The sequence below is a fragment of the Nocardia sp. NPDC057272 genome, from assembly GCF_042668615.1.
GTDB lineage: Bacteria > Actinomycetota > Actinomycetes > Mycobacteriales > Mycobacteriaceae > Nocardia.
This window is the reverse complement of the sequence record NZ_JBHUYK010000022.1, coordinates 55,279-112,949: the sequence shown is the minus strand read 5'-3', so window position 1 is coordinate 112,949 and position 57,671 is coordinate 55,279. Positions and strand designations below refer to the sequence as shown.

Here is a 57,671-nt window from a genome sequence, read left to right as displayed (position 1 = left end):
GTCGCCGGTGAAGATCTCGCGCCACGGGTCGTTGGGCCAGTGCGAACCGCGCTCGAGCACGGTGTTGGCGATCCCGGCCTCGGCCAGGCGCAGCGCGGTCACGGCGGCGCCGAAGCCGGATCCGATCACGATGGCCTGCGTGTGCGCGGGCGCGTCCGGAATCGGCGCGAAGATCTCCGGCACCCAGGACTGGAACATCGCCTGGCGCGGATCCGCCGAAGCGGGCGCGCTCGCCAGCGTCGTTCCCACGGCACCGGCAACAGCCGCCAGTCCCGCCGCCTTGAAAAAGGCACGTCTGTGCACCAGGCCACCTCCCTCATCACGCATGGCCGACGCGAAGAATACCCCGCAACATGAAGGATCGCCCGGTGGCGACCACATTTGTCACAAGTCACGACGAGCGCGTGAGGCTACCGGGACCTCAGCTGGTGAGCAGGCGGACCACCGCGATGGTGCCGACCACCACGATCACCCCTCTGAGCACATTCGGCGACAACTTCCGCCCGACCTTCGCGCCGAGCTGCCCGCCGATGATCGAGCCGATCGCGATCAACGCGACCACCTGCCAGTCCACCTCGGCGATCGCGATGAAGATCACCGCCGACACCCCGTTGACGATCAGGGCGAGCACGTTCTTCACGCCGTTGAGCCGCTGGATGTCCTCGTGCACGAACACCCCGAGCAGACCGATCAGCAGCACGCCCTGGGCGGCCCCGAAGTAGCCGCCGTAGATGCCGGTGGCGAAGACCGCGACCAGCAGAATGGGCCCGCCGTGTTCCGGCGTCGCCGACGCGCCGTCCGCCCGGCGCCGCTTCACCCACGCGGCCAGTCGCGGCTGCACGACGACGAGGATCAGCGCGACGATGATGAGGACGGGGACGATCGCCTTGAACGCCGCCGCGGGCATCGTCAGCAGCAGGATCGCGCCGGTGATGCCGCCGAGTAGCGACGCGGTGCCCAGCTGCAGCAGTCGGGACCGCTGTCCTTCCAGTTCCCGCCGATAGCCGATGACCCCGCTCACCGAGCCGGGGACGAGCCCGATCGTGTTCGACACATTCGCTGTCACCGGCGGCAACCCGAACGCGAGCAGCGTGGGAAAGGTGATCAGCGTGCCCGATCCGACGATCGTATTGATGCCACCCGCCGCGATACCCGCGGCGAAGATGGCCACCTGTTGTAACCAAGTCATTCGAATTCCTTTGGTACGTCTCGTCGGACGCGAAGGTCCGTACAAGCGTGCGTTATGGGGGAAACCGTACTGGTCAACTGGTGAGCGAAATCGGTGAGGTCGATTCTCCAGGCCGCTTACAAGCAGGGGTGGGCACGCGGTAAGCTCGGAGGATCATGCTGCAGCGGGCTCTTCTTCTCGGCCGCCGCGACGGGTCCTGATACGGACCGGCTCCCGTCGCGGGGTTCCAACGCGCCGGTCGACCCGCTCCCATTCACGGGAATCCATCACACCCACGGAGAAACTTGCATGTCCTCGGCTGACGCATTCGTATCCGCTTCGCGCACCATTTCGGCCCCCGGCAAACCCGCACCGGCCGACCAGCCCGCCTGGAACACCCAGAAGAACTCCTCGATGCCCTCGTTCCGGTATCGCCCCTTCGCCGAAGAGGTCGAACCGATCACGGTGCCCGACCGCACCTGGCCGGACAAGATCATCGATCGCGCCCCCGCGTGGTGCGCCGTCGACCTGCGCGACGGCAACCAGGCCCTGATCGACCCGATGAGCCCGGCCCGCAAGCGCCGCATGTTCGACCTGCTGGTCCGGATGGGCTACAAGGAGATCGAGGTCGGTTTCCCGGCCGCGAGCCAGACCGACTTCGATTTCGTCCGCGAGATCATCGAAGACGGCGCGGTCCCCGCCGATGTCACCATCCAGGTCCTGACCCAGTGCCGCCCCGAGCTGATCGAGCGCACCTTCCAGGCCTGCGCGGGCGCACCGAACGTGATCGTGCACTTCTACAACTCCACCTCGATCCTGCAGCGCCGCGTGGTCTTCCGCGCCGAGCGCGACGCGGTGAAGAAGATCGCCACCGACGCGGCGTCGCTGTGCCTGGAGATCGAGAAGCGCTACCCCGACACCGAGTGGCGCTACGAGTACAGCCCGGAGTCCTACACCGGCACCGAGCTCGACTACGCCCGCGAGGTCTGCGACGCGGTCTCGGCGATCATCGCCCCGACCCCGGCCAAGCCGCTGATCATCAACCTGCCCGCGACCGTCGAGATGGCCACACCGAACGTGTACGCCGACTCGATCGAGTGGATGCACCGCAACCTGGCCCGCCGCGATTCGATCGTGCTGTCGCTGCACCCGCACAACGACCGTGGCACCGCCGTCGCGGCCGCCGAGCTGGGCTACCAGGCCGGCGCTGACCGCATCGAGGGCTGCCTGTTCGGCAACGGTGAGCGCACCGGCAACGTCTGCCTGGTCACCCTGGGCATGAACATGTTCTCGCGCGGCATCGACCCGCAGATCAACTTCTCCGATATCGACGAGGTCCGTCGCACGGTGGAGTACTGCAACCAGCTGGCCGTGGCCGAGCGTCACCCCTACGGCGGCGATCTGGTCTACACCGCCTTCTCCGGCAGCCACCAGGACGCGATCAACAAGGGCCTGGACGCGATGAAGGCCGCCGCCGACGCACAGGGCGCCGATGTGGCCGACATCGTCTGGGAGGTCCCGTACCTGCCGATCGACCCCAAGGACGTCGGCCGTACCTACGAGGCTGTCATCCGGGTGAACTCGCAGTCGGGCAAGGGCGGGGTCGCCTACATCATGAAGACCGATCACGGTCTGGTGCTGCCGCGCCGGCTGCAGATCGAGTTCTCGCAGGCGATCCAGGCGATCACCGACGGTGAGGGCGGCGAGGTGACGCCCAAGGAGATGTGGGACGTCTTCGCCACCGAGTACCTGAACCCGATCCTGCCGCTCGAGCGGATCAAGCAGAAGGTCACCGCGGCCGAGACCGACGGCGGTGTCGACTCGATCGTGGTGACTGTGAAGGTCGACGGCGTCGAGCAGGAGATCAGCGGTTCCGGCAACGGCCCGCTGGCGGCGTTCGTCGACGCGATCGCGACCGTCGGTTTCGAGGTCCGCGTCCTCGACTACAGCGAGCACGCCATGTCCGCGGGCGACGACGCCCAGGCCGCGGCCTACGTCGAGGTAGCCATCGGTGACAAGGTCGTCTGGGGCGTCGGCATCGCCACCTCGATCACCACCGCCTCGCTGCGAGCGGTCGTCTCGGCCGTGAACCGCGCGGCGCAGTAGCTTGCTCTATGGCGGCCGGGACCTGAGGTCCCGGCCGCTTCTGTGCCTGTGGATAGATTCCCGGGCCTGTGGACAACTTCGGTTCGCCCGGTCGGCCTCGTCCCGGATATACCGGTTGAGCTGGGAGCATTCGAATTCGCTCTGGGGCATGGGAGCTACTGCCCCCGACGCGCGAAAATTGCCTCCGTGTTAGCGTTTTAGGGCATATTCAGCGCCGAGCTTTCCTGCTCGTTCAGCGAGCAAGTGGGGGAACTGTGACCAACAACGACCATAATCCGACCTCGCCGCCGTGGCTGCAGAGTCCGTCGGCTGACGCGTCCGAAGCTGCGTCCGGTCCCTCCGGTGTGCAGACCGCGACCGAGGACGACATCGAGCCCGCCGACACCGCGGCCGAGCCGACCGGTGACGCCGTCGAGCCGTCGACCGGTGAGCAGCCCGTCGCGGAGCCCGGCCCGGCCGGCCTCGCCGACCAGACCGTGTACCAGCCCGCCGGTTTCGCGCCGCCGGGCCAGTTCGCGCAGGGCGCTCCGTACTCCGTGCCGGATCCGTACCAGAACAATGGCGGGCAGCCGCCGATGAACGGCCCCGAGCAGCAGCCGTGGCCGGGTCAGCCGGGCGAGCAGCCGTGGCTTCCTGGTCAGCCGGGCGCTGAACAGCCTTACCCCGGTCCGCACGCGACGGGCGAGCAGCCGCAACCCGGCGTGCCGCCGCAGCACCCCGGCGCCGAGGGTCAGCCGTACCCCGGTCCCGAACAGCAGCAACAGTTCCCCGCCCAGGAGCAGGGCCCGCAGGCCGAGCCCATCTACAGCTGGGCGCCTCCGCCGCCGCCGATGTACCAGCAGCCGATGCAGGGTGGGATGCCGCCCGGTCAGCAGCCGGAACAGCTGGGGCAGTTCCCCGGCCAGCATCCCGATCAGGGACAGTTCCCCGGTCAGCAGGGGCAGTTCCCCGGCCAGCTCGGCCAGCCCGGTCCCCCGCCGGGTCAGCAGTGGGGCGGCGGACCGGCCCCCCAGCAACAGCAGCCGTTCCAGCCGCAGCACATGCAGGCACCGGGCCAGCCCGGCCATTCGGTGAACGACCTGAACCTGCTCAAGCGCGCGCGGAAGTCGCCGCGCAGCGGGTGGCGCAAGGCTGTGCACAAGGTGTCCGGCGGTGTGATCAACCCGGGCGAGTCGGCGGCGGACGTCGTCTACCGCGATCTCGGCGAACGGGTCAACCAACCCGTGCGCGGCGACTACCGGATCGCGATCCTCTCGCTCAAGGGCGGTGTCGGCAAGACCACCACCACGGTCGGTCTCGGCTCCACCTTCGCGTCCCAGCGTGGTGACCGCGTCATCGCCATCGATGCCAACCCCGACCTCGGCACGCTCGCCCACCGGGTACCGCGCCAGACCCGTTCGACGGTGCGCAATCTGCTCGAAGACCAGCAGATCACCCGCTACTCGGATGTCCGCGCACACACCTCGCAGGCCCCGAGCCGACTGGAAGTGCTTGCCTCCGAACAGGATCCGGCCGTGTCGGAGGCCTTCAGCGAGGCCGACTACCGCAAGGCCATCGGCATCCTGCAGTCGTTCTACAACATCATTCTCACCGACTGCGGCACCGGCCTGATGCACTCGGCGATGTCGGGCGTGCTGGACATGGCGAGCTCGCTGGTGCTGGTCACCTCCCCCGCGATCGACGGTGCGCGCAGCGCGTCGGCGACGCTGGACTGGCTCGATCACCACGGCTACTCCAAGCTGGTCGAACGCACCGTCGTCGTCGTGAACGCTTCTCGCCGTGGCGCTTCCACGGTCGACCTGGATCAGCTGCGCAAGCTGTTCCTCGACCGCACCCGTGCCGTGCAGATCGTCCCGTTCGACGATCACCTGGCCGAGGGCGCCGAGATCGACCTCGAACTGGTCAGCAAGCCGACCAGGCGGGCCCTGCTCGAACTGGCCGCGATGGTCGCCGACGACTTCAGCTACCACGGTCAGCAGCAACACCAGCAGCAGCAGCCGTATCAGCCAGGCCAGCCCTACCCGGGTCAGCAGTACCAGCCGGGTCAGTTCTGAGATAGAACCGTCAGCGCGCGATCACCTCGCGCGCCGCGGCCTCGAACGCGTCGAGCACCGTCGCGATGGCGGGGCTGCGGTGCGCCTGTGGGCGGGTGATGATCTCGTAGACCCGGGCCGCGCGGACCCCGGCCAGCGGTAGCACCGACAGGTCGGGGTGGGCGACGGCGTAGCGCGGCATCAGCGCGACACCGTAGCCGGAGGCCACGAGCGTTTCGATCACCCGGAACTCGTTGAGCCGCTGCGCGATCCGTGGCCGCACCCCGGTGACGGTGGCGATGGACTCGAGCACGTCGTCGACCGGGAACCCGCCGCGCACGCTTACCCAGGTCTCCTCGGCGAGTTCTTCCGGGCGCACCGACGAACGCCCGGCCAGCGGATGATCCGGTGCGACAACGACATCGATCGGCTCGCGCATCAGCACCCGCGCCGACAATCTCGGCCCGGCCAGCGACGGCGCGCGTTCGTCGCGATGGGTGAGCACGATGTCGTAGTCGGCCAGCAGTTTCGACGCCTCACTCGGCGGGAGGTCCTCGTCGCCCGCGACCAGTTCGACCCCGCTGGTGGCCAGCGTGGCGAGCACGGGTGGCAGCAGCGGTGCCGCGCCGGACGGGAACGACGCCACCCGCACCTGTCCCCGCGGTGAGCCCCGGTAGTGGGCCATCTCGGCGGTGGCCCGGTCCATCGCGGCGAGCACGTCGTCGGCCCGCAGCACCAGCGCCTGGCCCGCGTCGGTGAGCCGCACCCGGCGTCCGTCCGGTTCGAGCAGCGCGACCCCGGCCTCTCTGGCCAGCACCTTCAGCTGCTGCGAGACCGCCGACGGGGTCATCGACAGCACCTCGGCGACGGCGGCGACCGTGCCGCGGTCGGCCAGCTCGCGCAGAATGCGCAGTCGCTCGATCGAGAACATGAAGTAAAACTACGTTATCCCTCCATATTTATTCGATTGTGCTGATCTTTAGCGGCCCGCACGATAAGGGCGTGACCTCCCGTGATCGCCTGCTCGGACTGACCGTCGTTGTGCTCTGGGGCCTGAACTTCCTGGCCATCCGCATCGGCCTCGACCACTTCCCGCCCTTTTTCTTCGTCGCGCTGCGCTTCGCCGTCATCGCGATCCCCGTGCTGATCTTCATTCCGCGTCCGGCCGTGCGCACCCGCTGGCTGCTGCTCTACGGCACCGGCTTCGGCATTCTGCAATTCGCGTTCCTGTTCACGGCGATGCGCACCGGCATGCCGACCGGCCTCGCCTCGCTGGTCCTGCAGTCCTCGGCACCGTTCACGGTGATGCTGGGCGCGGTGCTGCTGCGCGAACGCTTGCGGCCGGTGCAGGTCGCCGGACTCGCGGTCGCCGTGTTCGGCATGGTCATCATCGGCGCCGACCGCATGGCCAACGCCACCCTGCTGCCGGTCCTGCTGACGTTGGCGGGTGGCCTCGGCTGGGCGTTCGGCAATATCGGCGCCCGTCAGGCCGGTGCCGACTCCCCCGGCTACAACCCCTTGCACCTGACGCTGTGGATGTCGGTGGTTCCCGTCGTGCCGATGCTGGCGCTGTCGATGGCTGTCGAGGGGCCTGGCACCGGTTTCCGCGCGGTTGGCGCCGCGTTCTCCGCCGACGGCCTGCCCGCGCTGGGCGCCGTCGCCTACATCGCCGTCCTGGCGACCGTGTGCGGTTCGGGCCTGTGGACCTATCTGATGAGCCGTTATCCGGCAGGCACCGTGGCGCCGTTGTCGCTGCTCGTGCCGGTCGTCGGCATCGCCGCGGCCTGGGTGGTCCTCGACGAACAGCCGTCGGTGGCCGCGCTGATCGGCGGGGCGATCGTGATCGCGGGCGCCTTCGCGGCAACCACTGGCCGGGGCCTCCCGAAGGCACCGTCGCCCGCCCCCAGCCCCGAATTGGCCCGAGCCTGAATCCGAATTCAGCCCATGACCGCTCGAGCTCTGGCTAGCATGTGACCGGTCGCCCGATGTGTTTCCGTGCGACCGGTCGGTTTTGAGCTCGCGAACGACGCACAGGTCGATACAGCCAGGTCTTCGCCGCGCTCTAGAGTGGTAGCAAATCCCAGGCAATACTCGAGCAAGGCAGCTGAACAGCGTATGGCGGAACAGCGGTGGCCCGTTTCGCGAAGGAACCTTCTTCGTGGCACGGTCGCAGCGGGGGTGATATCGGCGGGGGCCGTAGCGGGAGCGCCGGGATTCGCCGCGCCACCGGGGCGCCGGGTCGCGGTACTGGGCGGCGGTGTCGCCGGGCTCACGGCCGCGCACGAATTGGCCGAGCGCGGATTCGAGGTGACCGTCTACGAGGCACGCGCGCTGGGCGGCAAGGCGCGCAGCGTGGGGGTGCCGGGTACCGGCCGCGACGGCAGACCCGATCTGCCCGGCGAGCACGGGTTCCGTTTCTTCCCCGGCTTCTATCAGAACCTGCCCGACACGATGCGCCGAATTCCGTATCCGGGCAATCCCGACGGCGTGTGGAACAACCTCATCGCCGTGCCCGAGGCCAGGTTCTCCCGCCGCGACGGCGACGACATCACGCTCGCGCTGCCCGACGGCATCACCGCCGCGCAGGCGACGCCGGATTCGATCCGCGAAACCCTGGCCGCCACCATCACCATGACCGCCAAGATGTCGGCGGCCGAAGGCCTGTACTTCGCCAATCGGCTGATGGTGTTCAACACCAGCTGCGATGCCCGCCGCTTCGGCCAGTGGGAGCACACCTCCTGGTACGACTTCGTGCACGGGCACGAACGTTCGCACGAGTTCCGCGCGATCGTGTCCCGGTCGCTGACATCCATCATGGTCGCCGCCAAGGAGAACCTGGCCAGCACTCGCACCATCGGCAGCATGGGCGAACAGTTCCTCGGCAACCCGCTCGGCCTCGGCAACGACGGCGGCCTCGACCGCGTGCTCAACAACACGACCAACGCGGCCTGGATCGATCCGTGGGTGCGGCACCTGCGTGAGCTGGGCGTGCGGTTCGAACTCGGCGCACGGGTCAGCGAACTCGAGGTGCGCGACCGGCGAATCCGGGCGGCCCGGATCACCGGCGCCACGGGCGCGCGCACCGTCGACGCCGACTATTTCGTGGTGGCGCTGCCGGTGGAACACGCGAGAAAACTGTGGTCGTCGCAGGTGCTCGCCGTGGCGCCCGAACTCGCCGCGACGGAGCGGCTCTTCGTCGATTGGATGAACGGAATACAGATCTATTTCCGTGCGCCCCTGCATATTTCGCGCGGACACACGGCCTATGTCGATTCGCCGTGGTCACTCACCTCGATCAGCCAGAATCAGCTGTGGACCGATAAACTGCCGTCCTTCGGCGACGGCACGGTGGCCGATTGCCTTTCGATCGATATCTCCGACTGGAATTCGCCGGGAATGCTGTACGGCAAACCCGCCACCGCGTGCACCCACGAGGAGATCTTCCGCGAAGTCTGGGCACAGTTGAGCAGCCATCTCAACGATCGTGAACAATTGCTCCGGCCCGCCGACGTGCATTCCTGGTTTCTCGATCCGGGAATCACCTGGCAGGGCAGTCGCAACGCGAATGCCGACCCGTTGCTCATCAATACCGCCGGCTCGTGGGATGCCCGCCCCGAGGCGCACGGGTCGATCGAGAATCTCTTCCTCGCCGGTGACTACGTGCGCACCGATGTGGACCTGGCGACCATGGAGGGCGCCAACGAGTCGGCCCGTGCCGCGGTGAACGCGCTGCTCGATGTGGCGGGCTCGTCGGCGCCGCGCTGCCGTGGTTTCCGGCTGCGCCGCACCCCCGAACTCGAGCCACTGCGCATCATCGATGCCGACCGCTACGCCAAGGGGATGCCCAACCTTTTCGACGAGCCGACCTGACCCGGACAAGCTCACACCGCTCCCGCACGCGCGCCCGGACCGCGCGCACATAGACTCGCGGCGTGGCAGACATCTCGGTGCGTGGGCGCTTGGCCTTGCGAGCAGCGGCGGCAGCGTCGTGGGCTTCGCAGAAGGCGGGTCGCGGCAAGGGTTCGATGATCGGCGGCCTGATCGCGTTGAAGATCGATCCGTCGATCATGACGCAGCTCGGGCGCGGTCGGCGAACGGTGCTGATCACCGGCACGAACGGTAAGTCGACCACCACCCGGATGACGACCGCCGCGCTCGGCACGCTCGGCGACGTCGCCACCCAGGCCGACGGCGCCAATATGGACGCGGGCATCGTGGCCGCGCTCAGCCTGCACCCGGGTGTGGCGCTGGCCGCGATCGAGGTCGACGAGCTGCACCTGCCGCACGTGAGCGACGCGCTCGATCCGGCCGCCGTGGTGCTGCTCAATCTGAGCCGCGACCAGCTCGATCGGGTCGGCGAGATCAACATGATCGAACGCAAGCTGCGTGCCGGGCTGCTGCGTCATCCCGACACGGTCGTCATCGCCAACTGTGACGACGTGCTGGTGGCTTCCATCGCCTACGACCACCCGAATGTGGTGTGGGTATCGGCGGGCAGCGGCTGGGCCGTCGACGCGACGAGTTGTCCGCGCAGCGGCGAGCCGATCGTCTGGGAGGGCGAGAACTGGCGCTCGACCGGCGCCGATTTCCATCGCCCGCAGCCGGTGTGGTGGCTCGAGGGCGAAGACCTGTGCGGCCCTGACGGTTTCCGCGCTCCGCTGCATCTGGCGCTGCCGGGTCGCGCGAATCGCGGCAATGCCGCGCAGGCGGTGGCCGCGGCGGTCGCGATGGGCGCCGAGCCCGCGAAGGCCACCGATGCCACCGGCACTGTGCGCGAGATCGCGGGCCGCTACCGCACCGTCACCGTCGGCGACCACGACGCGCGGTTGCTGCTGGCCAAGAACCCCGCGGGCTGGCAGGAAGCGCTGTCGATGATCGACCCGGCCTCGGCCGGTCTGGTGATCGCGGTGAACGGTCAGGTGCCCGACGGCGAGGACCTGTCCTGGCTGTGGGACGTGCGGTTCGAGCACTTCGAGGGCGTGCAGGTGGTCGCCTCGGGCGAGCGCGCCACCGATCTCGCCGTGCGCCTCACCTACGCGGGCGTCGAACACACGCTCATCCCGGATCCGGTGCGCGCCATCGCCTCCTGTCCCCCCGGACATGTCGAGGTGCTGGCCAACTACACCGCGTTCCGCGATCTCAACCGTGACCTGGAGGCCCGCAAATGAGCGAGTCAACCCTTCGTATCGGCCTCGTCCTGCCCGACGTGATGGGCACCTACGGCGACGGCGGCAATGCCCTGGTCCTGCGCCAGCGCCTGCGGATGCGGGGCTACGACGCCGAGATCATCGACATCACCCTCGCTGATCCCGTCCCGGATTCCTTCGACATCTACACCCTCGGCGGCGCCGAGGACTCCGCGCAGCGCCTGGCCACCCGCCACCTGCAGAAGTACCCCGGCCTCCAGCAGGCCGCCGCCAAGGGCGCGCCCGTGCTCGCCATCTGCGCCGCCATCCAGGTGCTCGGCAACTGGTACGAGACCTCGGCGGGCGAAAAGGTCGACGGCGTGAGCCTTTTCGACGTCACCACCTCGCCCCAGAAGGTGCGCGCCATCGGCGAGGTCACCACGACGCCGCTGGTCCCCGGCCTGAAAGCACCCCTCACCGGCTTCGAGAACCACCGGGGTGGCACGACTCTGGGCTCCGATGCCACCCCGCTCGCCCGCGTGACCCGAGGTGTCGGCAACGGCGTGGGCGACGGCACCGAGGGTGTGGTCCAGGGCTCGGTCTTCGGCACCTACCTGCACGGCCCCGCGCTGGCCCGCAACCCCGAGCTGGCCGATCTCCTGATCGCCAAGGCCCTCGGTATCCCCGCCACCGACCTGGCTCCCCTCGACCTTCCCGAGGTCGATCGCCTGCGCAAGGAACGCCTGCGCGCCTGACCCGACAGCGGATCGACGCCGCCGCGCCGACTTCCGCTCATCGCGACTTTTAACCTCCCGTAACCGCTACCTGCGCCGATAGCGTCTCCCTTCGCAGTGCTGGGCGAATCCGCCCGGCACCGGAGGTGAGGAGTGCCGAGGTGACCGCAGTGGTGTCGACCGTGGACGCCGACGAAGCGGCCGGTGCGAAACCCAGCACTGCGAAGGCGCCTCGGCGGGGTGGTTCGGCGCTGGCCGCGGTAGTGGCGCTCGGCGTCGTCCTGGCCGGCTGGACGGTGGTGACGGCGGCCGGATTGGTCGATCCGCTGTATCTGCCGTCGCCGAGGGCGGTGTGGGATGCCTTCGTGCGGGCCAATTCCACGCATCGGATCGCCGACGGGGTGGATCGATTCGTGGTCGGCGAGCAGAACTACTACCTGTGGGAACACTTGCTGGCCAGTCTCCAGCGGATCGCGATCGGAGTGGGCGCGGCGATCGTCGTCGGGCCGCTGGTCGGGTTCGTGATGGGGATGGTCGCGCCGGTGCGGTGGGTCACCGAACCGATCCTGAACTTTCTGCGCGCCCTGCCGCCGCTGGGTTACATCGGTCTGCTGATCGTGTGGTTCGGCATCGGCGACACCGCCAAGATCTGGCTGCTGTTCCTCGCCGCGTTCCCGCCGATCGTCATCGCGACCCTGGACGGCGTGCTCGGCGTCAAACAGGACTACCTGAACGCGGCGCGCGCGCTGGGTGCCGGTCGCGCACAGGTTGTTTCGCTCGTCGTGCTCCCCGCGACCCTGCCCAACGTGATCAGCGGCATCCGCATCGCGACGGCCTTCGCCTGGACCACGGTCGTCGCGGCCGAACTCAACAACGGCATTCCCGGCATCGGCGGTCTCGCGTATATCGCGGGCACGCAACTGAATACGCCGCTCACCATCGCCTGCATCATCGTGATCGGCGTGGCGGCGATGCTGCTCGACGCGGTGATCGTGTTCATCGGCACCAAAGCTGTTCCATGGAAAGGCAAGTCATGACATCCACACTGCGCAAGGTCGCCGCGACCTCGGCCGCGCTCTCCGCCGTCCTCGCGGTCACCGCGGGCTGCGTGGAGTCGGGGCGCGAGGACACCGGCGCGGCCGCGAGCTGCCCGTTCGCCGCCGACCCCAGTGTCACCAGCACGGTCCGCCTCGGTTTCCAGGCCATCCCCAACGGCGACCTGCTGGTGAAGGACCGCAACCTGCTGCAGGCGTGCCTGCCGAACGCGAAGATCACCTGGAGCCAGTTCTCCTCCGGCGCCGATGTGGTGCAGGCCTTCGGCGCCGGCGGCCTCGACATCGGCACGCTCGGCTCCAGCCCCGCCACCAAGGCACTGTCGGCACCGCTGAACCTGCCCGTGCAGGTGGTCTGGATCCACGACGTGATCGGCACCTCGGAGTCGCTTGTCGTGCGGGACAAGTCGATCACCACGTTGGCCGGACTGGCCGGCAGGAAGGTGGCGACACCCTTCGGCTCCACCTCCCATTACAGCTTGCTCGCCGCACTCGACAAGGCCGGGCTCACCGGCAAGGTGGAGCTGATCAACCTCGCGCCGGACGCGATTCCCGGTGCGTGGCAGGGCAATCAGATCGACGCGGCCTGGGTCTGGGACCCGACGCTGTCCAAACTCACCGCGGCGGGCGGCACAGTGGTCACCAGCAGCGCCGAGACCGCGGCGGCCGGTGCCCCGACCTACGACCTCGCCATCGCCGACAAGAAGTTCCTCGCCGGCAATGCCGCGTTCGCGAAGACCTGGGCCAAGGTGCAGGACTATGCCGTCGGTCAGCTGAAGAACCAGCAGGCGGAGGCGGCGGTGTCGATCGGCGCGCAGCTGGGCATCGCTCCCGACAAGGTCGTTCCGCAGCTGGCGGGCTACCAGTATCTGCCCGCCGCCGAGCAGGCCGGGGCGAAATACCTGGGCGGCGGCTTCAGCGCGGATCTCACCGGCACCGCGCGATTCCTGTTGAGCCAGGGCGGTATCGCCGCCGTCGGCACCGAGCAGCAGTATCGCGACGGCATCTCCGCCACCGCCGCGGCGGGCGCGGGCTCGTGATCGCGGGGCCGGTGACCGGCGATGCCGAACGGGTGACGTTGACCGGAGTGAGAAAGAGTTACCCCGGCCCCGACGGTGACGTCCAGGTGCTCGCGCCGACCGATCTCACCATCGAACCCGGCGAATTCGTCTGTGTCATCGGCCCTTCCGGCTGCGGCAAGTCGACCCTGCTGAACATCCTCGCCGGATTCCTCCCGCCGACGTCGGGGCAGGTGCGGGTCGGCGATCGCGTGGTCGACGGACCGGATCCCGACCGTGGCGTGGTCTTCCAGCAGGCGAACCTCTATCCCTGGCTCTCCGTCCGCGGCAATGTCGAGTTCGGTCCGAAGGTCCGTGGAGTGCCGAAGCAGACGCGGCGCGCGCAGGCCCAGCGACTGCTCGAGCTGGTCGGTCTCGACCAGCTCGGCGACCGTAAACCGTACGAACTCTCCGGTGGTCAGCAGCAGCGGGCACAGATCGCCCGCGTCCTGGTCAACGATCCCGGCATCGTCCTCATGGACGAACCCTTCGGCGCCCTCGACGCGTTGACCAGGGAGCGGCTCCAGCGCGAACTGCTCACCCTGTGGCGCGACCGCCGCAAGACCGTCTTCTTCGTCACCCACGGCATCGAGGAAGCCGTTCTCCTCGGCACCCGAATTCTGGTGATGGGGACCGAACCAGGCCGCGTCGTACACGATGTCCGGCCCACGTTCGAAGCAGGCGCGGATTTCGCCACGATCCGCGCGCTGCCCGAGTTCAGCGCGCTCCGAGACGAGCTCGCCCGCCACATCTACGCGGCCCACGCCTGATCTACGCGGTGACGCTCACCTGCCGGCGGGTGATGAGCCAGCCGACGAGCGCGGCGAGAGGGAACATCAGCACCCCGTACACCGCCGCGGGAACGGCCAGCTCGGTGCTGTCGAGCACGCTGATCGCGATGGTGATGGCGATGGTGCTGTTGTGGATGCCGACCTCGAACGAGCAGGCGATGGCCTGACGGTCGGCGACGCCGAGCAGGCGCGGCAGGTAGTAGCCGACCGACAGGCTGATCAGGCAGAACACGACGGTGATGGCGCCGACGTCGGCGAGCGAGTCGGTCAGGGTCTCGCGCTCGCTGACGATGGTGCCGACGATCACCAGCAGCAACGTGATCGCCGACCCGATGCGGACCGGCTTGTCCATCCGGTCCGCGAACTCCGCCGACCAGCGGCGCACCAGCATGCCGAGACCGACCGGAACCAGCACGATGGCGAACACCTGGATCACCTTGCTCAGCTGCAAACCGACGGAACCGTCCTCACCGCTCGGCTCGAAGTAACCGATGGCGAAGTTGGTCACCAGCGGCACGGTGACGACCGCGATGATCGAGTTGACCGCGGTCAGTGACACATTCAGCGCCACGTCGCCACGGAACAGGTGGCTGAACAGGTTCGCGGTGGTCCCGCCGGGCGAGGAGGCGAGCAGCATCATGCCGACCGCCAGGATCGGCGACAGATCGAACAGCAGCACCAGCCCGAACGCGACCACCGGCAGTACCAGCAATTGGCAGGCCAGCGCGATGGCGACGACGCGCGGCGTTTTCGCGATGCGCGCGAAGTCGGCGCCGGTGAGCGAGAGCCCGAGGCCGAACATGATCACCGCCAGCGCCAACGGCAGACCGACAGATACCAGCGGAGAGTTCATAGCCACACACTTCTCGTCGAGCAGTCCGGGTCGAGGTACCGACCGGATTGAGACGCACCGGTCTCAATCTCGAAGAGTAGCCAGCTGTGACGCTCGTCGCAGCGAAATCGACAAGGTATTACCCCGTCGAGACGACAGCCTCCGGCGCGGCGGCATGACTGCCGGTGCACAGATCGTGGACGAAGCGCATCTTCTCCAGCACTCGTTCCGGCAGGACGAAGGGGTACAGGTCGTCGCGGCCCATCGAGCGGTTGACCATGTTCAGCGACCAGGTCAGCGGCAGCCAGAGCTCGATGATCTTGTCGAACCCGGCGCGGCCGATCTGGGGGCGGTCCAGCGTCGCACCCGCCGGGGCGAGTCCGAAGGCGGCGGCCGTGTCGAGGGTGTCGCGGATGTGCAGGTAGTGGGCGAAGGTCTCGGCCCAGTCCTCGGCGGCGTGCATCGTGGCGTAGGAGGAGACGTAGTCGCGTTTCCAGCCGCTGGGCGCACCCTGGGAATAGTGGCGGTCCAGTGCCGCCTGGTAGTCGGCGAAGGGATCGCCGAACAGGTCGCGAAAGCGTTGCAGGGCAGCGTCGTCGGCGACGAGCACGGAGAAGTAGTAGTGCCCGGTCTCGTGCCGGAAGTGGCCGAGCAACGTGCGGTACGGCTCGGCCATCTCGATGCGCAACTGCTCACGGTGTGGGTCGTCGGCCTCGGCCAGGTCGAGGGTGACCACTCCGTCCATATGGCCGGTGAGCACGCCGTCGGTCCGGCTGGACAGCAGATCGAAGGCCAGCCCGTGTTCGGGATCCTCGTCGCGGCCGACGATCGGCAATCCGAGCTCGACCAGCTCGAAGATCAATCGCCGTTTGGCCGTCTCAGCTTCGGCGAACGCGGCGAGGCCGTCGGTGTCGGTGTCGTTGGGCCTGGTCCTGGTGAGCTTGCACGACACGCACAGGCCGGGACCGGACGCGTCACCGTCGACCAGCCAATTGCACTGCGCCACATGCAGGTTGTCGCACAGGCGGAAGCGATCGCTGTCGACGACGCCGGCCACGTGGTCGATCGCCTCGTCGCTCGGCGGGTCACCGATCACCACCAGTGCCCGTTCACCCAGGCTGAAACCCAGTGCGCTGCGGCACGATAGGCAGACAGAGTTCTCGAAAGCCAGCTGCTGGCCACAATTCGGACAGACGAAATCACGCACGGACTACACCTCCACCGGGGCTACATCGACCGATACCTTGATTGTGGACTGCTTCGCGTCGGTGTAGATGATGCCACGCAACGGCGGAACGTCCTGGTAATCGCGACCCCACGCCACCGTCACGTACCGCTCGTCGGCGAACTGGTCGTTGGTGGGGTCGAAAGCGATCCAGCGACCGGTGCGATCGGTGTCGTCGGCGCCGGGCAGCCAGACCGCGGCCCACGCGTGGGTGGCGTCGACGCCGACCATGCGTTCCTTGCCCGGCGGCGGGTCGGTGGCGAGGTAGCCGGAGACGTAGCGTGCGGCCAGCCCCTGTGCGCGCAGGCACGCCGCGCCGATTCGGGCGAAGTCCTGGCAGACGCCTTCGCGGGCGGCGAACACGTCGGCCACGCTGGTGCTCACCGTCGTGGACCCCGAGCGGTACTGGAAGTCGTTGTGGATGCGCGTGTTCAGCTCGGTCACGGCTTCGAGCAGCGGCCTGCCCGGCGGGAAACTCTCCACGGCGTACGCGACGACGTCGGGGGTGATCTCGGGCGGGAGCAGATCGAGGGTGAACTCGACGGCCAGCGGTCCGGTGGCAGAGGTAGGACGCGCGGACTCCCATGGCATGTCGGCACCCGGCAGCGCCGCCGGGTCCTCGCCGTCGACATCGATGAGGGACTCGCCGGTGACCTCGAGGTTGCGATGCTCGGAGGTCACGTGGAAATACGTCGTGGTGTTGCCGTAGACATCGGTGCCCACCGAGCGGTCCGAGGGCACCGGGTCGATGTAGATCTCGTGCTCGAGCAGGCGCTGACCCGGATATTCGCGCGGGGTGAGGTACGCGCGACCGTAGGAGCTGGTCACCTCGTCGGAGTAGCTGTAGGTGGTGCGGTGCACCACCATGTATCGCCGGGTCATCCGACCATCCTGGTATTACCCCATAGGGGCTGGATACCCAGCGGGACAGTGAGTTTGGTGGTCTCGAACGATTCGGCCAGCTTGCGCAGTCGCAAGTGCACCCCCTCCATCAGTTCCACCAGTTCGGTGCGCACGCCGTCGTCGTCGGTATGTTCCAGGTCGGCCGGGTCGACGCGGCGCAGCATGCGCTGGGCGTCGGCGAGCAGGCGCTGCGAACGCGAGGCGCCGGAACCACCGGGCAGCGCCTGGAAGTCGGCCTCGAGACGGTCGAGCTGATAGATCAGCGACCGCGGGTTGCCCGGGTCGAACAGCAGCAGTCCCGCGAGCGCGGCCACGTGCGCCGAACCACGATGGCGGCGACGGTAACTCACCGCCGACTCGGTGGCGGTGAGCACGGCCTCCGCGACCACCCCTTGCACTTCGGCCGAACTCCGTCGCCCCAGTGCCGCATTGATCAGCGACGTCACGGCCAGCCCGCGCTCGATCCGTTTGCCGATGTCCATGACGTACCAGCCGGTGTCGCGCACCAGTGACTCCGCGCCGATCCCCGACAGCGACAGCAGCGCCGCCAGCGTCAGCGAATGCACCGACGACAACGCCGTCTCCTGTTCGGTACTGGCACTGCGGAATTCGGCCAGTGCGCGGTCGACGGCACCGATGATCATCCAGGTGTCACCGGACAGCTGATCGCGCACCGCCCGTGCGGCGGACCCGTAGTGATCCACCGCGTACGACAACGAACCGGCCAGCTCACGGTCACCGGTCAACGAAGCCAGGTACCCGAACCCCTCGGCCGACGCTCCGGCCACCGCCCGTCGCGCGGCCACACCGTCCTGACCACTGGAATCCATGGCTCGATGGGTGAACTGACCCTGCGCCTGTCGCGACCGCGCGAGCACCGGCTCAGGCTCGGGGGCCGGCACCGGCTCCGAACCACGCTCCGGCGTGACACCGGTGGTGCGCAGCGCGCGGGCCAGGGCACTGGTCCCCGCCCGCTCCCACGGCGCCTCGGCCTCGGCCTCGGGTTCAGGCTCATCCGCTGTGGGCTGATCCCGACCAGCGGACTGGCTCTGCCCCGCCGACTTCGGTTCAGCGGGCGCATCGTGCTGCACCACGCCCGTTCCTGCCTCTTCGCTGGACGAGGACCGCGATGACCGCGTCGCCGCCGGGTCGGCCGCTTCGGCGCCTACCGAATCACGGTGCCCAGCATCCGGATTCGGATCTTCGGGCGCGGGTCCGTCGCCGGATCGCACGGCCACCAGCTGACCGATTCCGTTGGGCAGCACCGACTGTGGAGCGACGGTGCCCGTGGTGATCGACAGGGCACGCATGAGGATCGGCAAGGCTTCGGCGCCATCGAGCCACGGCCGGTAGCGATAGTCCTGATAGACGTCATGGGTGGCGGCGAGCAAGCGGACCACCGACTCGGCGCGTTCGCTGTAGCGGCCCATCCAGAACAGGTCGTTGAGCACGCGCGGCGAGCTGATCGCCTCGACGACCGGTACCGCCCGGCGCAACCGTTCCTCGTGCGGCGCTTCGGAACTCGCCGCGGGAACCGTGGCCGGAGCCGCGCGGACCCACACGTCCTTCGCGGCCACCTTGATCACGCTGCGGGTCGGTTCGAGCCGCATGCGCTGCTGACCGAGTCCACCCGACATCGCCGTATAGCTGCCCCGTCTGGCCAGCGAGAACAACCGCATGCCCACCGGTGCCGGCGCCAGCCCCGCCGGGCCGTCGACCGCGGGCGCGACCGAGAACTCGGCGGGCTCCTGCCCGACCCACTTCCATCGCTCGACCTCGATCCGGGCGGCGAGATCGGCGCGCTCGGCCGCCGACAGGCTCGGTCCGAAGATCGTCGAGCCGTCGACAGCGGAGCGGATCACCAGGTCACCGACATGCGACACCAGGTGCGCGCGCTCGGTCTCGTCGCCGCCCCAGTAGGTGGGGGTGGCATCGAGCAGCAGATCCTCGCCGAGTACCGAGCGGGCGATGCGCGGCAGGAACGGGCTCAGCGCGGGCGATTCCAGCAGCCCGCTACCGAGGGTGTTCACCACCGTCACCGCACCGCGGCGCAGCACCTCGACCAGCCCGACCACACCGAGCCGCGAATCGGGGCGCAGATCCAGCGGGTCGGAGAATTCGGCGTCGACACGCCGCAACACCACGTCGACCCGTTCCAAGCTGCCGAGCGAGCGCATCCACAGCGCACCGTCGCGCACCACCAGATCGGAACTCTCCACCAGCGGGAACCCGAGCATCTGCGCGAGATAAGCCTGGTCGAAGGCGGTTTCGGAATGCGAACCCGGGCTGAGTACGACGACGACCGGCTCTTCCCCATCGGCCAGTTCGGGCGCCGCCTCCTCGAGCATCAACCGCATGGCCCGCGCGAACGGGCTGAGCGGACGCGGTCCAGCGTGCTCGAAAGCCTCGGGAATGGCCGAAGCCACCACACGACGGTCGGCCAGCGCGTACCCGGCGCCCGAGGGTGCCTGCGCCCAGTCGGCGAGCACCCGGAACTGCCCGTCACTCCACCGGCTGATGTCGCAGGCGTGCAGGAACAATTGGTGGGTGCCGGGGATCGTGATGCCGTGCGCGGCCCGCACATACCCGGTATTGCCGAACACCACCTCCGGCGGCAACAGGCCCGAACTCAGCAGCCTGCGCGGGCCGTAGACGTCGGTGAGCACCTCGTCGAGTACCAGCGAGCGCTGCACCAGGCCGGTTTCCAGGCGGGTCCAGTCCTCGGCGGACACCAGCAGCGGAATCGGGTCAAGACGCCACGGTTGCGGTATCGCGGTGTCGTCATCGCCGCCCAGGCCGACCTCGGTGTAGGTGACACCGTCGTCCTCGATCTGCCTGCGCACCCGGTGATCGATCCGGTCGATCCCGCCGATCCCCTGGTCGATGAAGTCGGCCGACAGCTCCGACCACATCGACCGCACCCGCCCACGCCCGTCGACCAATTCGTCGTAATAGCCCCTGGTCGGCCTGCCGCACTCGTCGAAGCGCGCCCCCGCCGAACTGTCAGCCCGATACCGCGCGAACTGCTCGGCGACCTGAGCGCGAACGCCCGATCCCGGCCGATTCCCGCCCCGTTGCGCTTCATCGCGCTGAGCCACCGAGCCTCCTGTGTTTATTTGCGGCTGGCGCCGCGGGGTTTTGCGGCCCCGATTGTCCCGATTGTTCCCTCCTCCGGTCAGTCGCTGCGCTCCCTCCCTCCATCAGTCCAGAATCGGGACGGCCGCAGAACCAAAAGCCGGTGACTTCCATCGGTTGATCGAAAAGATCGGTCTGCGGGACGACCGAGCGTTCGGTGGCGCGGCGATCCTTTCGACTACTGGCCCCACACTGTTCGCGCGCGGCGTAGGTCCAGGATGCCTGGTGCTCCGACATCGGTCGACTGTGCCGCGATCTTCGCACGGAGTTCGGCGGGATCCATCGGGTTCACCGTATGACCGGCGGCCTCGAAACGGCGGTTGCGGCGCGACTGGGCGGCGACGGCGTTGACGGGTGCGTCGTCATAGGCGCGGCCGCCGGGGTGCACGACGTGGTAGGTGCAGCCGCCACGGGAGATGCCCGTCGCGACGTCTATCAGGTCGAATACCAGGGGGGCGTCGACGGTGATCGAGGGGTGCAGGGAGTTCGGCGGCTGCCAGGCGCGGTAGCGCACGCCCGCCACCTGCACATCGGATTTGTCGGTGGCCAACAGCGGAACCGGCATGCCGTTGCAGGTCAGGACGTAGCGGCCACGGTCGGCGCCGACCAGTCGCACCTGCAACCGTTCCACCGAGGAGTCCACGTAACGCGCGGTGCCCTGGCCGGTGGTCTGTTCGCCGAGGGTGAGCCAGGGTTCGATCGCCCCGCGCAGTTCCAGCTCCGCCTCGCCGATCATGGCGGTGCCGATACGGGGGAAGCGGAATTCGGTGAAGGGGTCGAGCCAGGCGGTGTCGAAGTCGACGCCCGCCGCGCGCAGGTCGGCGGCCACTTCGGCGATGTCGTTCATCAGGAAGTGCGGCAGCAGATAGCGGCCGTGCAGGTTCGACCCGTGCCGGATCAGCGGCGCGCGCAGCGGCTTGTCCCAGAACATCGCGACCAGGCCGCGCACCAGCAGCGATTGCACCATCGCCATCTGGAAATGCGGCGGCATCTCGAAGCCGCGCAGTTCGAGCAGCCCGAGCCGGCCGCGCGCGGAGTCGGGGCTGTACAGCTTGTCGATGCAGAACTCGGCGCGGTGGGTGTTGCCGGTGAGGTCGGTGAGCAGATGACGCAGCGCGCGATCGATATGCCACGGGGCCGACTGGATTTCGTACGGTGTCGGCCCGTGGGCTTGCTCGGCGGTGAGCCTGGCGACCTCGGCGAAGGCGATCTCGAGTTCGTAGAGCGCGCCTTCGCGACCCTCGTCAGCGCGGGGCGCCTGCGAGGTCGGGCCGACGAAACGACCCGCGAACAGGTACGACAGCGCGGGATGACGCTGCCAGTAGGTGAGCATGGAGACCAGCAGGTCGGGGCGGCGCAGCATCGGCGAACGCGCCGGGGTGACCCCGCCGAGGGTGATGTGGTTGCCGCCGCCGGTACCGCCGTGCGTGCCGTCCACGTCGAACGACTCGGTGCTCAGCCGGGCGAGCCTGGCCTGCTCGTAGAGGGTGTTCAGCACCTCGGCCTGCTCGGCGAACGAGCTGGTGGGCATGATGTTCACCTCGATCACGCCCGGGTCGGGCGTCACCGAGAACGTCTGTAGCCGTGCGTCACTCGGCGGGGCGTAGCCCTCCAGCACCACCGGCTGCCCGATCGCCACCGCGGCCGCCTCGACCTTGGCGATCAGATCGAGGAAGTCGTCGAGCTCGGTGACCGGCGGCAGGAACACGTGCAGCCGCCCCTGCCTGACCTCGGCGACCAGCGCGGTCGTCGGCGTGAAATCGGCGGGCTCCACCGCGGCGGGCGGCTCGGCCCGTTCCGCGCGCAGCGGTTTCTGGTAGAGCGGGTCGCTGTCGGGCAGGATCGGCGGCGCGTGCCAGGACACCGACCCGATCGGAAGGCGAAGTCCGGCAGGCGAATCACCATCGGCCAACACGATCCGGCCGCGGCCGCCCTCGGCACGCCCGCGACGCAGCTGCCAGTCGGCACTGGCCCAGCCCGCGCCGTCGGCCCGTCGATGAATCGGCAGCACATACGCCGACGGCTGATCGACCGACTCCTCCAGGCTCTCGAGCAATACCCGCCGCACCTCGGGCGAGTCCTCGGCCGGATCGATGTCGGCGGGCGGCGGATCGCCGTACGGCGCGCTCACGGTCGCCGCCAACCGCGCCAGCGGATCCTCGAACGCGGGCCGCACCTGTCCATCGGGCAACCCCAGGGTGCCCGCGATCTCGGCGATCAGCGCCTTGGCCGCGCCGATATCGGCAGCGGGCGCCCGGTCGGGGATCACCCCGGCGGCCGAGTTGATCGGCTGCGAACGGGCGAGCTGGATGGGCGGGTAGGCCGACGGCGGCGCACTCGCCTTGTCCTTCTTCCCGCGAAGTTTGCTCTTCCGCAGCACTTTTCGCAGTGGGGCCTCGGCCTTCTCGGCAGCCTTGGCCGACTCCTCGGCTTCCTTCGTCGGCTCCTCGGCCTTCTTCGGCTCCTCGGCCTTCTTCGCGGGGCGAACGGAACCGCCGGCTTCAGCGCTGGCCTGCTGACTCTCCGCGGCCCGGCGGTGTTCGGCGGCGACGAACTCGACGGGCTCGTCGATCAGCGCCGGTCCGTCGTCGAACTCCACCACCTCCAGGTCCGCGGCCTCGACAGCAGGTTCCGCCGTTTCCACGAGATCGGCCTCGTCGACCACCTCGATACCGACCGGCTCGCTGTCACGCAGGACATCGTCATCGTCGGCGAGCCCCAGCGCGACGACAGCGGCAGCGAGTTCGTCACCGCCCACCCGACGGCGCGCGTCGAAGACCGCGACCATGTCGACCGGGCCCACAGGGGGTAGCTGCGCATCGAGCACCGACACCGCGTCGACCGGCCCCGGCACGTCATCGACCACGTTCACGCCGGACTCGTCCGCCAGGCCCAGCGCGACAACAGCGGTCGCGACCTCGGCACCGGCCGGGGCGTAGCCGTTCGAGTGCCCGGCGGTCTCGGCGACCGGCTTCACCGGGGTGTGCTGCGAAATCGGTGTCCACGGGTCGGTGAGCAGGTCCTGACGCTGCCAGACCGGCTCGCCATCGGCCCGCCACGCGATCGCGATCTCCCAGCGGGGCAACGGTTCTCCGGGATACCACTTGCCCTGGCGATACTGCACGATGCCGGTCGGCGCGTAGATCGCGCGGAGCCTGTCGGCCAGGTCGACGGCGCGCTCACGTTTGTGCCTGCCGTCGGCGTCGGTGGTCCACTGGGCGCTGACCTGGTCGTCGATGGAGACGAAGGTGGGCTCGCCGCCCATGGTGAGGCCCACATCGGCCGCGGCCATCCGCGCGTCGATCGCGGCACCGGAGGCGACGATGCGGTCCCACTGGGAATCGGTATAGGGCAGCGTGACTCGCGGATCCTCGTGGATACGGCGAACCACGTTGCTGAAGTCGAGGGTGGCCTCGGTGATCCCGGTCGCCCCCGTGATCGGGGCGGCGGCGCCGGGATGCGGGGTGGCGGCGAGTGGGATGTGGCCCTCGCCCGCGAACAGTCCGGAGGTGGGATCCATCCCGACCCAGCCCGCGCCGGGCAGATAGACCTCGGTCCAGGCGTGCAGGTCGGTGAAGTCGGCGGCCGGGCCCGACGGGCCGTCCAGCGAGGGCACGTCGGAGGTGAGCTGGACCAGGTAGCCGGAGACGAAGCGGGCGGCCAGCCCCAGCTCACGCAGCACGCCGACCAGCAGCCAGGCCGAGTCGCGGCAGGACCCGAGCGCGGTGCGCAAGGTGTGATCGGGTGTCTGCACACCCGCCTCCATGCGCACGGTGTAGTCGACCGAATTGCGCAGCGCGTAGTTGAGCTCCACGAGGTAGTCGATGGCACGGGTCCGGCCCTGCGGCCGGTGTACCCGTGCCCACTCCCGCAACAACTCGCCAGGGCCGCTGCCCGGTTCCGCCTCGTCGACGCGCCGCAGATAGGGCGCGAGATCCTCGGCGAGTGCGGTGTCGTACTCGAACGGGAAGAACTCCGCGTAATCCTCGATGAAGAAGTCGAACGGGTTGACCACCTCGAGGTCGGCGATCAACCCCACGGTGATCGACAACTCCTTGGTCGGATTCGGAAACACCAGGCGTGCAACGAAATTGCCGAACGCGTCCTGCTGCCAGTTGACGAAGTGCTCGGCCGGCGACACCTCGAGCGAATACGCCTCGATGGGCGTGCGCGAGTGCGGCGCGGGGCGCAACCGCACTTCATGCGGATGCACCTCGACGAGACGATCGAAGGAGTATGCCGTGCGGTGCTCGAGTGACACCTTGATGCCCATCCACCAAGTGGACCACACTCCCCCGACACCGCGCGGGCCGACGAAACCTGAGTTTCCCGACCGGCCCCCCTTTCGAAACACGCTGGTAATAGCGCGGGGCAGGGACCACATCGATTACCGCCGACTCCGCTCCCCGTAGGCTGGCCGGGTGAGCTACGACCACATCCTCCTGCCGTCCGGCGTCGCCAGCTCTGTCGACGAGATCGACGCGTACCTGGCCGCCCAGGAAGGCGTGACCGAGTCCGCATCGATCGCCGAGATCGCGGCCGAGCTGAACGCGCGCAACGCCGAACTGCCGGTGGACGACTCGTTCCTCAGCGTCGAATCCGTCGGCGGCCCCAGCGGCGACACGCTCTACATCCCCTCGCCGTACGACGCCATCGGCTTCGTCCGCAATCTGCTCTTCGACCTCGCCACCCCGCGCGGCTACGCCGTCTACGATCCGCAGCTGACCTGGCTCATCGACCCGGCAGGCCACATCCCGATCAACGTCACGCACGGCGGCGCGGGCGAATTCCCCTATCTCACCGAGGAATTGGCCCACCACTGGGTGGCCGGGCTCGCCGCGCCCAACCCGTATCTCATCGTCGAGCAGGGCGAACAGCGCTACATCCAGACCTATCGCGACCCGAACGGGCCCTACACCCTCGAATATCGCGACGGCGGCCCCGACCAGCATTTCGGCACGACCCTCGACGACCCGGCGCAGGTCGCCCGCATCATCTGGGAGTGGGCCAACGGCAAGCCCGCCACCACCGACGGCGTCGCCTGGACCCGCGTCGAGCTCTGATCCCGGGACGGACATGACCGGCGGCGACCAGCACGCCTGCCCGATCCGTCCTACAGCGTCCGCCTGCCCGACAGTGCCCGTCCGAGGGTCAGTTCGTCGGCGAATTCCAGGTCGCCGCCCATCGGCAGCCCGGAGGCCAACCGGGTGACGGTGAGCCCGGGGAAATCGCGCAGCATCCGCACGAGATAGGTGGCCGTCGCCTCGCCCTCGGTATTCGGGTCGGTCGCGATGATCACCTCGCTCACATCGATGCCGTCCTCCTGATTGCCGATGCGGGTGAGCAGTTCCCTGATCCGCAGCTGATCCGGCCCGACACCGCTGAGCGGATCTAGCGCACCACCGAGCACGTGGTAGCGACCACGGAACTCGCGGGTGCGCTCGATCGCCTGCACATCCTTGGGTTCCTCGACCACACAGATCATCGTGCGGTCGCGGCGTGGGTCGGCACAGATCCGGCACAGCTCACCATCGGCGACGGTGCCGCACGACACACAGAACTGGACGCCGTCGCGCACCTTCTGCAGAGCGGCCTGCAGCCTGTCGATATCCGGCGGCTCCACCTGCAGCAGATGAAAAGCGATGCGCTGTGCGCTCTTCGGACCGACGCCCGGCAGTTTGCCCAGCTCGTCGATCAGATCCTGAACCGGCCCCTCATACATCAGAAGTCGGGCAGACCGGGCATCGAGCCGCCGCCGAGACCCTGCGACAGCGGGCCGAGGCGCTCGGCCGCGAGCTGCTGCGCGTTGGCCATCGCGTCGTTGATCGCACCGATGACCAGGTCCTGCAGTCCGTCGACGTCCTCCGGATCGACCACCTTCGGGTCGATCGTCAGCGCGATCACCTCGCCGCTGACCTTGATCGTGGCCTGCACCAGACCGCCGCCGGCCTGACCCGCCACCTCGGTCTCGGCGAGCTCGGCCTGCGCCTGCATCACTGCCTGCTGCATCTGCTGAGCCTGAGCGAGCAGTGCCTGCATATCGAACTGACCATCACCGGGTTGCACAACACTCCTGTGTTTTTGGCGGCTGACGCCGCGGGGTTTCGGCCCTGGGGGCCTCGCACCCGAGGGACGATACTGCGCCTTCGGCGTTCCGTCTCGCCCCTCGGGTGCGAGGCGGCCGAAAACCGTGGGGGTACGTCGGGTGCGGGGCATGGCCGCGTGCGGTAGCCAGTTTAGTCGTGGGAAACGGTCACTGAAACGATGACTCCGCCGGGGAATCGATCATACGATCGTGCTAGCTCGGGCAATGATTCAGCAATCTCTAGGAGATCAGATGAATGCATCCTGTGCGCGCCTGGCATCGATATCAGCCGTGTTCGCGTCCGTCGCCAGCCTGCTTCTTCTCGCACCCACCGCCGCGTCGGCCGATTCCGGAACCGACATCACGAACTATGGCAACGGCTGCGTTCTCGACCCCGGCAATCGGGCGGCGACCGTTGATTCGCTGCGCTTTCGCTGCAGTGTCACCCAGCAGGACCAGATCTACCGCGACGCACAGGCGGGCGCGGTGGCCAACGGCCTCACCAACGGCTGGGTGACACGCCCGCCGCAACTCGGAGCGGCCGCACCGGCGCTGTGGATCGGCAAAGTGTTCCGCACCGGGCCCGACGGCGGCACACTGACCAACCGGGTCACCGGGGCCGGGATCGAGGCGTTTCCCGCCGATGTCTATCGAGCGCCGTCGATCCTCGACGGCGCCCCCACCTGGGCGCTGAACTACGCGCCGTCACCCACTCCGCAGGTCTACGACGAGATCCGCGAGGTCACCCCTGGCGTCTGGTTCGGCTATTCGTGGTGGCGCGAAGGCTCGTGGCCGCTGCTCGCCGCCTTCGTGCTGACGCCCGCCTGATCGGTTCTTGACCCTCCACCCGCTGGAGGGTGTTCCCTGGACCGCATGACAGCAACCGTGGCGATCGGCGAGTTCGCCCGCCTCACCCATCTGAGCGTCAAGACGCTGCGGTACTACCACGAGATCGAGCTACTCGAGCCCGCCGCCGTAGACGCGGGCACCGGCTATCGCCGATATTCCACCGACCAGGTGGAGCGGGCGCATCTCATCCGCCGCCTGCGCGACCTGGACATGCCGCTCCCGGAGATCCGCACCGTGCTCGCCACCGCGGATCCCGCCGAGCGTGACACCACCCTGCGGGCGCACCTCACCAGGATGGAGGCGGCGCTGCAACGCACCCGCGAGGTGGTGGTCTCGCTGCGCGCCCTGCTCACCGCACCGCCGCTGCCGATCGAGGTCGACTACCGGATCGAGCCCGCCTTCACGGCGCTCACGGTCACCGACCGGGTCGAGCGCACCGCCATCGCCGACTGGTGCGGCACGGCGTTCGAGCAGCTGTACACGATCCTGCTGGCGTCCGGTGTCGATCCGGGAGGCGTTGCGGGCGCGACGTATTCGAACGAGTTCTTCACCGAGGACAACGGCGAGGTCACCGCGTACGTGCCGCTGCCGCCCGGTGCCGATTTCGTCCCCACCCGCGGCTTCGCCATCGTCGACTTTCCCGCCCGCCACTTCGCCGTGGCGGTGCACGACGGCCCGTTCGAGGACTTCGACCGCACCTACGGCGCACTCGGCAGCCACGTCGCCGAGCACGGCACCGCACTGCCCGACGAGCCGGTCCGCGAGCGCTACCTCGTGGGACCCGACATCACCGATAACCCGGCCGACTACCGCACCGAAGTGTGCTGGCCGATCACCGAAGGAGAGATCTGATGACCATCGCCCTGGCGAACATCACCATGGACTGCCACAACGCCACGGCCCAGGCCGAGTTCTACGCGCAACTGCTCGACGTACCCGTCGACCCGGAGGCCTCGCAGTTCTTCGCCACCGTCGGCAAATCCGCCGGTCTCGCCCCGATCCTGATGTTCATTCAGGTCCCCGACAAGACACCCGGCAAGAACGTGGTCCATCTGGACTTCCACACAGCCGAGTGGGCCGAGTACATCGAGCGCGCGATCAGCCTGGGCGCCAAGCACATCGGCGATTTCGACGAGTACGGGATCCAGTGGACCACCCTCGCCGACCCCGAAGGAAACCTCTTCGACATCGGCAAGGACTGACCTACTGCGGTGAACTGAGCTCAGGCCAGTTCACGCGAGAGGTTGCCCAGCACCTCGGCCTGGATCTTCTTCAGGCCGAGCGGGGCGAAGATGCCCTCGAAGATGCCCGAGATGCCGCCCGCACCCTTCCAGGTGGTCTCGACGGTGACCTTCGAGCCGGCGCCGTCGGGGGTGACGGTCCAGGTGTTGACCATGGTGGAGTTGGCGTCGCGCTCGGTGAGAACCGAATCGGCCACCGTCACGGTCGCGCGCACGTTGCGTGAGCGCTTCTCGGTGGCCTGCAGCGTCCACTCCACCACGGTGCCCGCTCCGTTGCCGCCCTCGACAACCTTGTAGTCGCGGTAGTGCGAGGAAAGAATGCGCGGCCGGATCGTCTCGTAGTCGCCGATCGCGGCGAGCGTGCGCTGCGGATCCGCGGCGACGACGATCGAACTGCTGGCGCTGACCTGTCCCACTGTTGACTCCTTGCTGGGGGGTGTGGCGATATCTCGACCGGGTTACATCCTGCCCTGTCCCCGACCGCTTCTCCCGACCAGGTTCGGGCGGTGCGGGAACATGTGCGTGACATTTTGTCGCGGCGCGCAAGTATCCGGTGGCCCGGCGGACATGGTCGTACTAGCGTCAAAGGGGTGGCAGTGAGTCTTTTGGGTAGGGCCGGTCACGAACCGGCCACACGTGAGTCCGGATATGCCGCGCATCGAGCGGGAGTGGAGCGACTGCTGGAAAGCTATCGCGCCATCCCACCCGGTGCCGTCGTCCGGCTGGCGAAGAAGACATCGAACTTGTTCCGGGCCAGGGCGGCACCCACCGCGCCCGGTCTCGACGTGTCCGGCCTCGGGCAGGTGATCGCGGTAGACCCGCAGGCCCGCACGGCCGACGTCGCGGGCATGACCACCTATGAGGACCTGGTGGCGGCCACCCTCCCCTACGGGCTGGCGCCGCTGGTGGTGCCCCAGCTCAAGACCATTACCCTGGGCGGGGCGGTGACCGGTCTCGGCATCGAATCCACCTCGTTCCGCAACGGTCTACCCCACGAATCCGTCCTGGAAATGGACATTTTGACCGGGGCCGGGGAGATCGTCACCGCGACACCGACCGGCGAGCACGCCGACCTGTTCCACGGCTTCCCCAACTCCTACGGCACTCTCGGATACTCCGTCCGGCTGAAGATCGAACTCGAACCCGTCCTGCCGTTCGTGGAATTGCGGCACGTGCGCTTCCACGACCTGCGCGAACTGGAAGCCGAACTCGATCGGATCGTCGTCGAACGCCGCTTCCAGGACGAAGCTGTCGACTACATCGACGGCGTGGTGTTCAGCGCGAACGAGAGCTACCTGACCCTTGGTCGCCAGACCGACGAGCCCGGCCCGGTCAGCGACTACACCGGCATGGACATCTTCTACCGCTCCCTGCAGCACGCCGACGGGGTGATCCGGGACCGGCTGACCGTTCACGATTACCTGTGGCGCTGGGACACCGACTGGTTCTGGTGCTCGCGCGCGTTCGGCGCGCAGAACCCGAAGATCCGCAGGCTCTGGCCGAAGTCGCGCCGGCGCAGCAGTTTCTACTGGAAACTGGTCGCGCTCGACCGCAAGTACCACATCGATGACCGCAGGCAGGCCCGCAAGGGCAACCCGCCACAGGAACGCGTCGTGCAGGACATCGAGGTGCCGGTCCAGCACACCGCCGACTTCGTCGAATGGTTCCTGCGGGAAATACCCATCGAGCCGATCTGGTTGTGCCCATTGCGCTTGCGTGCGCTCGACGACGCGCCGGCGACGGACGGTGCGCGTCCGTGGCCGCTGTATCCGCTCGAACCACAGCGCACCTACGTCAATGTCGGATTCTGGTCGGCGGTGCCGACCGAGCGAGGTCAACCGGAAGGGGCGGCCAACCGCGCCATCGAGAAGATCGTGTCCGCGTTCGACGGACACAAGTCGCTCTACTCGGACTCCTACTACGACGAGGCCGAGTTCGCCGAGCTCTACGGCGGCGACACCTATACCGAACTGAAGACCCGTTACGACCCGGACCAACGACTGCTGAATCTGTATTCGAAGGCGGTGCAACGCAAGTGACGACATTCAAGGACCGATCCGAGGTATTGGCAGAGCTGGGCACCCGGCTCAACATCGCCGAGGTCGTCGAGAGCCTCGTAGACGGCGAACTCCCCGTCCGCCTGACCGCCTACGACGGCAGCGCGACCGGCCCGGAGGACGCGCCCTACGCGCTCGAGATCAAGACCCCACGCGGCATCAACTACCTGGCAGGCGCCCCCGGCGACCTCGGCATGGCGCGGGCCTATATCGCCGGCGACATGATCGCCGAGGGCGTGCATCCCGGCGACCCGTACGACATCTTGAAAGCCATGCAGGACATGAAGTTCCATCGTCCTTCGGCATTGTCGCTGGTCACCATCGCGCGCTCGCTGGGCTGGGAGCGGCTCAAGCCGATCGCGCCCCCGCCGCAGGAAACGCTGCCGCGCTGGCGCCGGATCGCGCTGGAAGGCTTGCGCCACTCCAAGACTCGCGATGCCGAGGCGATCCACCACCACTACGACGTCTCCAACAAGTTCTACGAGTACGTCCTCGGCCCGTCGATGACCTACACCTGTGCGGTGTACGGCGACGAGGACTGGACGCTCGAGCAGGCACAGGAGAACAAGTACCGGCTGATCTTCGAGAAGCTGCGCCTGAAGGAAGGCGACCGGCTGCTCGATATCGGCTGTGGCTGGGGCGGCATGGTCCGCTATGCGGCACGCCGTGGCGTGAAGGTGATCGGGGCGACGCTATCGGCCGAACAGGCCGCCTGGGCGCAGCAGAAGATCGCCGAGGAAGGTCTCAGCGAGCTCGCCGAGGTCCGGCACAGCGACTACCGCGACATCCCCGAGGGCGAATTCGACGCGGTCTCCTCGATCGGCCTCACCGAGCACATCGGTGTGCACAACTACCCGTTCTACTTCGGCTACATCAAGGACAAGCTGCGGGTGGGCGGCCTGTTCCTCAATCACTGCATCACCCGCCACGACAACACCCGCACCACCAAGGCGGGCGATTTCATCGACCGCTACGTGTTCCCCGACGGGGAGCTGATCGGCTCCGGACGCATCATCTCCGATATCCAGAACGTCGGCCTCGAGGTACTGCACGAGGAGAATCTGCGCGAGCACTACGCGCTGACGCTGCACGAGTGGTGCAAGAACCTGGTCGCCAATTGGGACGCGGCCGTCGCCGAGGTCGGCGAGGGCACCGCGAAGGTGTGGGGCCTGTACATGGCGGGATGCCGGCTCGGCTTCCAGCGCAACGTGATCCAGCTGCACCATGTGCTCGGCGTGAAGCTCGATGCGAACGGCGCCTGGGACGTCCCGTTGCGCCCCTGGTGGCAGCCGTAGGTCGCTGATCGCGGCCCGGCCTGCCGGGCCGCGATCAGGCCAGTAATTCGTCGAGGAAGTGACCGGGCAGGGCGCGCAGGATCGGATGGTCCTGCCCGTCATGGGATTGCGTGCGCAGCACGTGGAGCAGGCCGACGACCCCCGGCCCCGCGTCCAGCAGCGGTCTGGTCCAGCCCAGTTCGGCACAGGTGCGCAGGACGGGAAGCACCAGCCCGGTCGCCTCCCCGACCCACCCCGCCGACGCGAGACACTCCGCGAGCAGCAAGGTCGCGTCCAATTCCGCCCGCGGACGGCCCTGTTCGAGAGTCTTCGCGTAGATCACCCGCGCATGGCGGGCCGCGCGATCATCGGCACGCAGCCGCTGCTCGGCCAGTAGCCTCCGAATGTCGGCGATGGCCCGCGCCTCGGTGATCAGCGCGGCGGCGCCCTTCTTGCGCCGTGCGCCGTTACCGGAACTGTCGGGAACGAAGATGTCTTCGCCGGTGGGGAATCCGAGCCTGGCCCGCTCGGCCCGCACATGCGCGTCCAGGCGAGCCAAGCCGTTCTCCGCGGCCACTCGCGCGCCTTCGTCGAGGCGGGCCGAGGCGGTGTACTGATCGCCGAGAGCCGCCTTCACCCTGGCACCGACCACGAAGGTCGCGATCAGGAAGTCGACGGGACCGACCCGGGTGACCAGCTCGTGGCTCTCGTCGAGGAGCCGATCGGCCAGCGCCAGATCGCCACGGCGATAGGCCACTTCGCCGAGCAGGGCGGCCGCGATCCGTGCGGCGTCCGAGCGCGGTCCCGACTTGGTGCGCGCGGCCTCGTATGCCTGCTCGAAAGAGGTGGTGGCGGAGGCGATGTCGAGTTGCTCGTAGGCGGCGTCGCCCAGCGCGCACAGCCCGAATACCGGACCGAGTGGGTCCTTGGACTGTGTGTGATAGTCGGCGGCCCAGTCCTGGAGCTCGGTCACCGCGCTGAAGTCGAACTCGCACAGCCGAACGAACGACATCAGATTCGCGGCGGTCGACACCGTCCAGGCGGGCAGATCGCCGGGTTCCTCCAGAATGGGCACCAGACTGTCGGCCACCTCGGCGATGTCATCGTGGGCTACCCGGTCGGCAGCGTCCAGCACCGTTGCCACACAGCGCTGTTCGGTCAGTTCCGGTTCACCGGACGAACTGCGGGCCAGCAGATTCGAGAGCCGGCCGAGCGCGCTGCGGGCGGTCCCCGTCTGCTGCATGTTCATATTCGCCCTGGCCACCGCCATCAACAGCTTCGACCGTGAGGTCACCTGCTGCACAGGCAGTTTCGAGACGGTACCGAGCAGGGTGGCGAGCCGGGATCCGTCGATCAGGTCCATGCCGCCGCTCTCGAGCAGGTCGGCGGCGAGTTTGAGATCGGTCGCGGCCAGCGCGTGATCCACCGACTTGCGCAGCAGTTGATGCTCGGCGTACCAGCGAGCGGCCTTGCGGTGCAGCGCTTTCGAACGTCCGGGATGTTCACGGTCGAGACGGGCGCGCAGATGCTCGGCGAACAGCGGTTGCATCCGGTACCACTCCGGATCGTGCTGGATCCGATGCAGGAAGAGCTCACGCTGCTCGGCCTGCTCCAGCATCGCCGCACCATCGGAGACGTCGGCGAGCAGCCCGGCCAGTGACCCGTTCACCCGCTCGACCACCGAGATCGCCATCAGGAACTCCAGCTGCTCGGGCGCCAGCGCGTCGAGCACGTTCTCGGCCAGATACTCGCGCATCCCGTGCCCGCCCTCGGCGAGCGAGGCGAGCAACTGGGCCGGATCGGCCTTACCGCGCAGGGTGAGGCTCACCAGCTGGATCGCGGCGGGCCAGCCGTCGGTCGCGAGGTGGATCTGTTCGACCTGCTCGTCGGTGAGCGCGAAACCGTTGCGCTCCACCAGGATCTGCCGGGTCTCCGATTCGGTGAGCCGCAGCGCGGCCGCGTCCAGCTCGACGAGTTCGTCGCGCACCCGCAACCTGCTGATCGGCAGGCCGGACTGATCGCGGCTGGTGATGACGAACCGCACGTGGTGGCAGCCGTTGTCGAGCAGGGTCGCCATCGCGCGTTGCACGCCGGGATCGCGTACCCGGTGCCAGTCGTCCACCACGACGACCACCGGGCGCCCGCTCGCGTGGATCTCGTCGATCAGGGTGGCGATCACATAGGCGACCGCGTCGGCGGGCCGCTCCTCCAGCACCTGCTCCAGACCCGCGCCGACATCGGGGCGCACCCGGCGGATGGCCTCGATGAGGTGGGCGAGGAACCAGATTTCGCTGTCGTCGTCCTGGTCGACGCCCAGCCACGCCACCGGAATGTCGCGGGTGGCCAGGTCGGCGCGCCACTGCGTGGCGATGGTGCTCTTGCCGAAACCGGCGGGCGCGTGGATCAGGGCGAGTCGGCGCTCGCCGCCCTCCCGCAGCACGTCGAGCAGGCGCTGGCGCGGGAAGGGTTCGCGTGCGGGCGTGGGCGGGCGGAATTTGGTGGCGGCGGTCGGCGGAAACGTGCCGGTCGTCGAGCTCGGCATGGGCACCGAGGCGCCTGCGGCCTGCAGGGTCAGCGGCCAGCTGCGGCGGCCGGTGACCGACTTCAGGACCTCCGGGGCGTCATCGGTGGTCTCCTCGGAGTCGAGCAATGCCATTTCGTCGGGCATCTGGCCGTGCGCGCGCTGCACGTCGCGGAGCAGTTCGCCGAACTCGTAGGCCGAGGCCGGGCGGTCGGCGGGCTCGGGGGACATGGCCCGTTCGATCACTTCCGCCACGTCGCCGGGGATGTCCTGGGCGCGCAGGTCGGGGACGTGCTGGGTGGTGATGCGCAGGAATTGCGCGACCACCTTCTCCCCCGCCTGGCGTTCGAACGCGGCATGGCCGGTCAGCAGGGCGAACAGGGTCGCGCCGAGGCCGTAGACATCAGACTGCACGGTCGGTTCACTGCCCCTGAGCAGTTCCGGCGCGGTGAACGCGGGCGAACCGGTGATCAAGCTGCTCGACGTCTGGAATCCGCCGGGGATGCGGGCGATGCCGAAGTCGGTGAGTTGCGGTTCGCCATACCCGCTGATCAGCACGTTCGCCGGTTTCACATCCCGGTGCAAAATGCCCGCCCGATGCGCCGATTCGATCGCCGCGGCCAGCTTCACTCCGGCGCGCAGGGTGTCCGACCAGGTCAGCGGGCCACGATCGTGGATGAGGCGTTCGAGCGAGCCGCGCGAGGCGTAGGGCATCACGATCAGCGGCAGCCCGGTCTCGGTCACGTCGACCTGCAGGATGTCGACGATATTCGGATGTCCGGACAGCCTGCCCATCGCCTGTTCCTCGCGCAGGAACCGTTCCCGGCTCTCCACATCGATCTCCGAGGACAACACCTTCACCGCGACCACGCGATCCAGCGCCGGCTGCAATGCGCGGTACACCACGCCGAATCCGCCGCGCCCGATCTCCTTGGCCCCCGTGAGTCCCATGGCATCGAGTTCCGCGATCACGGCCTCGTCGGGTACCCCCGGCGCCACCGCCCGCTGCGTATTCAGCCCCACCGGCGCCGCCTCGGCCAGGCCGCGCTCCATACGCGTCTGCTCCGGATCCATGTGACCACCTCTCACCATCGGCGTCACCGGCGTTTCGGTCGGCATGCGGGGAGGTCACCGACATCACCGCACATATCCAAGCTAGCGCGATCCGGCGTCTATCGGGTGGAGATTCGACGCTGTGGCGGCAACGGTTGTCCGAAACCCGCGGTTCAGCGCACCGCGAGCGCGATCAGCTGAGTGCGCTGTTCGGACGCGAAGTTGTTGTCCGCGACCAGCACCAACGTGCGCTCACCCGAGGGCAGTCGCGGGCCCCAGGTCATTCCCTCGATGTTGTCGACGGCCTCGATCCCGAGATCGGCGAGGTCGGCGACGAGCCGCTTGGCCACCGGGCGAGCACCCGCGATCGGCGCGTTGAGCACAGTGCTCGCGGCCGTCGTGTCGATCTCGAAGATCCGCACCCGATTCCCCACCCCCTTGGCGAAAGCCCGTTCGACCACCAGGAATCGGGTCGGATCGACGGTGTCGTCGGCGAGGATCGCGGTTACGCCGTTACTCGCCTGCCCGGCCTCCGGCCGCGACTCGGCGAACACCGGCTCCAGCGGGTACGCGTACTGCGCGAGCACCGGCCCGAACCTGGCCTGGACGGTGATCCGGGTCGTGGCCCCCGCCGTCGTGGTCGCGCCCGGCCCATCTTGGAGCAGCGGCCCCTCCATCGCGGTCACGAACAACGCCCCACCGGCCGCGAACGTCGCCCCCTCGAGCGCCTGGTTCTGCCGTGGCCCCGAATCAGCGCGCATCCGTTCGTTTTCCGGAATCGGCAGCTCGGCGACGAACCCGCCATCCGCGCGGGCCACCCGTACCGAAGGATCGGCGAGCACCTCACCGGCCCGCTCGCCCTCCTGCGTCCAGAAGTAGTCCCCCGTCCACGGATCGACCCGAATATCCTCGGGGTCCACCGATTTCGGCGAATACGTGGCTCCGTCAGCCCGCAGCAGAGGCTTCGTGCCCGTGAAGCCGACGGGGCCGATTCCATCCTCCCCCAACGGAATTCGAGCCGTATACACCCTAGCGGGGCCCTTCTCCGATCGGTCATCGCTGATCAGGACGAATTCGCCGGTGGCGGAACGATAGTCGATGCCCGACAGCCCGCCGACCACCGTCCCCCCGAATTCGGCATCGTGCCCGACGACCTGCTCCCCCAGCACCCGCACGCCATCGACCGCGGCCCCCGCATCCGGCACCGCGACCCCCGCGACGACAATTCCCAGCACCGCTGCAGCCACCCGACGTCCCATGACCGACAAGCTATCCACCGCACCACACCCCCAGGTGAACACCACCCGAACTGTCGGTCGCCGCCCCACCACCCCGACGCCGCCGAAGCCCGAGCTGGACTCTTGCGTCGCACCGCCGATCGGCGAAGACTTGAACTCTCGGTGGGCGCCGCCGTGGGCCGTGCTGCCCTCCACTCGGTGGACCACGACAGCACCGCTCACCACCCGAGCCGAAGTGAGATGTCATGTCCACGCTGGTACGCATGAGTTTCGACGCGCCCGAGGAAACCCGGCCGTTCGAGCAGGGAAAGGGTCGACTCGACCTCGTCAATATGGAAAGCGGCCCGGTGGGCCGCGCGGTCTTCGAACCAGGTTGGCGATGGAGTGAACACGTGAAACCGATCGCGGGCACCGACAGCTGCCAGGCCGCGCACATCGGGTACTGCCTGTCCGGCCGGATCGTGGTGGCGATGGACGACGGCAAAGAGCTGGAGTTCGGGCCCGGCGACGTGATGATCGCGTCCCCCGGCCACGATGCCTGGGTCGTCGGCGACGAACCGTGCGTGGTCCTCGACTGGCAGGGCTACGCCGACTACGCCAAGCCCCGATAACGGCGAACGCCCGCCACCTCACTGAGGTGACGGGCGCCGACCCGGTGGCGAAACCGGAAACTACCGACTTACTTGCGCAGCGAGGCCGGGACCTCGAAACGCGGGCCGAACTTCGCGGCCAGCTCGTCGGCGCGGGCCACGAAGGCCTCCTGGCCACCGGGGTAGCCGACGATGAACTGGTGCGAGCCACCCGACCAGGCCGGGAAGCCGATACCGAAGATCGAGCCGATGTTCGCGTCGGCGGTGCTGGTGAGCACGCCTTCGTCGAAGCACTTCTGGGTCTCGATGGCCTCGGCGAACATCATCCGGTCCTTGAGGTCCTGGAAGGTGACACCCTCCGGGAGCTCACGGCTCGAGCTGAAGATCTCGCGCAGCTCGTCCCACAGGCCGGTGGCCTTGCCGTCGACGTACTCGTAGAAGCCGGCACCGCCCAGCTTGCCCTTGCGGTCGTACTTGTCGATCAGGGTGTTGAGGACCTCGGCGGTCTTCGCGGACGCGGCATTGAGCTCGCCACCGGCAGCAAGGATGGCCTCGGAGGTCTCCTTGTAGATCTTCTGCATGGTGGTGAAGTTCAGCTCGTCGCTGAGCTTCAGCGGCGCGGCCGGGTAGCCCGCCTGCAGACCGGCCTGCTCGACGGTGGCCGGATCGACACCCTCGGCGACCATGGAGATGGCCTCGTTGATGAAGGTACCGATCACGCGCGAGGTGAAGAAGCCACGGCTGTCGTTGACGACGATCGGGGTCTTCTTGATGGCGAGGGTGTAGTCGTACACCCGGGCCAGCGCCTCGTCGGAGGTGTTCTTGCCCTTGATGATCTCCACCAGCGGCATCTTGTCCACGGGGGAGAAGAAGTGGATACCGATGAAGTCCTCGGAGCGCTTCACACCCTCGGCGAGCAGGGTGATCGGCAGGGTCGAGGTGTTCGAGCCGAGCAGAGCATCGGCGTCGACGATGTCCTCGATCTCCTGGAAGACCTTGTTCTTGAGGTCCGGGTTCTCGAACACGGCCTCGATGACGAAGTCGACACCCTTGAAGTCGGCCGCGTCGGCCGACGGGGTGATGCGAGCCAGCAGCGCGTCGGACTTCTCCTGGGTGGTCTTGCCACGCGAGAGTGCCTTGGCCTCGATGGCCTCGGCGTAGCCCTTGCCCTTGACGGCGTTGGCGAGCTCGACGTCCTTGAGCACGACCTCGTAGCCGGCCTTGGCCGAGACGTAGGCGATGCCCGCGCCCATCATGCCGGCGCCGATGACACCGATCTTCTTGATCTCACGCTTGGGCACATCCTCGATGGACGGACGCGAGCCGCCACCGTTGATGTGGTTGAGGTCGAAGAAGAACGCCTGGATCATGTTCTTCGCGACCGGACCGGTCAGCAGGCTCGTGAAGTAACGGCCCTCGATGGTCAGCGCGTTGTCGATATCGACCTGCGCGCCCTCGACCGCCGCGGCCATGATGGCGCGCGGGGCGGGCATGTTGGTGCCCTTGATCTGCTTGCGCAGGTTGGCCGGGAACGCGGGCAGGTTCGCCGCGAAGGCCGGGGTGGACGGGGTGCCGCCGGGGATCCGGTAGCCCTTCTTGTCCCACGGCTGCGCCGCTTCGGGGTTGGCCGCGATCCACACCTTGGCGGCGGGGATCAGTTCCTCGACCGTGGCGACGACCTCGTCGATCAGGCCGATTTCCTTGGCCTTGGTGACGCGGTGACGCTGGCCCTGCAGCAGCACCTGCATCAGCGCGTTCTGCAGGCCGAGCATGCGCACGGTGCGGGTCACGCCGCCGCCGCCGGGCAGCAGGCCCAGGGAGACCTCGGGCAGGCCGATGGCCGAACCCTTGACGTCGGCCGCGATGCGGTAGTGGGTGGCCAGCGCGATCTCCAGGCCGCCACCGAGGGCAGCGCCGTTGATGGCGGCGACGACCGGCTTGCCGAGCTGCTCGAGGCGACGCAGCGGGGCCTTGACGTCGGTGACCATCTTGACGACCTCGGCCGCGTTGTCCGGGCCGACCTTCATCATGTTCTTCAGGTCGCCGCCGGCGAAGAAGGTCTTCTTGCCGGAGGTGATGACGACACCGGTGATGTCGTCCTTCTCCGCCTCGAGGCGGTCGACGGTGGCGTTCATCGACGCGAGGTACGCGTCGTTCATGGTGTTGGCGCCCTGGCTGGGGTCGTCGATAGTGAGGACGACCACGCCGTCGGCGTCCTTCTCCCAGCCGATGATGTTGTCAGTCATAGTTTTTCGTTCTCTCCTATGAGAAGTGAAAGTCGGCCGGAGCTCAGACGCGCTCGATGATGGTGGCGACGCCCATGCCGCCGCCGATGCACAGGGTGATCAGGCCGTAGCGCGCGTTGCGACGCTCCAGCTCGTCGAGCACCGTGCCGGTGATCATCGCGCCGGTGGCACCCAGCGGGTGGCCCATCGCGATCGCGCCACCGTTGACGTTCAGCTTCTCGTCCGGGACGTTCAGGTCCTTCTGGAACTTCAGCACCACGGAGGCGAAGGCCTCGTTGATCTCGACGAGGTCCATGTCCTCGATCGTCAGACCGGCCTTGGCCAGCGCCTTCTTGGCGGCCGGGGTGGGACCGGTCAGCATGATGGTGGAGTCCGCACCGGAGGTGGCGGTCGCGACGACGCGGGCACGCGGGGTCAGACCCGAGTTCTTGCCCGCTTCTTCGGAACCGATCAGCAGCAGGGCGGCGCCGTCGACGATGCCCGAGCTGTTGCCACCGTGGTGGACGTGGTTGATCTTCTCGATGTAGGTGAACTTCTGCAGCGCGACGGCGTCGAAGCCACCCATCTCACCGATGCCGGCGAAGGCCGGGTTCAGCTTGCCGAGGTCGGCGGCGGTGGTGCCGGGACGCATGTGCTCGTCGTTGTCGAGCACGACCAGGCCGTTGATGTCCTTGACCGGGACGATCGACTTGGCGAAGTAGCCGCCGGTGGTCGCCGCGGCGGCCAGGTCCTGCGAGCGCACCGCGTAGGCGTCGACGTCATCGCGGGTGAAGCCCTCGATGGTGGCGATCAGGTCGGCCGAGATGCCCTGGGGCACGAAGTAGCCGTCGTAGTTGGTGGCCGGGTCGAGCGCCCAGGCGCCGCCGTCGGAGCCCATCGGTACGCGCGACATCGACTCGACGCCGCCGGCGATGACGAGGTCGTCGAAGCCGGAGCGAACCTTCTGCGCGGCCAGGTTCACGGCCTCGAGGCCGGAAGCACAGAAGCGGTTGAGCTGGAAGCCACCGACGGTGTCTGGCAGGCCGGCGATGGTGACCGCGGTGCGGGCGATGTCCATGCCCTGGTCACCGACGGGGGTGACCACGCCGAGGATGAGGTCCGAGATCTGGTCCTCGTCGAGGTTCGGGAAGCGGCCACGCAGCTCCTGGATCAGACCAACAGTCAGATCGATCGGCTTGACCGAGTGCAGCGAGCCGTTCTTCTTGCCGCGGCCGCGCGGAGTGCGGATGGCCTCGTAGATGTAGGCCTCTGTGGTCATATCGGAGTGTTTCCTTCCTTGGGGTGCGGTGGCCGCACGAACGCCACGACCAATTGTCTCGACGCCGTACAAATCCCGGCAAACACCAGCGGAGCATAGAACCATGCTCATCCGGTGAAACCGGCCACCCGTTCATACTACCGTGGTGTGCGAACTCCGGTTAACTTAACGCGGTGCGGACGGTGGCTGTCAACCATCCAGACTCTTTGCTCCGAACTGTTCACGTAGCAACGCCAGCGCGACCTCGTCCGGGTCTTGACGGTCACCGGGAGCCACCGGCACCGCGGCGGCGGCCAGCATCTCCCGTTCTTCCTCCGGGGTCGGCGGGGCGAGAACGGCGGCACTGCGCGCGGAATCGCCGCCCGACCGGGAGTCGGACCCTTCGTCCGGGCCGGGGTCGTCGGGGAGGTCAGGGAAATCCGGCGGCGGAATGTCATCGTCGGACGGCCGGTTCGCCCGGTTCGGCGACTGATTGCCCGCCGCCTGGCTCGGCCGCGAGAACTTGGGACGTCCCGCGGGCTTGCTCTCCGGATTTCCCGGCCCCCGCGCGGGCCCGGCCTTGGCGGCGGGCGCGGGTCGCGGCGCGGGCGCACCGGTCTCCCAGCGCACATCCAGTTCACGCCCGAGCACGGCCCGCACCGCCGAACGCACCGCCTCGATATTGCGCGGATCGGACAACCGCTGCGCCAACGGCGCGGCCGGATGCGCGAAAACGATCACCTCGCCCTCGACCCGCGACACCGCCGCCCCCGACAACAGCGCCTGCAAGGTAGCCCCGAACTCCCGCACCCTGCCCTTGATCTCCGGCCACGCGGCATCGACGATCCCGACCAGATCCTCGGTGGGTGCCGCGCCGACCTGCGGCGCCGCCTGTGCGGCGACAGACTCGACCCGCGAGGGCGCATCGGCGTCGCCCAGGTCAGGTTCTGGCTGAGCCGACGAATCCGCCTGCGACGCTGCTGCTTCCGATGCCGGAGTCGAGTCGATGTCCGCGCGGGGCGTGTCACTGCCGGTCGACGGCCTGGAGAACCGTTCGGGGCCCGAGCCTTCCGATCGAAGGCCGGAGTCGGACTGCGCGGGGCGGTCCGCTTCGACCGGGGGAGCATCTGCCGCAAGCTGTTGGGGAGCAACCCCTTCCGCAGGGATATCGACGTCGCTCCGCCCAGAATCGATCGGTGGCGCGGCGGGGGTTGGCGCCTCAGGCGTCGCCGGGGGCACGCTCGGTGCGATAGTCACCGGTGACGGCGGCACGCCCGGCGCCGTCGGCGCGGCCGATACGGGTGGCACGGCCGCTTTGGGCGACGTAACCGATGTGGACGGCGCGGGCGCAGATGCGGCCGGGGGCACGCTCGATGCGGAAGTCACAGGTGACGGCGGTGCGGACTCGGCGATCGGCGCAGCCTCAGCAGGGGGCGGTGCGGAAGTTCTTGGCGCGGCCGGGGTGGCGGTCTTCTGCTCCGCGGCGACGGGACTCACGGGGCCGGGCGTCGGCGAACCGCTGGTCGCCGCCCCCTTTTCAGCCAGGGCGGCGGCGAGGAGTTCCGCACCACTACGGCGGCTCTCACCACTCGCCGAGGGCACAGAGGGACGTTGCGCAGCAGGCTCACCCGCGGAGGATCCCGGGCGGGGCGAGGCGGGGACCGATCCGCTCGCGAATCCGCGTTCCAGCCGTTCCAGCCGTTCCAGCCGTTGCAGGGTGGCCGACTCGGCGTCGGACACCGACGGCAGCAGCATGCGGGCGCAGATCACTTCGAGGAGCAGGCGCGGGGCGGTGGCGCCACGCATTTCGCCGAGGCCCTCGTGCAGGAGTTCGGCGTAGCGGGTGAGGGTGGCGGGGCCCAGGCGTTCGGCCTGGTCACGCATTCTTTCCATGACGTCGCCGGGACCGGAGACCAGGCCGCGGTCGGCGGCGTCGGGAACCGCGCGCAGCAGGATCAGGTCGCGCAGCCGTTCGAGCAGGTCGACGGCGAAGCGGCGCGGGTCGTGGCCCGCTTCCATCACCGAATCGACCGTGTTGAACAGGGCCGCGCCATCATTAGCGGCCAGCGCGTCGATGGCGTCGTCGATCAGCGCCACATCGGTGACGCCGAGCAACGAGACCGCGCGCGGGTAGGTGACACCGTCCGGACCGGCGCCGGCCAGCAGCTGGTCGAGCACGCTCAGGCTGTCGCGCGGCGAACCACCACCGGCGCGGATGACCAGCGGATACACCGCCTCCTCCACCGGTACGTGCTCCTGCTCGCAGATCTTGCCGAGCAGTCCGCGCATGGTGGCGGGCGGCAGGAGCCGGAACGGATAGTGGTGCGTGCGTGAGCGAATCGTCGGCAGCACCTTGTCCGGCTCGGTGGTGGCGAAGATGAAGATCAGATGGGCCGGCGGTTCCTCGACGATCTTGAGCAGCGCGTTGAAACCGGCCGTGGTGACCATGTGCGCCTCGTCGACGATGAACACGCGGTAGCGCGACTCGGCGGGTGCGTAGAAGGCGCGATCGCGCAGCTCGCGGGTGTCGTCGACACCACCGTGACTGGCCGCGTCGAGTTCGATCACGTCGAGATTGCCCGAGCCACCCGGCCCGAGCGCCACACACGACGAGCACGTACCGCACGGGGTCGACGTCGGCCCGTCCACGCAGTTCAGCGACCGCGCGAGGATGCGCGCGGACGACGTCTTACCGCAACCACGCGGCCCGGAGAACAGATACGCGTGACTGATCCGTCCGGTATCCAGCGCTGTACTCAGCGGGTCGGTGACGTGCTCCTGACCCACTACTTCTGCGAATGTCGCCGGTCGATACTTCCGGTACAGAGCCACGACCCACAGGCTACCGAGAGCGTCCGACAGGGTTTATCGGCGGATGGCACTGTACCCATGCGCGGTAACGAAGCCTTGATAATGATGTGATCCAAATCACATTGAATTTCGCGGTATGGAGCGTAGGTGCAAAGCGTGCCGCTGGGCGCAACGGCTGAGCTATCGACTCCTGCATACGTGGCGAATCCGCCATCGAACAGTCTGTTGATACTGGTTGCCACGGCAATGCAAACCAATTCCCCGGTTGACGGCCCCTTACCGGATGTAACGAAATAATGAACGGTCGTGACAGCGGCGCAAGTGCCTGGCTACCGTGGATCTCGGCAACTTCGGTGGCCAAACCTTCATCAGGTTGGTGACCCCGGCCGGTCCCTCATCCCGACCGGGGCACAACCTTCGCGCACCGATCGCTCCCCCACCGCACCGACCGGAGGAACGTTTCACCGTGCTGTCGTGTGATGACATCGCAACCGCCTGGCTCGCCCACACCGACTTCGCCGGCGACAACGCCGCAGTCGGGCTACTGAGCCGGGCGATCAGCCCACAAGACTTCGACATCAAACGCGACTCGTTACCCGTCGCTGCCGCAGCCGACCCGGCGACCGCCGACGCCATCCTGCAACTGCTCGAACGCGGGCAGGTGCCGACGATGGCGGCCATTCGCACGCTCACCGCGCAGAACGAGATGCGCCGCGAGGCCGAGCGGATCGAGCGGCTCGGCCGTCGCGCCCAGCGCAGCATCGACGAGTTCGGCCGCGTCCTCGCCCGTCTCGCCGCCGCGCACTGGACCGACCACAATATCGGTCCTACCAGGCGCGATATCCTCGCCGATGCCGAGGTCTGCACACTCATCGCCGAACGGGTGGGTGAGATCGCGCCGTCGGCGGTCAAGCATCTGTGGCTGATCGAGCGGGCACAGCGCGCGGGCTGGATCGCCTCGAACGCGAGCCCCGGTTCACTGTGCCCGGCACGGCGCTGGCACACCACCAAATACGGCAACCGGGTCTCGCAGAAGCCGGTCAACATGATCGGCAAGCTGGTCGCCGGCTTCGTCGTGGAGCACACCGCCGACCGGGGCAAACCGCCGAGCTGGGCGGTGCTCGCCCGCGACGCGCGCGACGATCGCGGCCGCCGCCTGTTCTTCGACGTGGCCGACGCACATGCCCAGCGACGCTGGCTCACCACCGCCGAGTGGCTCGCGGACGGCGATGACCTGCCCGTTCCCGGCAAGCGCGGCACGCGGGCGCTGGCCAAGGAAAACCGGGGCTAGCGCCGCCATCCGAGGTGAGTGTTCGGTAACTTTCTCGCAACGCATCCACGCGTGAAAGGAGTTACCGTGCCCGCAACGATCGACCCGGCGGCCACTGCTTGGCTACTCGCGGCCACCGCCATGGTGCTGTTGATGACGCCGGCACTGGCCGTCTTCTACGGCGGGATGGTGCGCTCGACCGGCGTGCTGAACATGCTGATGATGAGCTTCATCGCGATCCCGCTGGTCACCGTGGTCTGGCTGGTCGCCGGCTACAGCCTCGCGTTCGGTGACGACGCGGGTGGTGGCCTCATCGGCAATCTCGAGCATCTCGGGCTGGCCGGGATCAATCCCGACTCCGTCCGCGGCACCATTCCGGAACTGCTGTTCGTCACCTTCCAGCTGACGTTCGCGATCCTGACCGCCGCCCTGGTCTCTGGCGCCATCGCCGACCGTGCCAAGTTCGCGGGCTGGATGGTGTTCGTTCCGCTGTGGACGCTGGCGGTGTACGCGCCGATCGCGCACTGGGTGTGGGGACCGGACGGCTGGCTGCTGAACTTCGGCGCGCTCGACTACGCGGGCGGCCTGGTGGTCGAGATCGCCTCCGGCGCTTCCGCGCTGGCCCTGGCGCTGGTCCTCGGACCGCGAATCGGTTTCAACATCGATGCGATGCGTCCGCACAACCTGCCGTTCGTGCTGCTCGGGGCCGGTCTGCTGTGGTTCGGCTGGTTCGGTTTCAACGCGGGCTCCGCACTGGGCGCCACCGGCACCGCGGCGGCTGTCTTCCTGAACACCCTGGTCGCGAGCAGTCTCGGCATGCTCGGCTGGCTCATCGTCGAACAGATCCGCGACGGCAGGCCGACCACATTCGGTGCGGCCTCGGGCGCGGTGGCCGGTCTGGTCGCGATCACCCCGTCCTGCGGCGTGGTGAACACTCTCGGTGCGGTGCTGGTCGGCCTGGCCGCCGGCGTGGTGTGTTCGTTCGCGGTCGGCTGGAAACACAAAGCGGGCTACGACGATTCGCTCGACGTGGTCGGCGTGCACTTCGTGGGCGGCATCGTGGGCACGGTCCTGATCGGCCTGCTGGCCACCCAGGTGATGACCGGCGGCGTGAACGGGCTGCTCTACGGCGGCGGCCTCGCCCAGCTCGGCAAGCAGCTCGTCGCGGTCCTGGTGGTGGCGGCCTATGCCTTCGCGGTCTCGTGGGTGCTCGGCAAGGGCATCGACAAGATCATCGGCTTCCGCGTGAGCAAGGAAGACGAGACAGCGGGCATCGACTTCGCCCTGCACGCCGAAACCGCCTACGCCGAAGGGGTTCACGGCTCCTCGCCCCGCCGCTTCGGCGAGGGCCACTACGGCAGCTAACTGACCTCGTCGGCTGGTGCCAGCCAGGTGTTGCATTCGAAGTTGCGGTTCTTCGAGTAGCCCTGGTTGTACCAGTTGCCGTTGTGGTCCGGAGTGCCGTGATCGCGGTGGCGGCCATCGCCGTCACCGCGGTTGTAGTTGTGCTTCACCGCGGCGTAGCCCTCCTGCGAGGTCCACGAACCGCCCGCTTCCGACGAACCGATGTACATGCCGCCGAAACAGCTGGCCTGCAACTCCATTCGGCGCGATGTCTCCAGACCGCCCGCCGACATCGTGCCCTGCTCGCGACGCTGGTTCGATGAGGCCTGCAGCAGGCCGGTGAGTCCCTGGATGTGGTGGCCGTATTCGTGGGCGTACACCGATAGCGCTTCCATCGGCGGATATGGGGTGTTGTGGATGACAAGGCCGGCTGTCGACATGTAGATGGTGCTCGAGGCGCTGCAGTAGAACGCGTCGCTGCTGGCGCCGCCACACGGCGACGACAGCTCCGAAGGCTGTTCCGCGACAACCAGACCCGGGCTCTTGAACGGCAGGTTCGCGGCTGCCAGATTTGACCGCCACATCTGATCCAGGCAGACCTGCGCCGCCGCGAAGAAGGCTTTGGCCACCGTCGCGGCGGTCGACCAGCGCGGCAGATCGCAGTCCATGTTCGTCAGCCCCGCGTCGTTGTCCTTGAACAACGGATGCTGACCGAGGGCGATAACAGGTTGCGGCCCCGCCGGTTTGGTCGTTGTCGGCGCGGTGGTGCGCGCGGTGGTCGTGGCTCGCGCTGACGTCGGATTCGTGGTCGGCACCGGCGAGTTCGAGCTGTAGGTGAAACTCGGCGGCGTCGTCTTGGCGACCGAGCCGGGCGAACTCTGATCGGACAGGGCCACCGCGGCGACCAGCAACCCGATGACCCCGAACACGGTCAACACCGTCAACACCGCACCGACCGCCCCCGAACCACCCCGACGCGGCGGCGGATACCCCTGCGGCGCATAACCGTACGGCGGCGGCAACGGCCTACCGTAAGGCGGCATCACGGGCCGACCGTACTGTGGCATCTGTCCCCCATACGGCGGCATCTGCCCGCCATGCGGCGGCATGGGCCTACCGTACGGCGGCTGCGGAGGAGGCGGGGGATACATAGAAATCACCTGACAACTGATCACGCACGGACATGGGTAACTCACCGGGAACGGGCTGACTCACCCCGCACCACACCGTCAGCCGCCAACGCTACCTATGTGGCACACGAGTCCGGCCAGAAGACGTGGGGAGGCGGAACAGCACAGCCTCAGTTCACTTCGCTCGCGGACACCGTGAAGGTGTTGCACTGGGCCGTGAGGTTGCGGTCCAGGCCGGTTTCGAACCACTGGCCGCCGTGCTCGGCGGTGCCGTGGTCGCGCATGTCGCCGGGGCCGTCACCGCGGCCGTAGGAATCCTTGGTGGCGACCGTGACCTGCGAGGAGGTCAGCGAGCCACCGCCCTTCGAGGAGGCGATGAACATGCCGTCGAAGCAGTTGGCCTGCAACTCGACTCGGCGCGAGAGCTCGAGGCCCTTGGCCGAGCGGGCGCCCGCGTCGACGCGCTCGCTGTTGGCCTTGCGCAGGATGCCCGACTGAGCCTGTACGTGGTGGCCGTACTCGTGCGCGAACACCGACAGGTACACCACCCAGTTGTCGCGGAACTGCTCGGTCTGCAGCTGGCTGATCGGCATGTAGATGGTCTTGTTCGCCGGGCAGTAGAAGGCGGCGAAGTTACTCGTCGACCCGGTGCACGGGGTGGTGATGCCGTCGGTGGTCGCGGTGACGCTGAGCGTCGGCGACTCGAAGGGCAGATTGTTCTCCGCCAGCAGCGGTTTCCATGCCGACTCGAGGCACTTCGCGGCCGACTCGAAGAAGGCGCGCGCCTTGTCCACCTGGGTGCCCCACGGCGCGTAGTTGCACGATGCCGGGACCAGGGTGCCGTCGGAGTCGGTGAGCAGCGGATTGTCGCCGGTCGCGGCAGGCGCGGTACCGGGCTGCGGGGTATAGGTGGTGGTCGGTTTCGGGCCGATCGCGCCGATGCCCAGGTCGACGCCGGTATTGACGGCGTACTTCACCAGACCGCCGACCAGCAGGAAGATGACGACCAGGATTGCCGAAGTGAAGCCGCCGCCCCGCTTTCGCGGCGGCGGAGTCGGCCTGCCCGGCGGCCCGTAGGGCATCGGCGGCGGGCGGTATCCCGGCGGCGGACCATAAGCCGGACGCTGCCCATAACCCTGTGGATAGCCCTGCGGCTGTGGATGACCTGGCTGCCCGTAACCCGGTTGTGGCCGGTATCCCGGGGGCGGACCATAGCCGGGGGGTGGTGGAACCGGTCGTCCACCTGGGCCGTTCGGCCCATAACCGTACGGTGGTTGAGTCACTCCCCCGTACCCCCCTCGTCTCATGAGTCGTCGACAGCCGCTGACGCAGAATAGCAAGCTGTCTAGAGTAAGCACCCATGCTGACTTTTCGGGGGGGCGCCGCAGGCGCGCTGCTGCTCGCTGCGGCGGGTTTGCTCGTGGCCGCGCCGGTAGCCCATACGGAGCCCTCGACCTCCGGTGTTTCGATCACCGCCGACCTCACACTCACCGAAACCGGTGTGCTCGAAGTCATCGAAACTGTCGCGGTCCCCGCCGACGGGAATTTCACGATGTCGCTGCCGTTGCGCCTCAAGGTCGGTGACGACGTCGAACGGGTCTTCAAGGTCACCGATGTGACCGCGAGCGGTACCGGCACCGCCACCACCGTCAACGACCAGTTCGTCGTCGAGGCGAAGCCGGGCGAATCGAAGTTCACGTATACGGTGCACAACACCGTCTCCGACATGCCGGGCACGCAGGTGTTCCACTGGCTGGGCGTGCTCAACGCCGATATCGCCGTGCTCGACGTCTCGGTGATCAGCCCGAGCTTCCAGATGGGCATCGTCGACTGCAAACTCGGCTCGGCGGGCAATGCCAAGCCGTGCGCCGATGTCCACACCGAACCCGACGGCGTGCTCTATCTGCACCAGACCGACCTGCGCAAGGGCGATGCCATCGACCTCACCTTGCAGATGCCGCCCGGCACCGTGCCCGCGAATGCCGATGTGCGCGGCGGTGGTACGGGCCCGTTCGCCTTCACCACCCCCGTGCTCGCGGCCTTCGGCGCCTTCCTGCTCGCGCTGGCAGGCATGATCGCCTACGTGCTGCTGGCACGGAAGCGGGCCGCCGCCGCGGTGGCGGGCAGCGACGCTTTCGATCCGCTGATCCAGCAGGCAGGCCGCGTGGAGTTCACCTCCCCCGATGGCGTGCTCCCCGGCGAGGCGGGCCTGATCATCGACGAACACGCCGATCCGGTCGACATCGCCGCCACCGTCGTCGATCTCGCCGTCCGGCGCTACCTGTGGATCACCCCGGTGAACGCGCGTGGCGAAGACGATTGGCGCATCAGCCGCGTCAACGCTCCCGACGACCAGCTGCGCGAATACGAGCGCACCGTCTACGACATGCTGCTCCCCGAAGGCACCGACACCGTCGCCGTCCGCGAACTGCGCGCCCCCGGCCGCCTGCAACTGGACCCGATCCGCGCGGCCATGCGCAACGACGCCGTCGCCACCGGCGCCTTCGCCGACCCGAAACAGCGCGCTCTCCCCCGCTGGATCGGCGCCGCCCTGATCGTCCTCGGCCTGATCATCACCGTCACCCTCGCCCTGACCGCGGGCCACGCCTTGGTCGGCGTAGCCATCGCTCTGGCGGGCGGAGCGGCGATGCTGCTCCCCAACTACCTCCCCACCCGAACCCCACTCGGCGACACCGTCGCCGGCCGAATCCGCGCGATGCACCGTGGTCTCGACACCGTCGTGCGCGACGGGATCCCGCCCATCGACCAGGAGACGATCTTCTCCCGCGCCCTCCCCTACACGGTGATCAGCGGCCGAGCGGACAACTGGATCCGCACCTTCCGTGACATGAACCCCGCAGCCGACTCCCAACCCGGCCTCTACTGGTTCGCCGGCTACGACCGAGACCCCAACCTGCACCGCTTCGCCGCCCAGTTCCCGTTCTTCATCACGGCACTGGAGGGAGCCTTCAACCCGCGCTGAGCGACCCGGGATACGAAAAGGCCCTGCTACTCGTCAAGAGTCGCAGGGCCTTTCGCTGTGCTATACCCGGCGGACAGCCGCCAGCGGGTCCGCGTACAACGCGCTCAACGACGTCACCACCGCGGCGAATTCCTGGACCTTCCCCCCGAATCCACTGATCCGGATATCGGTGGCGGCCAGCTGCGTGCTCTGCGAAAACGCGCGAGCCACATGCCCCAGCGCGGGCCGGTATCCCGTGAAAGCCTGCCCGCCCAGCACAACTCGATCCGGGTTGAGCATGTCGCGAACCAGCGCGACGGTCTGTCCAAGCATCGTCGCCCGCTCGGCGAGCAGTTCCCGCGCCGATTCGGACCCGGACTCGGCCGCCCGATACAGATCACTGATCGTGGTCCCGGCAGTCCCGTTGTGGGCCGGGATGATTCCGCGTCCGACAGCCCGAGCCTGCAGGGCCCGATCACCGACGGTCACTTCCAGGCAGCCGCGCCGGCCGCACGTGCACTGCACATCGGAGCCCGTCGGCAAATGCGCGATCGACCCGGGCCCATTGCTCGGGGTGTGTACCCGGCCGTCGAGGGTGACGGCGATGCCCGCGGTCTCGCGGACGTAGAAGTAGAGGCTGCTGCCGTGCTGGGCAGCGGGAAGTTCGGTATCGGGCTCGGGCCTGCGCGCGTCGAAGGTGGGCAGCAGCAGCTCCGAGGCAGCCATCGCCTCGACGTGCGGGGCGACGGAAACCGGCAGCTCGAGCACATCGCCGAGCACCTGCCCGATCGGCGCGCCCTTCCATTCCAGCTTCGGATGGTCGACCACACCGCTCTGCGGATCCACCCGCCCACCGATGGCCACACCGGCCCACAGCGGGGTCCGCCGATGCCACCGCTGCAGGAACGCCTTGGCGCTGCGCGCGACGGTGGTGACCGCGAATTCCTGCCCGGTCTGGGGTGTGGCGATGGCGAGCCCGCCGAGAATGCGGCCACGCAGATCAGCGGCGACGATCTTCGTCGCCTCGGCGCCGATATGAATGCCCAGCGTGAGGTAGGCGTCGTGATCGATCTCGAAGGGCACCCGCGGCCTGCCGACCGCGCCCGCGGCGGTCAGATCGGGCCGCTCACGCAGCAGTCCCGCCGAAAGCAGCGACGCCACTTGCCGATTGACGGTGGCGATACTCAAACCCGTTGCTCGCGCGGCATTGTCGCGCGAGACCGGACCGGAGGCCGCGGTACGCAGCACCGCCGCGGCGGGGTTGTCGCTACGCCGCAGCTCCGGCGGCACAACGGGGCGGGAAACACGAGGGCGACCGGCGCCCGTCCGGGAGACGGGGCGATCGATGATGGGAGCAGACATATGAAGTTCCTTGCCAAAAATCCCGTTATCCCAACGGGATTGCCTACACGTGGGGCGTGGCAGCTCGCGAACCTGAAGGGCTCAGCTGCAGAAGCAGGAACGACACAGTTCGCGCGTCAACGGCAACCGCAAGCCCAGAGCGGCGGTCACGTAGGTGACCCGCTGGGCGGTGAGATGGTTGCTGGACATAACAATCAAGTTAACACCGAATCCCGACCCATCCAAGCCAAACCGGCGAATTGTGCGCTGCGGCACATCATCGCCGCAGGTCAGCGGTGCGCATGACAGGCGCAATGGGTGTCAACGGCAAAACCCCCCGCGGGGAACCGGAGTTCCCGCAGGGGGTTTCGACGACCCGGCCGGACCTACTTGGCCGGTGCGTTGAACGGCGCGGAGATCGTGGAGAAGTACTGGATCGCAGCACCGATCGCCACCGGGGCGGTGATGAAGATCTGGCCCAGGATGACGCCGAGGGCACCGATCGTGGTGGCGCCGACGACGCAGCCGCCGATGCCGCCGGGGAGGGCGCCGAAGATCGCGCCGAGCACGCCACCGGCGACCAGGCCGCCCGCCGCACCCGCGACGCAACCGAGCGCGGCGCCGCCGAGGCCACCGACCAGGGTGCCGATAGCGGCACCCAGCGAGATGGTGGAGGTCAGACGGCTCCAGGCAGCCTGCTCACGCTCGTACTCGGTCTTCCACGGCGCCTTGTCCTCATAGGGCAGCGCGACCGGCTTGTAGACCGCCTTGGCCGGATCCAGCTGCGGGGTCAGGGTCGCGGTGTTGCCCGAGATCTCGGCCGCGATCGGCAGCTCGAACTCGTCGAGGCGGAAACTCAGGGGGGTGCCCGCGAGGGTGGCGCCGTTGGGAGCCTTGATCTTGAACACACCGTCCTCTTCGACCAGCGAGCCGGCATCAGTGGTGATGACGGCCTTCGAATCGTCGACGACCTCGGCGGTGTAGTTGATCGGGGCGGCTTCCTCGGCCGGCGCGGCGTTCACGGTGCCCGCCGTGATGCCCGTAGCCACGGTCAGGAGCGCCGCGACAACGGCGAACTTCCTCATCTTCATAAAACTGCCAATCCCTCATCTGTTGTGGAGCTGTTCGAGATGCAAGCTTCGAGCAGATCCACCCTCGTGACGAGGGAAAAAAGCAGCTAGATCTTAACTAGGAATTCATTTGGAGGCTTTGGCCGCCGCCTTGGCCTGCTTCTTGAATTCTCGTACTTCCGACAATGTTTCGGCATCGACGACATCGGCGACCGAGCGTCGCGACCCGTCATCGCCATAGGATCCGGCCGCTTTTCGCCAGCCGTCGGGCTGCACGCCGCGCTGTTTTCCGAGCAATGCGAGAAAGATCTTCGCCTTCTGCGCCCCGAACCCCGGCAGGTCCTGCAACCGGCGCAGCACCTCCGCGCCGTCGGGATCGCCCGCGGTCCAGATCTGCGCAGGTACGCCGTCATAATGCTCGATCACATACTGGGCGAGCGCTTGGGCCCGCCGCGCCATCGACCGCCCATAACGGTGAATCGCCGGTGGGGTGGCCGCGAGTTCCTCGAATTCGGCCGGATCCGCTTCGGCGATGCGGCGCAGATCGAATCCGCCCATGCGCTCGGCGAGTTTGCGCGGCCCACGAAACGCGTGCTCCATCGGGTACTGCTGGTCGAGCAACATCCCCAGCAGCAGCGCGAAATCGTCGGTGCTGAGTAGTTCGTCGGCCTCGGATTCCTGCGCGAGGCACAGCGTGCGAGTCATACATTCATCGTGACACATTTCACCAGTAGCCTCTGAGTCCATGCTCACGAGGACTGCTCCCACTCTGGCGGTGCGAATGACCGACTACACCCCACGCCCGGCCCGCTTCGACCGAGCGGCCCGGGATCAGCTGATCGACGCCCATGATCTGGAAGTCACCCGGCCCGGTATGCGCGCGCTCGGCGCCTGGAGTCACCACGCGCTGGCGCTGCGGCCCGGCGAGAGTGCCCTCGATATCGGATCAGGCACCGGTTCGGAGGTGTTCACCTTCGCCGAGGAGGTCGGGCCCCACGGCACCGCGGTCGGCGTCGAGCCTGATCCGAATCTGCTGGCCTCGGCGCAGCGCCGTGCGGTGGAGTCCGGATCGAGCGCGAGCTTCGTCTCCGGCGATGCCTACGGCTTACCGTTCGGCGCCGACACCTTCGACGCGGTGCTGTGTGAACGGGTGTTCCAGCACCTCACCGCACCCGCGCGGGCGGCGGCCGAGATCGCCAGGGTGTTGCGGCCCGGCGGGCGCGCGGTGGTGGTGGACTGCGACTGGGCGACCGCGATCGTGCATCCCGGCAACCCCCGGGTGGTGAGCGCGGTGATCGACACTCTGATCTCCTCGACCACCAATCCGCTCTCGGGCCGTCGCCTCGCCGGGCTGCTCAGCGCCACCGGCCTGGTGGTCGACGAGATCGGCTCACACGCGCTGGTGCAGGACCGAACGGTCGGCGCGGGCGCGCTGGTGCGTCGCATCGCGGACCTGGCCGCCCTGCGCGGGGCGATCACCGCGAGCGATCGCGATCAACTCCTCGCCGACCTCCAGGCAGGCGCGGACCGCGGCGACATCCATATCTCGGTCACCCTGTTCGGCACGCTGGTGACCAAACCGAACTGAGCATGGGCGGGGCCTCTGCGGGCCCCACCCACGCCGGTGATCTCAGAGCAGCTTCTCCGTGGCCGCGAGCAGCACGCAGGTCGCGAGTCCGTCCATCGCCTTCTCCAGTTCCGGCAGCTGCGGGAAGCTGGGGGCGATGCGGATGTTCTTGTCCTCGGGATCCTTGCTGTACGGGAACGCCGAGCCCGCGGCGGTGAGCGCGATGCCCGCCTCCTTGGCCAGCGCGATCACCCGGGCCGCGGTGCCCTCGAGCACGTCGAGGCTGATGAAGTAGCCGCCCTTGGGCTCGGTCCACGACGCCACCTTCGACGCGCCGAGGCGGTCTTCCAGGATGCGGCGCACGAGCGCGAACTTGGGTTCGAGCAGCGCGCGGTGCTTCTGCATGTGCTCGCGTACACCCTCGGCATCGGTGAAGAAGCGCAGGTGCCGCAGCTGGTTGAGCTTGTCGGGGCCGATGCTCTTCTTCGCGGCGTGCGACAGATACCAGTCGATGTTGGCCTGCGACGCTCCGAAGAAGCTCACGCCCGCACCGGCGAAGGTGATCTTGGAGGTCGACGCGAACACCAGTGGACGGTTCGGGTTGCCTGCCGCCTCGGCCAGGCCGAGTACGTCGACGACCGGCGCCGCGGTGTCGGTGAGCGGGTGCACCGCGTAGGCGTTGTCCCAGAACAGCCGGAAGTCCGGTGCCGCGGCCGGCAGCGAAACCAGTTCGCGGACAATCTCTTCCGAGTAAACGACGCCGGTGGGGTTGGAGTAGTTCGGCACCGCCCACAGGCCCTTGATCTGCGGGTCGTTCGCCAGCAGCGTCGCGATGGCGTGGACATCAGGGCCGTCGTGGCGCATCGGGATGGTGATCATCTCGATGCCGAGCGCCTCGGTGATGGCGAAGTGCCGGTCGTAGCCGGGGGCCGGACACAGCCACTTGATCGGCTCGTCGTCGACCCAGCGGCGCGGGGAGTCGGGGGTGCCGTAGAGCATCGAGAACACGATGATGTCGTGCATGATCTCGAGGCTGGCGTTGTTGCCCGCCAGCAGTCGCTCCACGGGGATACCGAGCAGTTCGCCGAAGATCGCGCGCAGTTCCGGCAGACCGGTGAGGCCGCCGTAGTTGCGGCAGTCGGTGCCCGAGCCGTCGCGGAAGTCGCCCTCGCCCGGCAGGGAGAGCAGCGACGAGGACAGGTCGAGTTGCTCCGGCGAGGGCTTACCTCGGGTGAGATCCAGCGTGAGCTTCTCAGTTTTGAGCGTCGCGTATTTCGCGGTCTGGGACTCGTGCTCGGACACGAGTTCCTCGTGGCTCATCAAACCGATCTGCGTTTGCCGGGGCATCCTGGGCAGCCTTTCGAAGCAGCAAGGTGGGTTGCACGCTGTGCGTGCTGACAGGCGCAACGTTACCCGGCGGTTGCTCGGAATCGGCGGGGTATCGGCGCTGGGATCAGGCTCGCACGCTGCGAAGGTGCGTAGGCCGATCGGTCGGAGCGGGGACCCCTGAAATTAAAGGGGACCCCGCGCACCCGGCAGAGCCCGTTGACCCTTGCTGCCTTCCGGCCCTGGGGGAGTTCACAGGATGCTCGCCGCGCGGGATCCGTCGGCCAGTGTAGCGGTTGTTCGCGGTACTAGCGATTCCGGTCTTCGAACAGCAGGTCGGCGGCGCGCGTGAGGACCTCGACGCGGGTGCGGCCCGCGTGATCGGCGGCAAGGAAGTGGCTGCCGATGGTGGCGCAGAAGGCGAGCAGACTCCTGGCTTCGACCTCGTCGGGATCTTCGCAGAACACGCCGATTGTCTCGCGCAGCAACGCCATTCGCGTGTTGTCGACGCGGCGAAGGCGTGCGGCGACGTCGTCGTCGCGGCGGGCCCAGTCGCGGATCGCGAGGTCGATCGGGAGCAGTCGATTGCTGGAGAAGGTGAGCAGGCCCGCCACGCGCGCCTTGGTCTTCGGGTCGAGGGTTTCGACGCGTTCGAGCACCTGGTCGGTCGCTTCGCTCTCCCACACGTCGAGCATCGCGGTGAGCAGTGCGTCGCGGTCGGCGAAGTAGCCGTAGAACCCGCCTTTGGTCACGCCGATGCGCTTGGCCAGCGCCTCGACCCGCACGGCGTCGACGCCGGAGGACGCCAGTACGGCCAGACCTTCCTCGACCCATCTGGCCCGGGGCGTTCGCGCGGTACCCACGACGTGTTCCACCTCATATCCCTCGACGACGACCACATCCGACCAGTCGATACTCGAGTGTACGCAACCGTATAACCGCCGCGCCGACGGTGACGCTGGCTACGATCTATCCGATATCGGCAGCGGGGGGTTCGGTGTTCCCCATGACTGGAGAGGGGGCCCGATCGTGACCGGCCCGAATCAGCGACCACCCGGCGACGGTGTGCCGCCGTCCGACCCCACCGTCGCATGGTGGGAACGACCAGGCGAAGGCGCAGGTCAGAACCCCGCCCAAGCCGACCCGACAGTGCTGCGCGGCAATATCGGCGCGCCCGGCCCGTACACCGCACCGCCCGGGCCCTATCAGAGCGGCGCGAACCCCCAGCCCTACACCGCACCGCCCGGGCCGTATCAGAGCGGCGCGAATCCACAACCGTTCCCGCAGCCGCAGCAGTACGCGCATCCGCAAGCGGGCGCCTATCAGGCGCCGCAGCCGCAATGGGGCGCACCGCCGCGGCCGCCGTCGTCAGGCAACAAGGCGGTCTGGTGGATCGTCGGTGGCGCCATCGTGGCGGTGGGCGCGCTCGTGATCGGGCTGATCGCGTTCACGGCCAACAAGGTCGACGACAACCCCTTCGGTCCCGATCCGGACAAGTGGGCGGGCAGCTACGTCTACAAAGACGGCAAGAACGCCTGCGACCTGGTCGATCTCACCGTGCTGAACCAGTGGTCGTCCACGCGCGAGACGACCACCCACACCGAGCGTGGCCCGTCGGAGTACATCGGCGGCGGCTCCTACGACTGCGACGCCAAGAATCAGGAGTCGGGCCGCAACGCCAACGACGCGGCCCTGGGGCTCGAGGTCGAGTTCAAGACCGAGAGCGAGACCGAGTCCGACTACTCGCGCTGGAAGGGCTACGACACCAAGACCACCGGCAAGGACTACGACCACGGCCCGGTGAGCGGCCTCGGCACAGAGGCGTACTACGCCAGCGAGCAGCACACCTACGGCTCCATCCCGAGCGACTACTCCGTCGTGGTGGCCGCGCACGACAGCAACATCTCGGTGAAGGTGGAGATCGAGGTGTCGACGATGCGCACCGTCGACAAGGCTGCGATGCGCACCGCCGCCGAGACCCAGGTCCGCAAGGTACTGGCCGCTCTGAAGAAGTAGCAGGTCAGAACCGGTCGCGGGGGCCCGGTTTGGCATCGACCCCCTGCGACCCGCTATGCTGCTCCACGGAGGATTCGCCTAGTGGCCTATGGCGCTCGCCTGGAACGCGGGTTGGGTTAACGCCCTCAGGGGTTCAAATCCCCTATCCTCCGCAACAGCAGGGCCCTGATCGGTTCGCCGGTCGGGGCCCTGTTCGTTTAATCGGTGGATCTGTCAGTGGGCTTCCGTAGAGTGAGCCCCGATGGTGCGGGAGACCCCCACCACACCCACATACCGTCGT

44 protein-coding genes, 1 tRNA gene and 1 other RNA gene (1 of these 46 running past the window's edge) are annotated in these 57,671 nt (G+C 68.1%); 22 read left to right on the top strand and 24 right to left on the bottom strand.

From position 1 onward, the window contains the following. Together ACFULV_RS25850 and ACFULV_RS25845 are read right to left on the bottom strand one after the other, a co-directional pair. On the bottom strand, positions 1–303 hold the beginning of the coding sequence (locus ACFULV_RS25850) for a GMC oxidoreductase (protein WP_378660969.1). It extends 1,308 nt beyond the left edge of the window; the window shows 303 of its 1,611 coding nt (coding positions 1–303); the start codon lies at positions 301–303; its stop codon lies off the left edge, out of view. Between the two features lie 118 nt (positions 304–421). Then, positions 422–1,189, bottom strand: coding sequence for a sulfite exporter TauE/SafE family protein (locus ACFULV_RS25845; RefSeq protein WP_378638656.1), 768 nt, complete (start codon positions 1,187–1,189; stop codon positions 422–424). A gap of 288 nt (positions 1,190–1,477) precedes the next feature. On the opposite strand from ACFULV_RS25845, the gene leuA reads away from it, so the two are divergent. Both leuA and ACFULV_RS25835 read left to right on the top strand, forming a co-directional pair. Next, positions 1,478–3,274: a 2-isopropylmalate synthase gene (gene leuA / locus ACFULV_RS25840; RefSeq protein WP_378660967.1), complete on the top strand. Its 1,797-nt coding sequence runs from the start codon at positions 1,478–1,480 to the stop codon at positions 3,272–3,274. Between the two features lie 575 nt (positions 3,275–3,849). Then, the gene (locus ACFULV_RS25835) at positions 3,850–5,328 is read left to right on the top strand and encodes an AAA family ATPase (RefSeq protein ID WP_378660995.1); all 1,479 of its coding nucleotides are present in this window, start codon (positions 3,850–3,852) and stop codon (positions 5,326–5,328) included. Positions 5,329–5,338: 10 nt separating this feature from the next. Here the strand turns inward: ACFULV_RS25835 and ACFULV_RS25830 are convergent, their stop codons facing one another. Further along, positions 5,339–6,238, bottom strand: coding sequence for a LysR family transcriptional regulator (locus ACFULV_RS25830; RefSeq protein WP_378660965.1), 900 nt, complete (start codon positions 6,236–6,238; stop codon positions 5,339–5,341). A gap of 71 nt (positions 6,239–6,309) precedes the next feature. Here ACFULV_RS25830 and ACFULV_RS25825 point away from each other — a divergent pair, with 71 nt between their 5' ends. From ACFULV_RS25825 to ACFULV_RS25795, 7 genes are all read left to right on the top strand, one after another. Continuing rightward, complete coding sequence (locus ACFULV_RS25825; RefSeq protein WP_378660964.1) at positions 6,310–7,236, top strand: EamA family transporter; 927 nt, start codon at positions 6,310–6,312, stop codon at positions 7,234–7,236. Between the two features lie 186 nt (positions 7,237–7,422). Then, on the top strand, positions 7,423–9,177 hold the full coding sequence (locus ACFULV_RS25820) for an FAD-dependent oxidoreductase (protein ID WP_378660962.1): 1,755 nt from the start codon (positions 7,423–7,425) through the stop codon (positions 9,175–9,177). 62 nt (positions 9,178–9,239) lie between these two features. Further along, positions 9,240–10,475 carry a MurT ligase domain-containing protein gene (locus tag ACFULV_RS25815; RefSeq protein ID WP_378638645.1) on the top strand — a complete coding sequence of 412 codons (1,236 nt, stop codon included), beginning with the start codon at positions 9,240–9,242 and terminating at the stop codon, positions 10,473–10,475. Beyond that, positions 10,472–11,188, top strand: a complete 717-nt coding sequence (locus ACFULV_RS25810; protein WP_378660960.1) for a type 1 glutamine amidotransferase — start codon at positions 10,472–10,474, stop codon at positions 11,186–11,188. The genes ACFULV_RS25815 and ACFULV_RS25810 overlap by 4 nt, the downstream gene beginning before the upstream one ends. A gap of 149 nt (positions 11,189–11,337) precedes the next feature. Further along, positions 11,338–12,204 carry an ABC transporter permease gene (locus ACFULV_RS25805; protein WP_378638693.1) on the top strand — a complete coding sequence of 289 codons (867 nt, stop codon included), beginning with the start codon at positions 11,338–11,340 and terminating at the stop codon, positions 12,202–12,204. Beyond that, a complete protein-coding gene (locus ACFULV_RS25800; protein ID WP_378660957.1) occupies positions 12,201–13,259 on the top strand; it encodes an ABC transporter substrate-binding protein in 1,059 nt (352 codons plus the stop codon). Before ACFULV_RS25805 ends, ACFULV_RS25800 begins: the two co-directional genes overlap by 4 nt. A 47-nt stretch (positions 13,260–13,306) precedes the next feature. Further along, positions 13,307–14,047: an ABC transporter ATP-binding protein gene (locus ACFULV_RS25795; protein ID WP_378660954.1), complete on the top strand. Its 741-nt coding sequence runs from the start codon at positions 13,307–13,309 to the stop codon at positions 14,045–14,047. Between the two features lies 1 nt (position 14,048). On the opposite strand, the gene ACFULV_RS25790 is transcribed toward ACFULV_RS25795, so the two are convergent. The 5 genes from ACFULV_RS25790 to ACFULV_RS25770 all read right to left on the bottom strand — a co-directional run bounded on the left by ACFULV_RS25790 (position 14,049) and on the right by ACFULV_RS25770 (position 24,436). Further along, positions 14,049–14,921 carry a bile acid:sodium symporter family protein gene (locus ACFULV_RS25790; protein WP_378638635.1) on the bottom strand — a complete coding sequence of 291 codons (873 nt, stop codon included), beginning with the start codon at positions 14,919–14,921 and terminating at the stop codon, positions 14,049–14,051. A gap of 118 nt (positions 14,922–15,039) precedes the next feature. After that, complete coding sequence (locus ACFULV_RS25785; RefSeq protein ID WP_378638632.1) at positions 15,040–16,107, bottom strand: putative zinc-binding metallopeptidase; 1,068 nt, start codon at positions 16,105–16,107, stop codon at positions 15,040–15,042. A gap of 3 nt (positions 16,108–16,110) precedes the next feature. After that, positions 16,111–17,007 carry a transglutaminase N-terminal domain-containing protein gene (locus tag ACFULV_RS25780; protein WP_378660951.1) on the bottom strand — a complete coding sequence of 299 codons (897 nt, stop codon included), beginning with the start codon at positions 17,005–17,007 and terminating at the stop codon, positions 16,111–16,113. Continuing rightward, on the bottom strand, positions 17,004–20,126 hold the full coding sequence (locus ACFULV_RS25775) for a circularly permuted type 2 ATP-grasp protein (RefSeq protein ID WP_378660949.1): 3,123 nt from the start codon (positions 20,124–20,126) through the stop codon (positions 17,004–17,006). The genes ACFULV_RS25780 and ACFULV_RS25775 overlap by 4 nt, the downstream gene beginning before the upstream one ends. Positions 20,127–20,341: 215 nt before the next feature. After that, positions 20,342–24,436: a transglutaminase family protein gene (locus ACFULV_RS25770; RefSeq protein WP_378660946.1), complete on the bottom strand. Its 4,095-nt coding sequence runs from the start codon at positions 24,434–24,436 to the stop codon at positions 20,342–20,344. A gap of 148 nt (positions 24,437–24,584) precedes the next feature. On the opposite strand from ACFULV_RS25770, the gene ACFULV_RS25765 reads away from it, so the two are divergent. Continuing rightward, entirely contained in the window at positions 24,585–25,226 is a 642-nt protein-coding gene (locus ACFULV_RS25765) for a hypothetical protein (RefSeq protein ID WP_378660943.1), read from the top strand. 50 nt (positions 25,227–25,276) lie between these two features. Here ACFULV_RS25765 and recR read toward each other — a convergent pair whose 3' ends face one another. After that, entirely contained in the window at positions 25,277–25,885 is a 609-nt protein-coding gene (gene recR, locus ACFULV_RS25760) for a recombination mediator RecR (RefSeq protein ID WP_056822003.1), read from the bottom strand. Then, positions 25,885–26,202, bottom strand: a complete 318-nt coding sequence (locus ACFULV_RS25755) for a YbaB/EbfC family nucleoid-associated protein (RefSeq protein ID WP_228536936.1) — start codon at positions 26,200–26,202, stop codon at positions 25,885–25,887. The genes recR and ACFULV_RS25755 overlap by 1 nt, the downstream gene beginning before the upstream one ends. Positions 26,203–26,500: 298 nt before the next feature. Here ACFULV_RS25755 and ACFULV_RS25750 point away from each other — a divergent pair, with 298 nt between their 5' ends. The 3 genes from ACFULV_RS25750 to ACFULV_RS25740 are packed head-to-tail and all read left to right on the top strand — an operon-like array spanning position 26,501 to position 28,299. After that, positions 26,501–27,076: a hypothetical protein gene (locus ACFULV_RS25750; RefSeq protein ID WP_378660940.1), complete on the top strand. Its 576-nt coding sequence runs from the start codon at positions 26,501–26,503 to the stop codon at positions 27,074–27,076. A 45-nt stretch (positions 27,077–27,121) separates the two neighbouring features. Beyond that, complete coding sequence (locus ACFULV_RS25745; RefSeq protein ID WP_378660937.1) at positions 27,122–27,949, top strand: MerR family transcriptional regulator; 828 nt, start codon at positions 27,122–27,124, stop codon at positions 27,947–27,949. Beyond that, positions 27,949–28,299 (top strand): VOC family protein, encoded by a 351-nt coding sequence (locus ACFULV_RS25740; RefSeq protein ID WP_378638614.1) that lies wholly within the window; start codon positions 27,949–27,951, stop codon positions 28,297–28,299. Before ACFULV_RS25745 ends, ACFULV_RS25740 begins: the two co-directional genes overlap by 1 nt. Positions 28,300–28,319: 20 nt before the next feature. On the opposite strand, the gene ACFULV_RS25735 is transcribed toward ACFULV_RS25740, so the two are convergent. Continuing rightward, positions 28,320–28,754, bottom strand: coding sequence for an SRPBCC family protein (locus ACFULV_RS25735; RefSeq protein ID WP_378638612.1), 435 nt, complete (start codon positions 28,752–28,754; stop codon positions 28,320–28,322). A gap of 180 nt (positions 28,755–28,934) precedes the next feature. Here ACFULV_RS25735 and ACFULV_RS25730 point away from each other — a divergent pair, with 180 nt between their 5' ends. Next, positions 28,935–30,377, top strand: a complete 1,443-nt coding sequence (locus ACFULV_RS25730) for an FAD-binding oxidoreductase (RefSeq protein WP_378660935.1) — start codon at positions 28,935–28,937, stop codon at positions 30,375–30,377. Further along, positions 30,374–31,690, top strand: a complete 1,317-nt coding sequence (locus ACFULV_RS25725; RefSeq protein WP_378660932.1) for a class I SAM-dependent methyltransferase — start codon at positions 30,374–30,376, stop codon at positions 31,688–31,690. Before ACFULV_RS25730 ends, ACFULV_RS25725 begins: the two co-directional genes overlap by 4 nt. 34 nt (positions 31,691–31,724) lie before the next feature. Here the strand turns inward: ACFULV_RS25725 and ACFULV_RS25720 are convergent, their stop codons facing one another. After that, positions 31,725–35,264 carry a protein kinase gene (locus tag ACFULV_RS25720; RefSeq protein ID WP_378660929.1) on the bottom strand — a complete coding sequence of 1,180 codons (3,540 nt, stop codon included), beginning with the start codon at positions 35,262–35,264 and terminating at the stop codon, positions 31,725–31,727. 152 nt (positions 35,265–35,416) lie between these two features. Next, complete coding sequence (locus ACFULV_RS25715; RefSeq protein WP_378660927.1) at positions 35,417–36,502, bottom strand: esterase-like activity of phytase family protein; 1,086 nt, start codon at positions 36,500–36,502, stop codon at positions 35,417–35,419. 224 nt (positions 36,503–36,726) lie between these two features. Here ACFULV_RS25715 and ACFULV_RS25710 point away from each other — a divergent pair, with 224 nt between their 5' ends. Beyond that, positions 36,727–37,092 (top strand): cupin domain-containing protein, encoded by a 366-nt coding sequence (locus tag ACFULV_RS25710; RefSeq protein WP_378638601.1) that lies wholly within the window; start codon positions 36,727–36,729, stop codon positions 37,090–37,092. A 68-nt stretch (positions 37,093–37,160) separates the two neighbouring features. On the opposite strand, the gene ACFULV_RS25705 is transcribed toward ACFULV_RS25710, so the two are convergent. The 3 genes from ACFULV_RS25705 to ACFULV_RS25695 all read right to left on the bottom strand — a co-directional run bounded on the left by ACFULV_RS25705 (position 37,161) and on the right by ACFULV_RS25695 (position 43,386). Next, entirely contained in the window at positions 37,161–39,317 is a 2,157-nt protein-coding gene (locus ACFULV_RS25705; protein ID WP_378660924.1) for a 3-hydroxyacyl-CoA dehydrogenase NAD-binding domain-containing protein, read from the bottom strand. Positions 39,318–39,360: 43 nt separating this feature from the next. Beyond that, on the bottom strand, positions 39,361–40,575 hold the full coding sequence (locus tag ACFULV_RS25700) for an acetyl-CoA C-acetyltransferase (RefSeq protein ID WP_378638597.1): 1,215 nt from the start codon (positions 40,573–40,575) through the stop codon (positions 39,361–39,363). A gap of 189 nt (positions 40,576–40,764) precedes the next feature. After that, a complete protein-coding gene (locus ACFULV_RS25695) occupies positions 40,765–43,386 on the bottom strand; it encodes a DNA polymerase III subunit gamma and tau (RefSeq protein ID WP_378660920.1) in 2,622 nt (873 codons plus the stop codon). Positions 43,387–43,831: 445 nt separating this feature from the next. On the opposite strand from ACFULV_RS25695, the gene ACFULV_RS25690 reads away from it, so the two are divergent. Then, positions 43,832–44,656, top strand: a complete 825-nt coding sequence (locus ACFULV_RS25690) for a hypothetical protein (RefSeq protein ID WP_378660917.1) — start codon at positions 43,832–43,834, stop codon at positions 44,654–44,656. Between the two features lie 66 nt (positions 44,657–44,722). Beyond that, on the top strand, positions 44,723–46,000 hold the full coding sequence (locus tag ACFULV_RS25685; RefSeq protein WP_378660914.1) for an ammonium transporter: 1,278 nt from the start codon (positions 44,723–44,725) through the stop codon (positions 45,998–46,000). On the opposite strand, the gene ACFULV_RS25680 is transcribed toward ACFULV_RS25685, so the two are convergent. Both ACFULV_RS25680 and ACFULV_RS25675 read right to left on the bottom strand, forming a co-directional pair. Beyond that, positions 45,997–47,022 (bottom strand): neutral zinc metallopeptidase, encoded by a 1,026-nt coding sequence (locus ACFULV_RS25680; protein WP_378660992.1) that lies wholly within the window; start codon positions 47,020–47,022, stop codon positions 45,997–45,999. The genes ACFULV_RS25685 and ACFULV_RS25680 overlap by 4 nt on opposite strands. A gap of 257 nt (positions 47,023–47,279) precedes the next feature. Then, on the bottom strand, positions 47,280–48,191 hold the full coding sequence (locus tag ACFULV_RS25675; RefSeq protein WP_062990214.1) for a neutral zinc metallopeptidase: 912 nt from the start codon (positions 48,189–48,191) through the stop codon (positions 47,280–47,282). Between the two features lie 278 nt (positions 48,192–48,469). On the opposite strand from ACFULV_RS25675, the gene ACFULV_RS25670 reads away from it, so the two are divergent. Continuing rightward, positions 48,470–50,092 carry a DUF2207 family protein gene (locus ACFULV_RS25670; RefSeq protein WP_378638585.1) on the top strand — a complete coding sequence of 541 codons (1,623 nt, stop codon included), beginning with the start codon at positions 48,470–48,472 and terminating at the stop codon, positions 50,090–50,092. 60 nt (positions 50,093–50,152) lie between these two features. On the opposite strand, the gene ACFULV_RS25665 is transcribed toward ACFULV_RS25670, so the two are convergent. From ACFULV_RS25665 to ACFULV_RS25655, 3 genes are all read right to left on the bottom strand, one after another. After that, entirely contained in the window at positions 50,153–51,433 is a 1,281-nt protein-coding gene (locus ACFULV_RS25665; protein WP_378660911.1) for an ROK family protein, read from the bottom strand. A gap of 365 nt (positions 51,434–51,798) precedes the next feature. Beyond that, positions 51,799–52,503, bottom strand: coding sequence for a hypothetical protein (locus ACFULV_RS25660; protein WP_378638579.1), 705 nt, complete (start codon positions 52,501–52,503; stop codon positions 51,799–51,801). Between the two features lie 105 nt (positions 52,504–52,608). Next, complete coding sequence (locus ACFULV_RS25655) at positions 52,609–53,187, bottom strand: HhH-GPD-type base excision DNA repair protein (protein WP_378660909.1); 579 nt, start codon at positions 53,185–53,187, stop codon at positions 52,609–52,611. A gap of 76 nt (positions 53,188–53,263) precedes the next feature. On the opposite strand from ACFULV_RS25655, the gene ACFULV_RS25650 reads away from it, so the two are divergent. Next, positions 53,264–54,070: a methyltransferase domain-containing protein gene (locus tag ACFULV_RS25650; RefSeq protein ID WP_378638688.1), complete on the top strand. Its 807-nt coding sequence runs from the start codon at positions 53,264–53,266 to the stop codon at positions 54,068–54,070. A 42-nt stretch (positions 54,071–54,112) separates the two neighbouring features. Here the strand turns inward: ACFULV_RS25650 and ACFULV_RS25645 are convergent, their stop codons facing one another. From ACFULV_RS25645 to ACFULV_RS25635, 3 genes are all read right to left on the bottom strand, one after another. Beyond that, a complete protein-coding gene (locus ACFULV_RS25645; protein WP_378638574.1) occupies positions 54,113–55,396 on the bottom strand; it encodes an aminotransferase class I/II-fold pyridoxal phosphate-dependent enzyme in 1,284 nt (427 codons plus the stop codon). A gap of 166 nt (positions 55,397–55,562) precedes the next feature. Further along, positions 55,563–55,657, bottom strand: an RNA gene (ffs, locus tag ACFULV_RS25640) — signal recognition particle sRNA small type. Positions 55,658–55,683: 26 nt separating this feature from the next. Then, entirely contained in the window at positions 55,684–56,238 is a 555-nt protein-coding gene (locus tag ACFULV_RS25635; RefSeq protein ID WP_378660906.1) for a TetR/AcrR family transcriptional regulator, read from the bottom strand. A 166-nt stretch (positions 56,239–56,404) separates the two neighbouring features. Here ACFULV_RS25635 and ACFULV_RS25630 point away from each other — a divergent pair, with 166 nt between their 5' ends. Together ACFULV_RS25630 and ACFULV_RS25625 are read left to right on the top strand one after the other, a co-directional pair. After that, positions 56,405–57,391 (top strand): hypothetical protein, encoded by a 987-nt coding sequence (locus ACFULV_RS25630; protein ID WP_378638569.1) that lies wholly within the window; start codon positions 56,405–56,407, stop codon positions 57,389–57,391. A 67-nt stretch (positions 57,392–57,458) separates the two neighbouring features. After that, positions 57,459–57,543: transfer RNA gene (locus tag ACFULV_RS25625), tRNA-Ser, on the top strand. Positions 57,544–57,671: the final 128 nt, after the last annotated feature.

What these genes read in the sequence shown, in the direction of transcription:
- ACFULV_RS25645 (WP_378638574.1), bottom strand. Translation starts at nt 55,396, where the DNA reads ATGCCCCGGCAAACGCAGATCGGTTTGATGAGCCACGAGGAACTCGTG.
- ACFULV_RS25700 (WP_378638597.1), bottom strand. Translation starts at nt 40,575, where the DNA reads ATGACCACAGAGGCCTACATCTACGAGGCCATCCGCACTCCGCGCGGC.
- ACFULV_RS25650 (WP_378638688.1), top strand. Translation starts at nt 53,264, where the DNA reads ATGACCGACTACACCCCACGCCCGGCCCGCTTCGACCGAGCGGCCCGG.
- ACFULV_RS25845 (WP_378638656.1), bottom strand. Translation starts at nt 1,189, where the DNA reads ATGACTTGGTTACAACAGGTGGCCATCTTCGCCGCGGGTATCGCGGCG.
- ACFULV_RS25800 (WP_378660957.1), top strand. Translation starts at nt 12,201, where the DNA reads ATGACATCCACACTGCGCAAGGTCGCCGCGACCTCGGCCGCGCTCTCC.
- ACFULV_RS25720 (WP_378660929.1), bottom strand. Translation starts at nt 35,264, where the DNA reads ATGGATCCGGAGCAGACGCGTATGGAGCGCGGCCTGGCCGAGGCGGCG.
- ACFULV_RS25755 (WP_228536936.1), bottom strand. Translation starts at nt 26,202, where the DNA reads ATGCAGGCACTGCTCGCTCAGGCTCAGCAGATGCAGCAGGCAGTGATG.
- ACFULV_RS25740 (WP_378638614.1), top strand. Translation starts at nt 27,949, where the DNA reads ATGACCATCGCCCTGGCGAACATCACCATGGACTGCCACAACGCCACG.
- ACFULV_RS25665 (WP_378660911.1), bottom strand. Translation starts at nt 51,433, where the DNA reads ATGTCTGCTCCCATCATCGATCGCCCCGTCTCCCGGACGGGCGCCGGT.
- ACFULV_RS25830 (WP_378660965.1), bottom strand. Translation starts at nt 6,238, where the DNA reads ATGTTCTCGATCGAGCGACTGCGCATTCTGCGCGAGCTGGCCGACCGC.
- ACFULV_RS25660 (WP_378638579.1), bottom strand. Translation starts at nt 52,503, where the DNA reads ATGAAGATGAGGAAGTTCGCCGTTGTCGCGGCGCTCCTGACCGTGGCT.
- leuA (WP_378660967.1), top strand. Translation starts at nt 1,478, where the DNA reads ATGTCCTCGGCTGACGCATTCGTATCCGCTTCGCGCACCATTTCGGCC.
- ACFULV_RS25675 (WP_062990214.1), bottom strand. Translation starts at nt 48,191, where the DNA reads ATGCCCTACGGGCCGCCGGGCAGGCCGACTCCGCCGCCGCGAAAGCGG.
- ACFULV_RS25750 (WP_378660940.1), top strand. Translation starts at nt 26,501, where the DNA reads ATGAATGCATCCTGTGCGCGCCTGGCATCGATATCAGCCGTGTTCGCG.
- ACFULV_RS25820 (WP_378660962.1), top strand. Translation starts at nt 7,423, where the DNA reads ATGGCGGAACAGCGGTGGCCCGTTTCGCGAAGGAACCTTCTTCGTGGC.
- ACFULV_RS25810 (WP_378660960.1), top strand. Translation starts at nt 10,472, where the DNA reads ATGAGCGAGTCAACCCTTCGTATCGGCCTCGTCCTGCCCGACGTGATG.
- ACFULV_RS25705 (WP_378660924.1), bottom strand. Translation starts at nt 39,317, where the DNA reads ATGACTGACAACATCATCGGCTGGGAGAAGGACGCCGACGGCGTGGTC.
- ACFULV_RS25655 (WP_378660909.1), bottom strand. Translation starts at nt 53,187, where the DNA reads ATGACTCGCACGCTGTGCCTCGCGCAGGAATCCGAGGCCGACGAACTA.
- ACFULV_RS25790 (WP_378638635.1), bottom strand. Translation starts at nt 14,921, where the DNA reads ATGAACTCTCCGCTGGTATCTGTCGGTCTGCCGTTGGCGCTGGCGGTG.
- ACFULV_RS25745 (WP_378660937.1), top strand. Translation starts at nt 27,122, where the DNA reads ATGACAGCAACCGTGGCGATCGGCGAGTTCGCCCGCCTCACCCATCTG.
- ACFULV_RS25680 (WP_378660992.1), bottom strand. Translation starts at nt 47,022, where the DNA reads ATGCCGCCTTACGGTAGGCCGTTGCCGCCGCCGTACGGTTATGCGCCG.
- ACFULV_RS25780 (WP_378660951.1), bottom strand. Translation starts at nt 17,007, where the DNA reads ATGACCCGGCGATACATGGTGGTGCACCGCACCACCTACAGCTACTCC.
- ACFULV_RS25835 (WP_378660995.1), top strand. Translation starts at nt 3,850, where the DNA reads ATGAACGGCCCCGAGCAGCAGCCGTGGCCGGGTCAGCCGGGCGAGCAG.
- ACFULV_RS25710 (WP_378638601.1), top strand. Translation starts at nt 36,727, where the DNA reads ATGTCCACGCTGGTACGCATGAGTTTCGACGCGCCCGAGGAAACCCGG.
- recR (WP_056822003.1), bottom strand. Translation starts at nt 25,885, where the DNA reads ATGTATGAGGGGCCGGTTCAGGATCTGATCGACGAGCTGGGCAAACTG.
- ACFULV_RS25770 (WP_378660946.1), bottom strand. Translation starts at nt 24,436, where the DNA reads ATGGGCATCAAGGTGTCACTCGAGCACCGCACGGCATACTCCTTCGAT.
- ACFULV_RS25670 (WP_378638585.1), top strand. Translation starts at nt 48,470, where the DNA reads ATGCTGACTTTTCGGGGGGGCGCCGCAGGCGCGCTGCTGCTCGCTGCG.
- ACFULV_RS25715 (WP_378660927.1), bottom strand. Translation starts at nt 36,502, where the DNA reads ATGGGACGTCGGGTGGCTGCAGCGGTGCTGGGAATTGTCGTCGCGGGG.